This is a genomic window from Bacillus sp. FSL K6-2944, assembly GCF_038005385.1.
Lineage (GTDB): Bacteria > Bacillota > Bacilli > Bacillales > Bacillaceae_G > Bacillus_A > Bacillus_A cereus.
Window position 1 is genome coordinate 432,501 of sequence record NZ_JBBOTE010000003.1, and the last position, 56,262, is coordinate 488,762.

A 56,262-nucleotide genomic window follows, 5' to 3' on the forward strand; every position below is an offset into this window, starting at 1 on the left:
CCAGGGTGAAGTTCAGGTAACACTGAATGGAGGCCCGAACCCACGCACGTTGAAAAGTGCGGGGATGAGGTGTGGGTAGCGGAGAAATTCCAATCGAACCTGGAGATAGCTGGTTCTCCCCGAAATAGCTTTAGGGCTAGCCTTAAGTGTAAGAGTCTTGGAGGTAGAGCACTGATTGGACTAGGGGTCCTCATCGGATTACCGAATTCAGTCAAACTCCGAATGCCAATGACTTATCCTTAGGAGTCAGACTGCGAGTGATAAGATCCGTAGTCAAAAGGGAAACAGCCCAGACCGCCAGCTAAGGTCCCAAAGTGTGTATTAAGTGGAAAAGGATGTGGAGTTGCTTAGACAACTAGGATGTTGGCTTAGAAGCAGCCACCATTTAAAGAGTGCGTAATAGCTCACTAGTCGAGTGACTCTGCGCCGAAAATGTACCGGGGCTAAATACACCACCGAAGCTGCGGATTGATACCAATGGTATCAGTGGTAGGGGAGCGTTCTAAGGACAGTGAAGTCAGACCGGAAGGACTGGTGGAGTGCTTAGAAGTGAGAATGCCGGTATGAGTAGCGAAAGACGGGTGAGAATCCCGTCCACCGAATGCCTAAGGTTTCCTGAGGAAGGCTCGTCCGCTCAGGGTTAGTCAGGACCTAAGCCGAGGCCGACAGGCGTAGGCGATGGACAACAGGTTGATATTCCTGTACCACCTCTTTATCGTTTGAGCAATGGAGGGACGCAGAAGGATAGAAGAAGCGTGCGATTGGTTGTGCACGTCCAAGCAGTTAGGCTGATAAGTAGGCAAATCCGCTTATCGTAAAGGCTGAGCTGTGATGGGGAAGCTCCTTATGGAGCGAAGTCTTTGATTCCCCGCTGCCAAGAAAAGCTTCTAGCGAGATAAAAGGTGCCTGTACCGCAAACCGACACAGGTAGGCGAGGAGAGAATCCTAAGGTGTGCGAGAGAACTCTGGTTAAGGAACTCGGCAAAATGACCCCGTAACTTCGGGAGAAGGGGTGCTTTCTTAACGGAAAGCCGCAGTGAATAGGCCCAAGCGACTGTTTAGCAAAAACACAGCTCTCTGCGAAGCCGTAAGGCGAAGTATAGGGGGTGACACCTGCCCGGTGCTGGAAGGTTAAGGAGAGGGGTTAGCGTAAGCGAAGCTCTGAACTGAAGCCCCAGTAAACGGCGGCCGTAACTATAACGGTCCTAAGGTAGCGAAATTCCTTGTCGGGTAAGTTCCGACCCGCACGAAAGGTGTAACGATTTGGGCACTGTCTCAACCAGAGACTCGGTGAAATTATAGTACCTGTGAAGATGCAGGTTACCCGCGACAGGACGGAAAGACCCCGTGGAGCTTTACTGTAGCCTGATATTGAATTTTGGTACAGTTTGTACAGGATAGGCGGGAGCCATTGAAACCGGAGCGCTAGCTTCGGTGGAGGCGCTGGTGGGATACCGCCCTGACTGTATTGAAATTCTAACCTACGGGTCTTATCGACCCGGGAGACAGTGTCAGGTGGGCAGTTTGACTGGGGCGGTCGCCTCCTAAAGTGTAACGGAGGCGCCCAAAGGTTCCCTCAGAATGGTTGGAAATCATTCGTAGAGTGCAAAGGCATAAGGGAGCTTGACTGCGAGACCTACAAGTCGAGCAGGGACGAAAGTCGGGCTTAGTGATCCGGTGGTTCCGCATGGAAGGGCCATCGCTCAACGGATAAAAGCTACCCCGGGGATAACAGGCTTATCTCCCCCAAGAGTCCACATCGACGGGGAGGTTTGGCACCTCGATGTCGGCTCATCGCATCCTGGGGCTGTAGTCGGTCCCAAGGGTTGGGCTGTTCGCCCATTAAAGCGGTACGCGAGCTGGGTTCAGAACGTCGTGAGACAGTTCGGTCCCTATCCGTCGTGGGCGTAGGAAATTTGAGAGGAGCTGTCCTTAGTACGAGAGGACCGGGATGGACGCACCGCTGGTGTACCAGTTGTTCTGCCAAGGGCATAGCTGGGTAGCTATGTGCGGAAGGGATAAGTGCTGAAAGCATCTAAGCATGAAGCCCCCCTCAAGATGAGATTTCCCATAGCGTAAGCTAGTAAGATCCCTGAAAGATGATCAGGTTGATAGGTTCGAGGTGGAAGCATGGTGACATGTGGAGCTGACGAATACTAATAGATCGAGGACTTAACCATATAATATGTAGCAATGTTATCTAGTTTTGAAGGAATATGCCTTCATAGTTTGGTGATGATGGCAGAGAGGTCACACCCGTTCCCATACCGAACACGGAAGTTAAGCTCTCTAGCGCCGATGGTAGTTGGGACCTTGTCCCTGTGAGAGTAGGACGTCGCCAAGCAACTAAACACGAGTCAAATGACTCGTGTTTTTTCGTGTTTTCTTTTATAATCCATAGTAATTAAAAAAATATGCTTAAATAATTACTATTTTGATTAAATGCAGGGGAATGTGGCTAGGATAGTGAATAAGCAAAAGAGTTGCAAATTTTATTAATACGTATATAATTAAAGTCAAAGATAGTCAAAGTCAATAAAGGTGGCGGATAAATGAGAAATATATCTGATATCATTGAGCAATATCTAAAGCAAGTTATTGACTTAAGTAATAATAATGTGATTGAAATCAAAAGAAATGAGATTGCGGATCGATTCGAGTGCGTACCATCTCAAATCAATTATGTAATCAATACCCGTTTTACATTAGAAAGAGGATTTGTAGTAGAAAGTAAACGTGGTGGAGGAGGTTACATTCGCATTATAAAAGTCAAACTGCATGATGATATAGACATTATTGATCAAATGCTTCATATGATTGATCATAGCGTTGCACAAGGGAATGCAGAGAGTATGATTATACGTTTATTAGAAGAGGGAATCATAACAGGCCGTGAAGCAAAATTAATGTTAAGTGTACTAGATCGTTCTGTATTATCAATGGATATTCCTTCTCGAGATGAACTTAGGGCTGGAATATTATGCGCAATGTTAAGAACACTGAAATATAAATAAATACAGCTTTTGTAAAAGAATGATAATTAAGATAGGGCAGTTAAATATTGTAGAAGTTTTGAAAAAGAGCATGTACTTTTATCTGAGTGGATTAAGGAAAGAGGACAATCTAGTAATGTATGAAAAGTATCATGAGGTAGATCGTTCCTGTTGTAAAGGTGGGGATATTGATGACTTGTCAAAACTGTAATATAAGACCAGCAACTTTACATTATACAAAAGTAATCAACGAGAAGAAGGCGGAAGTTCATCTTTGTGAGCAATGTGCGGAGCAAAGTGGCTATACGTCTTTCTTTCAATCATCACAGTCTAACTTTTCATTTCATGATGTATTTGCTGGTTTATTACACGGTGAATCAACAATGTTTGGAGAAGGAAAAAACGGGTTTTCAAATACAAATACAGTAAGATGTCCAGATTGTAAGATGACATATGAACATTTTACAAAAGTGGGACGCTTTGGTTGTGCTTCTTGTTACGATACATTTAAAGGACACTTAAACCCATTGTTAAAGCGACTTCATGGTGGACATACAGAACATTGTGGAAAAATTCCGGAACGAATGGAAGGAAATATCCACTTAAAGAAAGAATTAGATGAACTAAAACTTATTCTGAAACAATATGTACAGAATGAGGAGTTTGAGAAAGCTGCTGAGGTAAGAGATGAGATTCGAGGGCTTGAAACTCAGCTTAGTGAGCATAGAGAGGGGGAGTAGTTCTATGTCACTGGACAAAATTATGAATGAAGCGATTAGTCCATGGATGAAGGGGGATGGCCCTGATTCTGATATTGTTTTAAGTAGTCGAATTCGTTTGGCTCGTAATTTTAAGCAATATCAATTTTCTACTATGCAAAACGAAGAGGAAGCTCAAAAGGTTCAAGAATTATTTAAAAAGAAATTTATAAATAAAGCGGTAGAGCCCTTTGGGAAGTTTGGACTATTAAAAATGAATGAACTAACTCCTCTTCAAAGGCGAGTTTTAGTCGAAAAGCATTTAATTAGTCCAAATCTAGCAGGGACCGAATATGGAGCATGTCTGTTATCAGAAAGCGAACACATTAGTGTGATGCTTAATGAGGAAGACCACATTAGGATTCAGTGCCTATTTCCAGGACTACAGTTATCAAAGGCGCTTCAAAGCGCCAATCAAATAGATAATTGGATTGAGAAAGAGGTTGAATATGCTTTTGATGAATCACTTGGATATATTACGAGTTGTCCTACTAACGTTGGTACAGGATTAAGAGCTTCTGTAATGATTCATTTACCAGGGCTGGTTTTAACAAAAAGAATTAGCCGTATTATACAAGTAATTCAAAAATTAGGTTTAGTAGTAAGAGGAATATACGGTGAAGGTAGCGAAGCGTTAGGTAATATATTTCAAGTATCAAATCAAATGACGTTAGGGAAATCCGAAGAAGATATTATTGCAGATTTAAAGAGTGTCATGCAGCAAATTATACAACAAGAAAAATTGGCCAGAGAATTAATTGTACAAAATTCGAGCATTGAGCTTGAAGATAAGGTTTATCGTTCTTACGGTATACTAGCAAACAGTCGTTTAATTCAATCTGCAGAAGCGGCAACTTGCTTATCGGATGTACGACTCGGTATTGATCTAGGATATATAAAAGGTATATCGAGAAATATTTTGACTGAGCTAATGGTTCTTACGCAACCTGGTATTTTACAACAATATGCAGGAGGACCTTTAGGACCAGAAGAAAGAGATTATCGAAGAGCAACCTTAATCCGTGAGCGATTACGTATTGAAAAAAACTAAGCGCAAGTAGGAGGCGATTTCTATGATGTTTGGAAGATTTACAGAAAGAGCACAGAAAGTATTAGCTTTATCTCAAGAGGAAGCAATTCGCATTGGGCATAATAACATTGGAACAGAACATATTTTACTTGGGCTTGTACGCGAAGGTGAAGGAATTGCAGCAAAAGCGTTAATTGCTCTTGGATTGAGCCCGGAGAAAGTGCAAAAAGAGGTAGAAGCGTTAATTGGACGTGGAACAGAAGCTTCTCAAACTGTACATTATACACCTCGTGCTAAAAAAGTTATTGAATTGTCTATGGATGAAGCGCGTAAGCTAGGACATTCTTATGTTGGAACAGAACATATTTTACTTGGCTTAATCCGTGAAGGTGAAGGTGTAGCGGCACGTGTATTAAATAATTTAGGTGTAAGCCTCAACAAAGCAAGACAACAAGTGTTACAACTTCTTGGAAGTAACGAAGCAAGTTCAGGTCACCAAGGTGGTTCATCGACAAATGCAAATACACCGACACTAGACAGTTTAGCGCGCGACTTAACAGTTGTTGCACGTGAGAATCGTTTGGATCCTGTTATTGGACGTAGTAAAGAAATTCAACGTGTAATTGAAGTGTTAAGCCGTAGAACAAAAAACAATCCAGTGTTAATTGGAGAGCCTGGTGTAGGTAAAACAGCAATTGCTGAAGGGTTAGCACAGCAAATCGTAAATAATGAAGTTCCTGAAACGTTAAGAGATAAGCGTGTTATGACACTAGATATGGGAACAGTGGTAGCTGGGACGAAATATCGTGGTGAGTTTGAAGATCGTTTAAAGAAAGTAATGGATGAAATACGTCAAGCAGGGAATATTATTCTATTTATTGATGAACTTCATACATTAATCGGTGCAGGTGGAGCAGAAGGTGCAATCGATGCATCGAATATTTTAAAACCATCTTTAGCACGCGGAGAATTACAATGTATTGGTGCGACAACTTTAGATGAGTATCGTAAATATATTGAAAAGGATGCAGCTTTAGAGAGACGTTTCCAGCCAATTCATGTTGATGAGCCGAGTCTAGAAGAATCAACTCAAATCTTGAAAGGATTACGCGATCGTTATGAGGCGCATCACCGTGTGTCTATTACAGATGATGCAATTGATGCAGCTGTAAAACTTTCAGATCGTTATATTACGGATCGTTTCTTACCAGATAAAGCAATTGATTTAATTGATGAAGCTGCTTCAAAAGTTCGCTTGCGTTCTTATACAACACCACCAAACTTAAAAGAGCTTGAAGTGAAGCTTGAGGAAATTCGAAAAGAAAAAGATGCGGCTGTACAAAGTCAAGAGTTTGAAAAGGCTGCTTCCTTACGTGATATGGAACAACGCTTACGTGAGAAATTGGAAGATACAAAACGTCAGTGGAAAGAACAACAAGGAAAAGAAAATTCAGAGGTTACGGTAGAAGATATTGCAAATGTCGTTTCTACATGGACACGTATCCCTGTTTCTAAACTTGCACAAACAGAGACTGATAAATTATTAAACTTAGAATCCATTCTTCATGATCGTGTCATCGGTCAGGATGAAGCTGTAGTGGCTGTAGCGAAAGCTGTTCGTCGTGCAAGAGCAGGATTGAAAGATCCGAAACGTCCAATTGGTTCATTTATTTTCTTAGGGCCAACAGGTGTAGGTAAAACAGAATTAGCAAGAGCATTGGCAGAATCTATGTTCGGTGATGAGGATGCAATGATTCGCATTGATATGTCTGAGTATATGGAGAAACATTCAACTTCTCGCTTAGTTGGTTCTCCTCCAGGATATGTTGGGTATGAAGAAGGCGGACAATTAACAGAGAAGGTTCGTCGTAAGCCTTATTCAGTTGTCCTATTAGATGAAGTAGAGAAGGCACATCCTGATGTATTTAATATTCTACTACAGGTATTGGAAGATGGTCGTTTAACTGATTCTAAAGGACGTACAGTTGATTTCCGTAATACGATTGTTATTATGACGTCTAACGTTGGTGCTGAGGCGTTAAAACGTAACAAACATCTTGGATTTAACGTACAAGATGAAAGCCGTGATTATTCGGATATGAAAGGTAAAGTAATGGATGAGCTGAAAAAGGCATTTCGTCCAGAATTCTTAAACCGTATTGATGAAATTATCGTATTCCATATGCTTGAGAAAAAACATATTCAAGAAATTGTGACTCTTATGGTAAATCAGTTAGTGAATCGCTTAAAAGAACAAGAAATTGAATTGCACTTAACAGAAGGAGCGATTGCAGCTATTGCTGATAAAGGGTTTGATCGTGAATATGGTGCTCGTCCACTACGTAGAGCAATTCAGAAGCATGTAGAAGATAGACTATCGGAAGAACTTTTAAAAGGTGCTATTGAGAAAGGTCAAAAAGTTATCTTTGATGTAGAAGGGGAAACATTTGTCATTCATAGTGCTGAAAAGGTAAAATAAGTATAGACAAACTAAGAGGGCTACGAGATAGCCCTCTTTCTTGTACGAGAAGGTCAAATGTTTATAGATGAAAGCGAAGTGAAATATAAAAAGATATGGCTAAAAAGAAAACAAAATTCACATGTCAAGAGTGTGGTTATCAATCACCAAAATATATGGGTAAATGTCCAGGGTGTGGTCAATGGAATTCGCTTGTTGAAGAGATGGAACCCGTTGTATCATCCAGACGCCTAAATTATGCAAATGCAATTCAAACAGAAGTAACAAAACCAAGACGTCTTACAGAAGTAGAAACAAAGTCTGAGGCACGTATTGAAACAAAATTTCAAGAGTTTAACCGTGTACTAGGTGGCGGAATTGTAGATGGATCTTTAGTACTTATTGGTGGGGACCCTGGGATTGGAAAATCAACGTTATTATTACAGATTTCCTCGCAATTAGCAGATGCTTCATATGATGTATTGTATATATCAGGTGAGGAGTCAGCAAAGCAGATTAAACTTCGTGCAGATCGTTTACATGTAAATGGTAGTAATCTATTTGTTGTATCAGAGACAGATTTACAGCGTATTGCAGCACATATTGAAGAGATGAATCCTGCTTTTGTTGTTATTGATTCTATTCAAACGATACATTTACCTGAGGTAACATCAGCTCCTGGTAGTGTGGCGCAAGTACGTGAATGTACAGCAGAATTAATGAAACTTGCAAAAACAAAGGGAATCCCAATTTTCATCGTAGGACATGTGACAAAAGAAGGTGCAATTGCGGGACCGCGTATGCTAGAACATATGGTTGATGCAGTTCTTTACTTTGAAGGAGATCGACACCATACATATCGTATTTTACGAGCTGTAAAGAATCGTTTTGGTTCTACGAATGAAATGGGTATCTTTGAAATGAAAGAACTTGGCCTTGCAGAAGTCTTAAATCCTTCTGAAATTTTCCTTGAGGAAAGACCAGTTGGAGTTGCAGGTTCAACAGTAGTTGCCTCAATGGAAGGAACAAGACCAGTTTTAGTAGAAATACAGGCATTAATTTCCCCTACTAGTTTTGGAAATCCTCGAAGAATGGCGACAGGAATTGATCATAATCGTGTCTCGCTTATTATGGCGGTACTAGAGAAAAGAACAGGTTTACTATTACAAAATCAAGATGCGTATTTAAAAGTAGCTGGTGGTTTGAAATTAGACGAACCGGCAATTGATTTAGCTGTCGCCTTAAGTATAGCTTCAAGTTTTAGAGATAAATCTACGGCACCAACTGATGCGGTAATAGGAGAAGTTGGATTAACTGGAGAAATAAGAAGAGTATCAAGAATTGAACAACGTGTACAAGAAGCAGCTAAATTAGGATTTCAACGTGCTATCATTCCTAGAAAAAATTTAGGGGGATGGACAATTCCAGAGGGGATTGAGGTTGTAGGTGTTTCTAATTTGGGAGAAGCGCTTCGTTTGACATTAGGAGGCTAGGCTATGGAAGAAAATAAGCAACGTGTCAAAAGTATGATTAACATTTTACAGCTCGTGGCCCCAGGAACACCACTGCGCGAAGGGATAGATAATGTACTTCGCGCACAAACGGGGGGACTAATTGTTCTTGGGTATAATGAGCAGATTAAAAGCATTGTTGATGGTGGTTTTCATATTAATTGCGCATTCTCTCCTGCTAGTTTATATGAATTAGCAAAAATGGATGGAGCACTTATTTTAAATGAAACTGGAAGTAAAATTTTAATTGCAAACGCACAGTTAGTTCCAGATTCATCTATTGATTCTATTGAAACAGGTATGCGTCACCGAACAGCAGAGCGTGTAGCAAAGCAGACGGGCAGCCTTGTTGTGGCCATTTCACAAAGACGTAATGTAATTACGCTATATCAAGGGAACTTACGTTATACATTAAAAGATATAGGTGTCATTTTAACGAAGGCAAATCAAGCAATTCAAACGCTAGAAAAATATAAGGCTGTATGGAATGACGGCATTACGAATTTGGGTATTCTAGAATTTGAAGAGGTCGTTACAATGTCCGAGGTGGTTCACGTTTTACATAGTGTTGAAATGGTGCTGCGTATTAAAAATGAAATATTGAGCTATATTCATGAGTTAGGAACAGAAGGTAGGTTAATTCGTTTACAGCTTACAGAATTACTAGCTGATTTAGAGGCAGAGGCAGCATTGTTAATTAAAGATTATCACCAGGAGAAAACACAAGACCATCATCAAATCTTGAAAAAGTTACAAGATCTTGCAAATACACAACTTTTAGAGGATAGTGATTTAGTTAAATTGCTTGGCTATCCAGGACAAACAAGTTTAGAAGAAAGTGTGACACCTAGAGGGTACCGAATCACAAGCAAGATTTCTCGTGTTCCGCCACTTATTATCGAGAATTTAATTAATCGATTTAAAACATTGCAAGGTGTTTGCCGAGCAACTATTAATGAATTGGATGATGTGGAAGGAATTGGAGAAGTGAGAGCGAAGAAAATACGAGAAGGTCTAAAAAGAATTCAAGAGCATCTCTATATGAGTAGACACAATTAAGAATATTACATTGATTCTATAATATAACGACACTAGAACATTTTTGGTATATGATATGATATATTGGTAAATAAAACTATTTACAAAAAAACACGTCCGCTTTTGCATTCGGCGTTTTGATTAGCGAAACAATGGTTAATAATGAGTAGGAGGTGGTTGGATGTTAAAACGGATTGTACAGCTCTTCTTTTTAGTGATCGGGGGAGCGTTAGGGATTTACTTAATCCCCAAAATTATTAATGTATTAGATATCGGTGCGGTTCCTTTGTTGGAAGGATCGTATGTTCGTGCAATTATTGGTGCAATTATTTTATTTTTAACAACATTTTGGCTTGTAGATTATATTGGTAACTACTCAGCTTCTTCAAATAAAAAAACAGGCCAAATACATGTTTCCGATTCGAAAACATGAAAAGAAAATACTCCAATCAGAGAAAGAATCTATGCCAAATAGAGAAATTCTCTTATGAAGTCGTGTTATTCCAAGGAACCGTTCTAGTTTCTATGACTTGGTTTATCGCTTGTAAGACCGATTGTTTTTGTTTTTTCATGGTACTCATAAAGCTTCGTATCTGACAAAAAGATTCTGCGCCTTTCTTACTTCGGAAAGTCCCAGACACTTTCTGTTTTACTTTCGTCATCCGAATATCCCGTTCTGCTTGATTGTTATCAAATGGAATGGCTGGATGTTCTAAAAACGCTAGAATTCTGTCAGAATACTTGACGAAGCGATTCCATAAATTTTGAGAAGGCGTCTGCTTTCCTTTCTTCTTTTGTTTCGTGGAAAGAATCTGTTGTTCTTTCAATATGGATTGATACATAATAAACAGATTCTTTTGCGTCGCTTTTGGCATGGTACCTTCGGATTGCTTTTTCATCGTCAACGCTTGCGTTAGAAATTTCTGCATCTGTTGTGCCCATTGTTCTCCAGTACTATCTATAATTCCTTGTAAATCTCGTAAGAGATGGGCATTACATAAAACGTGACGACAATCTGTATACGCATCATACGATTTCCAACCATCATGCATCGCAATTCCAGAAAAAGATGGCAAGATTTCTCCAGCATCCATTGCTTCTTTTCCACGTTTTTGATGAATATGTTGCAATGTCACCTCCGGTGTACTGGCAGTATGTAACCATTGTGTTTTGTTTTCTACACGCATACCAGTTTCATCAAAATGGACAACAGGAGACTGCAGAATCTTTTCCTTTACTTCTTTTATGAATGGCTGCAATTGAGAAGCGAAAGCCTGTGTATGATTTACCAGGGTTCCTTCGCTTATAGAATGTCCAAAACAATCCTGAAAGAATTCTTTTGTTCGCTTCAAAGAAATGCATTGATAATGCGTTAAATAGGGAATCAGTCTTTTTATATTTGGACCATATTGAACAGGACGAGATACTGTCGAAGGAAATTGGGCTTCTTGGATAGAATGGCAATGTGGGCATTCTTTCTGTTCTACTTTATGTTCTGTCACTTCGATCTGAATAGGTGGTAAGTCATACACTTGGCGAATGCGATACCCTTTTACAGGCTCGTGGTTCAAGGAAGTATGACAACAAGTACAATATGTAGGAGAATGTGTAATCGTATGATCTGGAGTCGCTGTCAAACCAAGAGTATGTCCCTTGTGGCCCAACTGGCCACCCGTTTGACGATGAGACGGTTTGCGCAAACTTTTTGTAACGGGCTTACCCAAACCATCTGTAGAAGGTGGCTTATGACTATTTTTGGAGTTTTTTTTTGAAGCATTTTCTAGTTCTTGTATACGTTTTTCTAACTTAGAAAATGTTTCTTCAAATAAAGAAATAACAGCTTCAGGTCCTTTTTTATATGTATCTAAAATAATTTTTCGATCGACCATAAGATTCACCTCCCCTGTTTGATATACTCAGTATTTACAAATGGGAGGCATATGAAACTAGTAAAATTTAAAAAAGACACCGAAAGGTGGCTGAGTAGTTACGTTAAATTGCTTGGCTATCCAGGACAAACAAGTTTAGAAGAAAGTGTGACACCTAGAGGGTACCGAATCACAAGCAAGATTTCTCGTGTTCCGCCACTTATTATCGAGAATTTAATTAATCGATTTAAAACATTGCAAGGTGTTTGCCGAGCAACTATTAATGAATTGGATGATGTGGAAGGAATTGGAGAAGTGAGAGCGAAGAAAATACGAGAAGGTCTAAAAAGAATTCAAGAGCATCTCTATATGAGTAGACACAATTAAGAATATTACATTGATTCTATAATATAACGACACTAGAACATTTTTGGTATATGATATGATATATTGGTAAATAAAACTATTTACAAAAAAACACGTCCGCTTTTGCATTCGGCGTTTTGATTAGCGAAACAATGGTTAATAATGAGTAGGAGGTGGTTGGATGTTAAAACGGATTGTACAGCTCTTCTTTTTAGTGATCGGGGGAGCGTTAGGGATTTACTTAATCCCCAAAATTATTAATGTATTAGATATCGGTGCGGTTCCTTTGTTGGAAGGATCGTATGTTCGTGCAATTATTGGTGCAATTATTTTATTTTTAACAACATTTTGGCTTGTAGATTATATTGTTCAACTTATTAAGCATATTGAAGAGGCTCTTGTAAAGGCGCCTGTAGCAGATGTTTTATTTGGTACATTAGGATTAATCTCTGGTCTTATTGTTGCATATTTAATTTTGATACCAATTCGTGAATTTACAATTCCAGTTATTAGTACGGTGTTGCAAGTGTTCTTCACCCTTTTACTTGGATATTTAGGATTCCAAGTAGGATTTAAAAAAAGGAATGAATTGCTAGGATTATTTACATTACCCCAACGCGGAGGTAAGAAGAAAAACAATAGTGAGAATGAAGAGATAGAGGTCGAAGCAGAAAAATCTACGACTCATTGGAAAATTCTCGATACGAGTGTAATTATTGACGGACGTATTGCAGATATTTGCCAAACAAAGTTTTTAGAAGGAACAATTGTCATTCCGCAATTCGTATTAGAAGAGCTTCAGCATATTGCCGATTCTTCAGATGCTTTAAAGCGTAATCGTGGCCGCAGAGGGCTAGACATTTTAAATCGTATTCAAAAGGAGATGCCAATTCCGGTAGAAATTTATGAAGGCGATTTCGATGATATCCAAGAAGTAGATAGCAAGCTTGTAAAGTTGGCAAAAATCACTGGTGGAACTGTAGTAACAAACGATTTCAATTTAAACAAAGTTTCTGAATTACAAGGGGTTACGGTGTTAAACATTAATGATTTAGCTAATGCGATTAAACCAGTCGTACTCCCTGGTGAAGAATTAAGTGTTTATGTTGTGAAAGATGGTAAAGAACAAAATCAAGGTGTTGCATACTTAGATGATGGTACGATGATTGTAGTAGAAGATGGTAGAGAGTATGTGGGTTCACAACTTGACGTACTTGTTACTAGCGTATTACAAACATCGGCTGGTCGTATGATTTTCGCAAAACGTAAATTGCTAGAAAAAGCATTATAAGTAGAGGATTATTAATATGTATACATTAATTATTCCGGCAGCAGGCCAAGGAAAACGAATGGGTGCTGGTAAAAATAAGTTATTTTTACTTATAGATGAAGTACCAATTATTGTGCACACATTGCGTGCTTTTGAAAAAGATAAAGCGTGCAAAAGTATTATTATGGCAATTAATGAAGAAGAACGCCCGTATTTTGAAGAGTTAATGCAGAAGTACCAGATTGAAAAGCACGTACAATTCATTCAGGGTGGAGCCGAAAGACAAGATAGCGTCTATAACGCACTTCAGTATGCGAGTGGTGTCGAATATGTTCTTGTGCATGACGGGGCGCGCCCGTTCGTAACGAATAAAGTGATTCGCGATGTATTAACTGCAGCAGAAAAATATGGAGCTTCCATTTGTGCAGTGCCAGTAAAAGATACTGTTAAGAAAGTAGAGCAGGGTGTTGTTGTAGAAACGGTAGAGCGATCTCAACTTAACGCTGTACAAACACCACAAGGATTCTCTGTTTCTCTTTTGTTAGAAGCTCATAGAAGCGCAAAGCAAAGTTGTTTTCTTGGCACAGATGATGCAAGTCTCGTAGAACGTGTTGGGAAGCAAGTAGGTGTAGTAGAGGGGAGTTACTATAATATTAAAGTGACGACTCCGGAAGATCTATTAATTGCTGAAAGTTTCCTACGTGTTCAAAAGAAATAACATTGATGACGTGTTAATAAAGAAAAGCTCGGCAACAGCCGGGCTTTTCTTTATAAGGATAGCGATATAATATAGAGTCATAAAGCTCAGTAGTTTAGCTTAAGGAGGAAGTAAGGATGTTTCGAATTGGACAAGGTTTTGATGTACATGAATTTGCGGAAGGGCGCCCGTTGATTATCGGTGGAATTACAATTCCACACGAGAAAGGATTAATCGGCCATTCAGATGCAGATGTATTGTTACATACGATTGCTGATGCATGTTTAGGTGCGATTGCAGCAGGAGATATCGGAAAGCATTTTCCTGATACAGACCCAGCTTTTAAAGATGCAGATTCAGCTGTATTGTTACAAAAAGTTTGGGAATTTGTGCGTGAACAAGGTTACGAGTTAGGAAATTTAGATTGTACAATTATTGCTCAAAAACCAAAAATGGCACCACATATTGAGAGTATGCGTAAGCGCATTAGTGAACTGTTAGAAACGTCTATCGATAACATTAATGTAAAGGCAACAACAACAGAAAAATTAGGATTTACAGGTAGAGAAGAAGGGATTGCTTCTCAAGCGGTTGTTTTATTACAGAAAAAATAATGGTTTTTAATTCGTAAGATGGATAATCACATTTTTTTGGTGTACAATTATAGAATGTGTTGACATTAAGAATGGAAGGTGTACCAATTATGGAAAAGCAAGTGAGAGTGCGCTACGCGCCAAGTCCAACAGGACACTTACATATCGGAAATGCGCGTACGGCATTATTTAATTATTTATTTGCTCGTCATTTAGATGGCAAATTTATTATTCGTATTGAAGATACTGATGTAAAACGTAACGTGGCTGGTGGAGAAGAAAGCCAATTAAAATACTTGAAATGGCTCGGTATGGACTGGGATGAAGGTGTTGATGTTGGTGGTGAATTTGGACCATATCGCCAAACAGAGCGTTTAGATATTTATAAAAAATTATATGAAGATTTATTAGAGCGTGGTCTAGCTTATAAATGTTATATGACAGAAGAAGAGCTAGAAGCAGAGCGTGAAGGACAAATCGCTCGCGGTGAAACACCTCGTTACGCAGGTAACCACCGTGAATTAACTGAAGAACAAGTGAAAGAATTTGAAGCTGAGGGACGTATTCCAAGTATTCGTTTCCGTGTACCAGCTGATCGTGACTACACATTCAAAGATATTGTAAAAGATGAAGTTGCGTTCCATTCAAATGATTTCGGTGATTTTGTTATTGTGAAAAAGGATGGAATTCCAACTTATAACTTTGCAGTAGCAGTAGATGATCATCTAATGGAAATTACACATGTACTTCGTGGTGATGATCATATTTCAAATACACCGAAACAAATGATGATTTATGAAGCTTTCGGCTGGGATATTCCACAATTCGGTCATATGACTCTAATTGTTAATGAAAGTCGTAAAAAGTTAAGTAAGCGTGATGAATCTATTATTCAATTTATTGAGCAATATAAAGAGCTTGGGTATCTTCCAGAAGCAATCTTTAACTTTATTGCACTACTAGGTTGGTCTCCGGTAGGAGAAGAAGAAATCTTCTCTAAAGATGAGTTTATCAAAATGTTCGATGCAGCTCGTTTATCAAAATCACCTGCATTATTTGATTCTCAAAAACTAAAATGGATGAACAACCAGTATATGAAAAAGCAAGATTTAGATACGGTTGTAGAGTTAAGCTTACCGCATTTAGTGAAAGCTGGACGTGTGGGAGAAACTTTAAGCGAACAAGACCAAGCTTGGATTCGTGATGTAATTGCTTTATACCATGAACAAATGAGTTTTGGAGCTGAAATTGTAGAGCTTTCTGAAATGTTCTTTAAAGATCATGTTGATTATGAAGAAGAAGGACAAGAAGTATTAAATGGTGAACAAGTACCTGAAGTACTTCGTGCATTTGCTGGTCAAATAGAAGCTCTAGAAGCAATGGAGCCAGCAGCAATTAAGGCAGCGATTAAAGCAGTTCAAAAGGAAACAGGACATAAAGGTAAAAATTTATTTATGCCAATCCGTGTTGCAACTACAGGACAAACGCATGGTCCAGAGCTTCCGAATGCTATTGCACTTCTTGGAAAAGAAAAAGTTTTAAATCGTCTTCAAAAAGTAATTGGTTAACATTTTCTAGGTTTAGAAATATAATAAGTATACCTAAAACCTAATAAGGAAAAGCGACGAGAAGGAGAAGTAGAAAATCAGGCTTTTTACAGAGAGAACCACCTTTAGGCTGGGAGTGGTTTATAAGCGGATTTTTGAAATGCCCCTTCGAGTCTTCTGCTGAACAGCGAATTGCTTCGTGGGATGTCTTAGGCCGCAAAGTAAGCAGAAGCGGTTTACACCGTTATCATGGATGAGTTTGAGGCTTTTTTAAGCCTAAACAGAGTGGAACCGCGCTTAAAAGGCGTCTCTGTCAATATGACAGAGACGCCTTTTTTTTATACCGTGTAAATAGGTATGAATATAGAATTTATCTCCTTATATAAAGAATTAGGGGAGAAGTGATGAGTTAGGGGAGTTAGTTCGCTCGACAAAAAAGCAGCCCATAAAGGGGAGGGAACACCGATGTTTAAGAGGCTTCGGGAAGATATTGAAGTCGTTTTTGAACAGGATCCAGCGGCAAGAGGTTATTTCGAAGTCATTTTAACTTACTCTGGATTACATGCAGTTTGGGCCCATCGAATTGCACATGCTTTTTATAAAAGAAATTTTTTCTTTCTTGCACGTTTTGTTTCACAAGTGAGCCGCTTTTTTACTGGCATTGAGATCCATCCAGGAGCAACAATTGGTCGACGTTTTTTCATAGATCATGGAATGGGAGTTGTAATCGGAGAAACTTGTGAAATTGGTGATAATGTAACGATTTATCAAGGGGTTACATTAGGTGGTACAGGAAAAGAAAAAGGAAAGAGGCATCCAACAATTCAGGATAATGTATTAATTGCGACGGGTGCTAAAGTTCTTGGTTCTATTACTGTGGGAGAGAATTCTAAAATCGGAGCAGGGTCTGTCGTATTAAAAGAAGTTCCTGCACATTCTACAGTTGTAGGTATACCTGGCCGTGTCGTTATTCAAAATGGAGTAAAGATTGGTCAAGAATTAAATCACTCTGACCTTCCGGATCCGATTTTTGATAAATTAAAGGCTATGGAAGTAGAACTTGATAAATTGAAGAAACAATTGGAATTAAAGGTAGAAAGGAAGGATAAAAATGACTATTCACATTTATAATACGTTAACACGTCAAAAAGAAGAGTTTGTTCCATTAGAAGAAAATAAGGTAAAGATGTATGTATGCGGACCTACAGTTTATAACTACATTCATATTGGGAATGCAAGGCCTCCTATGGTATTCGATACAGTGCGTCGTTATTTAGAATACAAAGGATACGATGTGCAATATGTATCTAACTTTACGGATGTAGATGATAAATTAATTAAAGCGGCAAATGAATTAGGTGAAGATGTACCGACAATTGCTGATCGTTTTGTTGAAGCGTACTTTGAAGATGTAACAGCACTAGGTTGCAAACACGCAACAGTTCATCCTCGTGTAACAGAAAATATGGATATCATTATTGAATTTATTCAAGAACTTGTGAATAAAGGGTATGCATATGAATCAGAGGGTGATGTGTACTTTAAGACGAAGGAATTCGAAGGTTACGGTAAATTATCACATCAACCAATCGCAGATTTACGTCACGGTGCTCGTATTGAGGTAGGGGAAAAGAAACAAGACCCTCTTGATTTTGCTTTATGGAAAGCTGCGAAAGAAGGAGAAATCTTCTGGGAAAGCCCTTGGGGGCAAGGACGTCCAGGATGGCATATTGAATGCTCAGCAATGGCGCGTAAGTACTTAGGGGATACAATTGACATTCATGCTGGTGGTCAAGACTTGGCTTTCCCACATCATGAAAATGAAATTGCGCAGTCAGAGGCATTGACTGGAAAAACGTTTGCACGTTACTGGATGCATAATGGATATATTAATATTAACAATGAGAAGATGTCTAAATCGCTTGGTAACTTTATTTTAGTTCACGATATTATTAAGCAATACGACCCGCAGTTAATTAGATTCTTTATGTTATCAGTACACTATCGTCACCCGATTAACTTTAGTGAAGAGTTATTACAAAGTACGAATAATGGACTGGAAAGAATTAAAACAGCTTATGGAAACTTAAAGCATCGTATGGAGAGTAGTACGGATTTAACGGACCATAATGAGAAATGGTTAGCTGAAATAGAGAAATTCCAGACTGCATTTGAAGAGGCAATGAATGATGACTTTAACACTGCAAATGCAATTACCGAATTATACAACGTAGCAAATCATGCAAATCAATATTTACTTGAAGAGCATACATCTAAAGTTGTGATTGAAGCATACGTAAAACAACTGGAAACGTTATTTGATATTTTGGGATTAGAATTATCAAAAGAAGAATTACTGGATGAAGAAATTGAAGAGCTTATCCAAAAGCGCATTGAAGCTCGTAAAAATCGTGATTTTGCATTGTCTGATCAAATTCGTGACGATTTAAAAGAACGTAATATTATTTTAGAAGATACTGCTCAAGGTACAAGATGGAAAAGAGGATAAGGATGATCGATGCAAAGCAATTAAACAGCTTGGCGTTAGCGTATATGGGTGATGCGGTATATGAACAATATATCCGCTATCACCTCCTTCAAAAAGGAAAAGTTCGCCCTAATCAATTACACCGCTTAGGGACGAGCTTTGTTTCAGCAAAAGCACAGGCGAAAGTTGTTTATCATTTATTAGAGACGGCATTTTTGACAGAGGAAGAAGAGGCGGTATTAAGAAGAGGGCGTAATGCAAATTCAGGTACAGTTCCGAAAAATACGGATGTACAAACATATCGACATAGTACAGCCTTTGAAGCGCTAATTGGTTATCATCATTTATTAAATAATCGTGAAAGATTAGACGAAATTGTATATAAGGCAATTGCAGTTTTAGAAGAAAAGGAAGGGGGCACATCATCATGACTAGTGAATATATTATCGGACGTAACCCTGTAATTGAAGCGTTAAGATCAGGGAGAGATATTAATAAAATTTGGATCGCAGAAGGTGCTGCCAAAGGACAAGTACAAATTGTACTAGCGTTAGCGAAAGAAAATAAGATTATTTTACAACATGCACCAAAGAAAAAGTTAGATCAATTAGTTGAGGGTAATCATCAAGGTGTAATTGCTCAAGTAGCTGCATATCAGTATGCAGAGTTAGAAGATTTATTCAAAGTGGCAGAAAAACGTAATGAAGATCCATTCTTCTTGATTTTAGATGAGATTGAAGATCCGCATAACCTAGGTTCTATTATGCGTACTGCTGATGCAACAGGAGCTCATGGAATTATTATTCCGAAGAGAAGAGCTGTGGGACTTACAGCATCAGTTGCGAAAGCATCAACAGGAGCGATTGAATACATTCCTGTTGCGCGCGTAACAAACTTATCTCGTACAATTGATGAATTAAAAGAGCGTGGACTTTGGATTGCTGGTACAGATGCCAAAGGGAAAACGGATTACCGTAATTTAGATGGTACAATGCCGATTGGGTTAGTAATTGGTAGTGAAGGAAAAGGTATGAGTCGTATTATTGGTGAAAAGTGTGATTTCTTAATCACTTTACCGATGGTTGGTAAAGTTACATCCTTAAATGCTTCAGTAGCCGCAAGTTTGTTAATGTATGAGGTATATCGTAAACGTCACGAAATTGGTAAATAAAAAATGAACGATATTTTAATCGTTGACGGTTACAACATTATCGGAGCTTGGGGAGATTTGAAGAAACTGCGGGATGTAGATTTACAATCATCAAGAGATGCGCTTATTGATAAGATGGCGGATTATCAAGGTTATACAGGTATAAAAGTGATGATAGTCTTTGATGCCTATACAGTCCATGGTATTGAAAAAAAGATGAAACAATCTCGTGTAGAAGTAATATTCACACGAAAGAATCAAACTGCAGACGAAAAGATAGAGCAACTTGCGATAGAGCTTAGAAATATAAATACACAAATATATGTTGCGACTTCTGATTATACAGAACAATGGGTTATATTTGGGCAAGGTGCCCTTCGAAAATCTGCGCGTGAATTAGAGTTGGAAGTACAAGCGATGGAACAACAAGTAAGAAGGCGCACAAAAGACACGAAAGAACAGCAGCCCGCCATGCGAAAGATATTTAGTAAAGATATTACAGAAAAATTAGAAAAATTAAGAAGAGGAGAGCGTTGAAGCATTGACGCTCTTTATCTTTTTACTGTATAATATTGCTAAATAAATAGCGGTCGGAGGGATCAAGGTGGAAGCAGGCTTCGTAAGTATAGGCGACGTTACATTTTGTGATTTAGAGGATGAGGCAATCGTTGAGTTAGTTCGAAAAGGTAATACTGACGCTCTAGAATATTTAATTCACAAGTATAAGAACTTTGTTCGTGCGAAATCAAGATCTTACTTTTTAGTGGGTGCCGATCGAGAAGACATTGTTCAAGAAGGTATGATAGGGTTGTTTAAAGCAATTCGTGATTATAAAGAGGATAAGCTGTCTTCATTCAAAGCATTTGCTGAACTATGTATCACTCGACAAATTATTACCGCTATTAAAACGGCAACAAGACAAAAACATATTCCTTTAAATTCGTATGTGTCTTTAGATAAGCCGATTTACGATGAGGAATCTGATCGAACGTTATTGGATGTTATTTCTGAAGCGAAGGTGACTGATCCTGAAGAGATGATCATTAGCCAGGAAGAATATACAGACATAGAATCAAAAATATCTGAATTATTAAGCGATTTAGAAAGGAAAGTGCTTTCTTTATATTTAGATGGTCGTTCTTATCAAGAGATTTCAGAACAGTTAAACAGGCATGTGAAATCTATTGATAACGCTTTACAAAGAGTAAAGAGAAAATTGGAACGATATATGGAAATGAGAGAAAGTACAACTTTAAATTCATAAGAAGTAACAAGTGCTACAGGTGTAAAATAAATCACCTGTTTTCTTTTGTAGAGAGTACAAAATGCATGTCATTGACATTGTCTTTTATTGTATGATACATTTTTAGGGACATAATGTTACAAGGTTGGTGTAACTAATGAGGAAAAAAGTTGTACTCTCATGTGAAGAGTGTAAAAATCGAAACTACTCTACTATGAAAGATACGAGCTCAATAGAGCGACTTGAAATAAAAAAGTTTTGTAAAACATGCAATCAGCATACAGTTCACAAGGAAACAAAATAAATAATTGAAATAATACACTGGAGGTCCCGCAGATGCGTTTAACGAACTTTTTCGGCGATGTAGGTCGCGAAATGAAAAAAGTAAGTTGGCCTAAAAAAGATGAATTACTCCGCTCAACAGCGACTGTTGTTGCTACAGTTGTGTTCTTTGCGATTTTCTTCGCAGTAGTTGATATGGGCATTTCTTCTTTAATTCGGTTAATTCTTGGTTAATTCTTGAATAAGAAGCACTTATCCATGATATAATGTTATTTATAAGAACTGTGTAAAAGCCCGGTGAACGGGTTTTTTCATTTGCGCAAAAAAATGTACGTCAGGGAGGGAAGGACGCTCGTCCTAAATGAATGGAAAAAAGTTGGTATGTTGTCCATACTTATTCTGGATATGAAAATAAAGTAAAAGCAAACCTAGAGAAACGTGTAGAATCAATGGGTATGCAAGATAAAATTTTCCGTGTTGTTGTCCCGGAAGAAGTAGAAGTAGAAATGAAAAACGGAAAAGAAAAATTAATGAAAAGAAAAGTGTTCCCAGGTTATGTATTAGTAGAATTAATCATGACTGATGACTCTTGGTATGTTGTACGTAACACGCCGGGTGTAACTGGGTTCGTTGGTTCTTCTGGTTCTGGATCTAAACCATCACCTCTATTAGAAGAGGAAGTTGTTACCATTATGAAACATATGGGAATGGACAACGAAGTGGTTGATTTCGACTTTGAACTTCATGAGACAGTACGTGTAAATGAGGGGCCATTCGCAGATTATACAGGTGCTATTGAAGAAATTGATGTGGAGAAGAAAAAGGTTAGCGTGCTTGTGGACATGTTTGGTCGCGAGACTCCAGTTGAACTTGACTTCCATCAAATTGAAAAATTATAAAATGAAACTTGAAATGAATTGTAAAAAGTGATAATATCTTTTAAGTCAGTACGTCTTCGTTATCGGAGACGTTTTTTGAAAGATTTTATCCTTACAGATAAAATATGACGTGGGAGGGCAAATCACTGTCCAATTGACCACATCACGGACTTAAGGAGGTGTGTCTCGTGGCTAAAAAGGTAATTAAAATGGTAAAGCTTCAAATTCCTGCAGGTAAAGCTAACCCAGCTCCACCAGTTGGTCCAGCATTAGGACAAGCAGGTGTTAACATCATGGGCTTCTGTAAAGAGTTTAACGCTCGTACAGCAGATCAAGCTGGTCTTATCATCCCTGTTGAAATTACGGTATTTGAGGACCGTTCATTCACTTTCATTACTAAAACTCCTCCTGCTGCTGTTCTTCTTAAGAAAGTAGCTGGTATTGAGTCTGGTTCTGGTGAACCAAACCGTAATAAAGTGGCAACTGTTAAGCGTGATAAAGTACGCGAAATCGCTGAAACTAAAATGCCTGACCTAAACGCTGCTAGCGTAGAAGCTGCAATGCGTATGGTTGAAGGTACTGCACGCAGTATGGGCATCGTTATCGAAGACTAATTCGATTTGTTTTAAAAAAGGTTGCGGGTCTGGAATTCCAATTCGCAACCTTTATTATCGTAAATGATTATCGTTTTTAAATAAATGGATGGCGCTCATCCTCAGGTTATACCTGAAAACAGGCGTAAACGTGGGAGGTTATTCCGCTAAAACCACATTCGAGGAGGAAATAAAAATGGCTAAAAGAGGTAAAAAGTACGTAGAAGCTGCAAAGCTTGTTGATCGTGCAGCTGCTTACTCTGCAACAGAAGCAGTAGAATTAGTAAAGAAAACAAACACAGCTAAATTTGATGCAACTGTAGAAGCTGCATTCCGTTTAGGTGTTGACCCTAAGAAAGCTGACCAACAAATCCGTGGCGCAGTTGTTCTTCCACACGGTACTGGTAAAGTACAACGTGTATTAGTATTTGCTAAAGGTGAAAAAGCTAAAGAAGCTGAAGCTGCTGGAGCTGACTTCGTAGGCGATACTGATTACATCGGTAAAATCCAACAAGGTTGGTTCGATTTCGATGTAGTAGTAGCAACTCCTGACATGATGGGTGAAGTTGGTAAACTTGGTCGCGTATTAGGACCTAAAGGTTTAATGCCAAACCCTAAAACTGGAACAGTTACTTTCGATGTAACTAAAGCTGTTAACGAAATCAAAGCTGGTAAAGTTGAATACCGCGTTGATAAAGCTGGTAACATCCACGTTCCAATCGGTAAAGTATCTTTCGAAGATGCTAAATTAGTAGAAAACTTCAAAACAATTGCTGACACTTTACAAAAAGTTAAGCCAGCTGCTGCAAAAGGTACTTACATGAAGAACGTAACAGTTGCTTCTACAATGGGACCTGGCGTACGTGTAGACGTTTCTACATTAGCGTAAATTTTGGAAGTTGACTTCATAAAGAAGTTTTAATATAATCATTTATGTTGTGAATTTAATTAGTGTACCGTAGACAGTAGGTGTCAATAGACTTAATTTCCTACCTAGGTGTTAATATACGAAGCGGAATCTTTTTTCTGTGACTATATGCCTCCATGTCTACAAGTTGGGCATGGAGGTTTTTAGTGCACTTTCGGTACATCTTCTATATAATCTACAGGAGGTGTAATAACATGAGCAAAGTAATCGAAACTAAACAACAAGTTGTAACTGAAATCGCGGACAAACTTCGCGCTAGTAAATCTACAATCGTTGTTGACTACCGTGGTTTAACAGTTTCTGAAGCAACAGAATTACGTAAGCAATTACGTGAAGCTGGCGTTGAGTTCAAAGTTTACAAAAACTCTCTAACTCGTCGTGCTGCAGAATCTGCTGAAATGGCTGAGTTAAATGAATTCTTAACAGGACCAAACGCAATCGCGTTCAGTAACGAGGATGTAGTTGCTCCTGCGAAAGTATTAAACGACTTCGCTAAAGATCATGAAGCTTTAGAAATTAAAGCGGGCGTAATCGAAGGTAAACTTGTAACACTTGATGAGGTTAAAGCAATCGCTACTCTTCCATCACGTGAAGGCTTACTTTCTATGCTTCTTAGCGTTCTTCAAGCTCCAATCCGTAACCTTGCACTTGCTACTAAAGCAGTTGCAGACCAAAAGGAAGAGCAAGGCGCTTAATTTTTTAAAAGATAATTACGTATTATCGATAAAACAATACAAACCTATTTAAGGGAGGATATTTACAATGACTAAAGAACAAATCATTGAAGCAGTTAAATCTATGACTGTATTAGAACTTAACGACTTAGTAAAAGCTATCGAGGAAGAATTCGGCGTAACTGCTGCTGCTCCTGTAGCTGTTGCTGGTGGCGCTGGAGAAGCTGCTGCTGAGAAAACTGAATTTGATGTGGAACTAACTAGCGCTGGTGCACAAAAAATCAAAGTTATCAAAGTTGTTCGTGAAATCACTGGTCTTGGCTTAAAAGAAGCTAAAGAATTAGTTGACAACACTCCAAAAGTAATCAAAGAAGCTGCTGCTAAAGAAGAAGCTGAAGAAATCAAAGCTAAACTTGAAGAAGTTGGCGCTGCTGTAGAAGTTAAGTAATTAACTTTTGATGCTTTAAAAAAAGCTCGCTCTCATGCGAGCTTTTTTTTTAACTGTAAAGAAAAGAGGTGGCCATATGGCAGACCATTATTTTTCTAACGACCCTTCTAGTAAAAGTGATCGTAAGCGATGGGAGTTTGACCTTCGTGGATCTCGATTTACTTTCTTATCTGACCATGGGGTGTTCTCGAAAAACGAAGTGGACTTTGGTTCCCGTCTTTTAATTGAAGCGTTTCAAATGCCAGATATTAAAGGTAATATATTAGACGTAGGTTGCGGATACGGTCCTATTGGTTTGTCGTTAGCGAAAGAGTTTCAAGGTCGTGAAGTTCACATGGTGGATGTGAATGAGAGGGCACTTGGGCTTGCGAAAGAAAACGCCGCTAATAACAAAATCGAGAATATACGTATTTTTCAAAGTAGCGTCTATGAAAATGTAGATGGTAAGTATGCTGCTATTCTATCTAACCCTCCAATTCGTGCGGGTAAAGATATCGTACATGAGATTTTAGAAAAAGCTGTGGAGTATTTAGTTCCAGGTGGAGAACTTTGGATTGTTATTCAAAAGAAACAAGGTGCACCGTCTGCGCTAAAAAAACTAGAAGAAGTATTTTCTGAGGTTGAGGTTGTAGAAAAGAAAAAAGGATATTATATCATAAAATCAAAAAAACGTTGACGGTTATTTTTGGCTATGTTAACATTATACAATGCCAATATATGATTTTCTGCGTTGAGAAAGATGTATATTTTTGTTTCTCTTGGAAAAGATAGTAAAATCAGCAGATTATGAAACAGAATGATGGTTTTCTTATAGAAGCCATTTTTCTTTTTTGAGCAGGTAGAAAGACTCAACGTATTTATCTTTAAGAGAAAGAGACTACGCTAATAGCAGTAGTTGTATTTATTTGTGATTTTGCACAAATTTTTTTGTGCATTTATAATACTCATGATTTGAGGGGTGAAGCAGTTGACAGGTCAACTAGTTCAATACGGACGCCACCGCCAACGAAGAAGTTATGCCCGTATTAGTGAAGTATTAGAGTTACCAAATCTTATCGAAATTCAAACCTCTTCTTATCAGTGGTTTCTTGATGAGGGTTTGCGAGAAATGTTCCAAGACATTTCTCCGATTGAAGACTTTACGGGAAATCTATCGCTTGAATTTATCGACTACAGCTTAGGTGAACCTAAATACTCTGTAGACGAATGCAAAGAGCGTGATGTGACGTATGCAGCACCACTTCGTGTAAAAGTGCGTCTAATCAACAAGGAAACTGGTGAAGTAAAAGAACAAGATGTGTTCATGGGAGATTTCCCACTCATGACAGAGACTGGAACATTCGTAATTAACGGTGCAGAACGTGTTATCGTTTCCCAGTTAGTTCGCTCTCCAAGCGTATACTATAGTGGCAAAGTGGATAAAAACGGAAAACGTGGTTTTACTGCTACTGTAATTCCAAACCGCGGAGCTTGGTTAGAGTATGAGACAGATGCTAAGGATGTTGTATATGTGCGTATTGACCGTACGCGTAAACTTCCTGTAACTGTTTTGTTACGCGCATTAGGGTTTGGCTCTGATCAAGAAATCACCGAGCTTTTAGGTGATAACGAATACTTAAGCAACACATTAGAAAAAGACAACACAGATAGCACAGAAAAAGCATTGCTTGAAATTTATGAGCGTCTACGTCCTGGTGAACCACCAACGGTAGAAAATGCTAAGAGCTTACTTGTGTCTCGTTTCTTTGATCCAAAGCGCTACGATTTAGCAAATGTAGGTCGCTATAAGATCAACAAGAAGTTACACATTAAAAACAGATTGTTTAATCAACGTTTAGCTGAAACATTAGTGGATCCAGAAACTGGTGAAATTTTAGCGGCAGAAGGAACAATCTTAGATCGTCGTACACTTGATCGCATTTTACCTTACTTAGAGAAAAACATTGGATTCAAAACAGCGAAACCAATGGGTGGAGTGGTAGAAGGCGATGTTGAGCTGCAATCTATTAAGATTTATGCTCCTGAGTCGGAAGGCGAACGCGTAATTAATGTAATTGGTAATGCAAACATTACTCGTGATGTGAAACACATTACACCAGGTGATATCCTTGCTTCTATCAGTTACTTCTTCAACCTACTATACAAAGTAGGGGATACAGATGATATTGACCATTTAGGAAACCGTCGTCTGCGTTCTGTTGGAGAACTGTTACAAAATCAATTCCGTATCGGTCTTTCTCGTATGGAACGTGTTGTTCGTGAGAGAATGTCGATCCAAGATACAAATGCAATTACACCACAGGCACTAATTAATATTCGTCCTGTTATTGCATCTATTAAAGAGTTCTTCGGAAGTTCTCAGTTATCTCAGTTTATGGACCAAACAAACCCATTAGCAGAGTTAACTCACAAACGAAGACTATCTGCATTAGGACCTGGTGGTTTAACGCGTGAGCGCGCAGGCTTTGAAGTGCGTGACGTTCATTACTCTCACTACGGTCGTATGTGTCCGATTGAAACACCAGAGGGACCAAACATCGGTTTGATTAACTCATTATCTTCGTTCGCGAAAGTAAATGAGTTTGGTTTCATTGAAACACCATACCGTCGTGTTGACCCAGAAACTGGTCTTGTAACAGGGCATGTTGATTACTTAACAGCAGATGAAGAAGATAACTATGTTGTAGCCCAAGCGAATATGAAATTATCTGACGAAGGTGAATTCCTAAGTGAAGATATCGTAGCTCGTTTCCGTGGTGAAAACATTGTCACAAATAGAGAACGCATCGACTACATGGATGTATCTCCAAAACAAGTAGTGTCGGCAGCGACAGCTTGTATTCCGTTCTTAGAAAACGATGACTCTAACCGCGCACTTATGGGAGCGAACATGCAACGTCAGGCGGTTCCGTTAATGAATCCGGAATCTCCGATTGTAGGTACAGGTATGGAGTACGTATCAGCAAAAGACTCAGGTGCTGCAGTAATCTGTAAACATCCTGGGGTTGTTGAGCGCGTAGAAGCACGTGAAGTTTGGGTACGTCGCTATGTAGAAGTTGACGGTCAAACAGTAAAAGGCGACTTAGATCGCTACAAAATGCAAAAATTCATTCGTTCTAACCAAGGAACTTGTTACAACCAACGTCCAATCGTAAGTGTTGGAAATGAAGTTGTAAAAGGTGAAATCCTTGCGGATGGTCCTTCTATGGAATTAGGTGAACTAGCACTTGGACGTAACGTGCTTGTTGGCTTCATGACTTGGGACGGTTATAACTACGAGGATGCGATCATCATGAGTGAGCGCCTTGTAAAAGATGATGTGTACACTTCTATTCATATTGAAGAATATGAATCAGAAGCTCGTGATACGAAGCTTGGACCAGAAGAAATTACACGTGACATTCCAAACGTTGGGGAAGACGCATTACGTAACCTTGACGAGCGCGGTATCATTCGCGTTGGTGCTGAAGTAAAAGATGGAGATTTACTTGTTGGTAAAGTAACACCTAAAGGTGTAACAGAATTAACAGCTGAAGAACGTCTATTACATGCTATCTTTGGAGAAAAAGCGCGTGAAGTACGTGATACATCACTACGTGTACCACATGGTGGTGGCGGTATTATCTTAGACGTAAAAGTATTCAACCGTGAAGATGGCGATGAATTGCCACCGGGCGTGAATCAACTTGTACGTGCATATATCGTTCAAAAACGTAAAATTTCTGAAGGTGACAAGATGGCCGGACGTCACGGTAACAAAGGTGTTATTTCTCGTATTTTACCAGAAGAAGATATGCCTTACCTACCAGACGGTACGCCAATCGATATCATGTTAAACCCATTAGGGGTACCATCTCGTATGAATATCGGTCAGGTATTAGAGCTTCATCTTGGTATGGCAGCAAGATACCTTGGCATTCACATTGCAACACCAGTATTCGATGGTGCTCGTGAGGAAGATGTTTGGGGCACAATTGAAGAAGCTGGTATGGCAAATGACGCGAAAACAATCCTGTATGACGGACGTACTGGTGAACCATTCGATAACCGCGTATCTGTTGGTGTCATGTATATGATCAAACTTGCGCACATGGTTGACGATAAACTTCATGCTCGTTCTACTGGACCATACTCACTTGTAACGCAGCAACCTCTTGGAGGTAAAGCTCAGTTCGGTGGACAGCGTTTCGGTGAGATGGAGGTTTGGGCACTTGAAGCTTACGGTGCTGCTTATACTCTTCAAGAAATCTTAACAGTGAAGTCTGATGATGTTGTTGGACGTGTTAAGACTTATGAAGCAATTGTTAAAGGCGAAAATGTTCCAGAACCAGGCGTTCCTGAATCATTCAAAGTATTGATTAAAGAGCTGCAAAGTTTAGGTATGGACGTTAAAATGATGTCTAGCGACGATACAGAAATTGAAATGCGTGATACAGAAGATGACGATGATCATCAATCAGCAGATAAATTGAATGTCGAAGTTGAGACAACTAAGGAATAATTGGGATAACCTGTAGACTAAAAGGGAGGTAGGCCCCTTGATAGATGTAAATAACTTTGAATATATGAAGATTGGACTTGCTTCACCTGACAAGATTCGTTCTTGGTCATACGGTGAAGTTAAGAAACCAGAAACTATTAACTATCGTACGTTAAAGCCTGAAAAAGATGGCTTATTCTGTGAGCGTATTTTCGGACCACAAAAGGACTGGGAATGTCATTGCGGAAAATACAAACGTGTACGTTATAAAGGTGTAGTTTGTGATCGATGTGGCGTTGAAGTAACGCGTGCAAAAGTACGTCGTGAACGTATGGGTCATATCGAATTAGCTGCTCCTGTATCTCATATTTGGTATTTCAAAGGTATCCCGAGCCGCATGGGACTTGTCTTAGACATGTCCCCTCGCGCGCTTGAAGAAGTAATTTATTTCGCTTCTTATGTTGTAACAGAAAGTGGAGATACACCACTTGATAAGAAGCAATTACTTTCTGAAAAAGAATACCGTGCATATCGTGATCGATATGGTAGCACATTCCAAGCTGCTATGGGTGCAGAAGCAATTAAAAAGCTACTACAAGACATCGATTTAGATAAAGAAGTAGACTTCTTAAAAGAAGAATTAAAAACAGCACAAGGACAACGCCGTACTCGTGCTATTAAACGTCTAGAAGTATTAGAAGCATTCCGTAACTCTGGAAATGAACCGTCTTGGATGATCTTAGATGTTCTACCAGTAATCCCACCAGAACTACGCCCAATGGTACAGTTAGACGGTGGACGTTTTGCTACTTCTGACTTAAACGACTTATACCGTCGTGTAATTAACCGTAACAACCGTTTAAAACGTCTATTGGACTTAGGTGCACCAAGCATCATTGTTCAAAACGAAAAACGTATGTTACAAGAAGCTGTAGACGCATTAATCGATAATGGTCGTCGTGGCCGTCCAGTTACTGGGCCAGGTAACCGTCCATTAAAATCACTATCTCACATGCTTAAAGGTAAACAAGGACGTTTCCGTCAAAACTTATTAGGTAAACGTGTTGACTACTCTGGTCGTTCTGTAATCGTTGTAGGACCGAACTTAAAGATGTATCAATGTGGATTGCCAAAAGAAATGGCGCTTGAACTGTTCAAACCTTTCGTAATGAAAGAGTTAGTTGAAAAAGGATTAGCACATAACATTAAGAGTGCGAAACGTAAAATCGAGCGTGTACAACCTGAAGTTTGGGACGTTTTAGAGTCTGTGATTAAAGAACATCCAGTACTTCTAAACCGCGCACCAACACTTCACCGTCTTGGTATCCAGGCGTTTGAACCTACATTAGTAGAAGGTCGCGCAATCCGTCTTCACCCACTTGTATGTACTGCATACAACGCGGACTTTGACGGTGACCAAATGGCCGTTCACGTACCTTTATCATCAGAAGCTCAAGCTGAAGCTCGTCTTCTTATGTTAGCGGCACAAAACATCTTGAACCCGAAAGACGGTAAACCAGTTGTTACTCCATCTCAGGATATGGTATTAGGTAACTATTACTTAACACTTGAGCGTGAAGGTGCAATCGGTGAAGGTATGGTCTTCAAAGATGCAAACGAAGCATTGCTTGCATATCAAAATGGATATGTTCATCTTCATACACGTGTTGCAGTAGCTGCAAGTGCAGTAAACAACGCAACATTTACTGAAGAGCAAAAGAGTATGCTTCTATTAACAACAGTTGGTAAATTAATATTTAACGAAATCTTACCAGAGTCGTTCCCTTATATTAATGAACCAACAAATTCAAACCTTGAAAAAGAAACACCAGCGAAATATTTCGTTGAAAAAGGTGCGAACATTAAAGAAATTATTGCTAGTCGCGAAGAAGTGGCGCCATTTAGCAAGAAGATCCTTGGTAACATCATTGCGGAAGTGTTCAAACGTTTCCAAATTACAGAAACGTCTCGCATGCTTGACCGTATGAAAAACTTAGGATTCAAGTACTCTACAAAAGCTGGTATTACAGTTGGGGTATCTGACATTCTTGTATTAGGCGAAAAAGATGAAATTCTCCACGAAGCACAAGCAAAAGTAGATAATGTAATTAAACAATTCCGTCGCGGTTTAATCACGGAAGAAGAACGTTACGATCGCGTTATCTCTATTTGGAGTAATGCAAAAGATGTTATCCAAGGAAAACTGATGAAATCCTTGAATAAACGCAACCCAATCTTCATGATGAGTGACTCAGGTGCCCGTGGTAACGCATCTAACTTTACTCAGCTTGCTGGTATGCGTGGTCTTATGGCCAATCCATCTGGTCGTATCATCGAACTTCCAATCAAATCGAGTTTCCGTGAAGGTTTAACAGTACTTGAGTACTTCATCTCTACGCATGGTGCGCGTAAAGGTCTTGCCGATACAGCACTTAAAACTGCCGATTCTGGTTACTTAACACGTCGTCTTGTTGACGTTGCACAAGATGTAATCGTTCGTGAAGATGATTGTGGAACAGATCGCGGTTTATTAATTGGTGCGATTAAAGAGGGTAATGAAGTTATCGAGTCATTATATGATCGTCTTGTTGGACGTTTTGCAAGAAAAACTGTAAAACATCCTGAAACAGGTGAAGTATTAGTTGCTGAAAATCAATTAATTACTGAAGATATCGCTCATATCGTTGAAAATTCGGGTGTTGAAACTGTAAACATTCGTTCAGCGTTTACGTGTAACACTCGCCACGGTGTATGTAAGAAGTGTTACGGTCGTAACTTAGCAACTGGAACAGACGTAGAAGTAGGAGAAGCGGTAGGTATTATCGCAGCTCAATCTATCGGTGAGCCAGGTACACAGTTAACGATGCGTACATTCCATACAGGTGGGGTTGCCGGAGATGATATTACTCAAGGTTTACCTCGTATCCAAGAGATCTTCGAAGCTCGTAATCCGAAAGGTCAGGCAGTTATCAGTGAAATCGACGGTGTTATCGCAGCGATCAACGACGTTAAAGATCGCCAAGAAGTAGTTGTACAGGGTGAAGTTGAAGCTCGTACGTATGCTATTCCTTACGGTGCTCGTCTGAAAGTAACTCCAGGACAGCCAATTAGCCACGGTAAAGAGTTAACAGAAGGTTCTATTGATCCGAAAGAATTACTAAAAGTAACGGACATTACGGCGGTTCAAGAATACTTATTACGTGAAGTTCAAAAAGTATACCGTATGCAAGGGGTAGAAATTGGTGACAAACACGTAGAGGTAATGGTACGTCAAATGTTACGTAAAGTTCGTGTAAGTGATGCAGGTGAAACAGATGTATTACCAGGAACATTACTAGATATCCATCAGTTTACTGATGCGAATGCTAAGGTCTTACTGCAAGGTAAGCAACCAGCAACAGCTAGACCTGTTCTACTTGGTATTACAAAAGCTTCACTTGAAACAGATTCATTCTTATCTGCAGCATCGTTCCAAGAAACAACTCGTGTCTTAACTGATGCAGCAATTAAGGGTAAACGCGATGAACTTCTAGGATTAAAAGAAAATGTTATTATCGGTAAACTTGTTCCTGCTGGAACAGGTATGAATCGTTATCGCAAAGTGGATCTTGTAAAAACAACACAAGATGACATGAACGTAGAAAACGATGAGGTTTATGTGGAACAGTAAAATTTTCCGTCATAAATTTTGTATAAAAACAATTAATCTTAGTTGACATTGTATGAGTCAAAATGTTACTATAATCAAGGTTGCTCCTGAACGATGCTTTGGAGGATATTTATATGTCTTATCAAAAAGTATCAACTGCTGAAAATGTAGTCGTTGGTCATAAACGCACATTGGAAGCAATCAAAAATGGTACAGTTAAAGAAGTTGTCATCGCAGAGGATGCTGACATGCGGTTAACCCATGCTATCATTCGTATTGCAATGCAATATAACGTGCCCATAACAAAAGTTGAATCAGTTCGTAAGCTTGGTAAAGCTTCGGGGATTCAAGTGGGAGCTTCAGCAATAGGAATAATAAGTTAAAACTGTTTTTGTGAGGAGAGAGCATTTGCTCTTCCTTGCAAAAACTTTGTTTTCAACTAATAATGAACCACCTGGATATGTGGTCATACAAACATGCGAAGGGAGGATAATCAAATGCCTACTATTAACCAATTAGTGAGAAATGGTCGTACTGATAAAGTATGGAAATCTAAATCACCTGCGTTAAACAAAGGTTTTAACTCTTTAAAGAAAAAATCAACTGATATCTCTGCACCTCAAAAACGTGGTGTATGTACTCGTGTTGGTACAATGACTCCAAAGAAACCTAACTCAGCGTTACGTAAATACGCTCGTGTACGTTTAACAAACGGTATCGAGGTTACAGCTTACATCCCAGGTATCGGTCATAACCTACAAGAGCATAGCGTAGTATTAATTCGCGGTGGTCGTGTAAAGGATTTACCGGGGGTACGTTACCACATCGTTCGTGGTGCGCTTGACACAGCTGGTGTTGACAAACGTATGCAAGGACGTTCTAAATATGGTACTAAGAGACCAAAACCTGCTAAAAAATAATAACTTTAAAATGAAAGGAGGAACTCAATATGCCTCGTAAAGGACCTGTTGCGAAACGTGACGTGTTACCAGATCCAATGTACAATTCGAAGCTAGTAACACGCCTTATCAACAAAATGATGGTTGACGGTAAAAAAGGTAAATCTCAAACAATTCTTTATAATGCGTTCGATATCGTAAACGAACGTACTGGTAAAGAGCCAATGGAAGTATTCGAGCAAGCTCTTAAGAACATCATGCCTGTTCTTGAAGTACGCGCTCGTCGTGTTGGTGGTGCTAACTACCAAGTTCCAGTTGAGGTTCGTCCAGAACGCCGTACAACTTTAGGTCTTCGTTGGTTAGTAAACTACGCTCGTCTTCGTGGTGAAAAAACTATGGAAGAGCGTCTTGCTAACGAAATCTTAGATGCAGCTAACAACGCTGGTGCATCTGTTAAGAAACGTGAAGACACTCATAAAATGGCAGAAGCTAACAAAGCATTTGCTCATTACCGTTGGTAGGATTCAACGTAAAATAAATGTAAGCATAAACCGCTTTATTTGTCGCTTATGGAAGTGTGGAGAGGGAGAATGCCTCTCCCTTTCATCGGGCGCTCGTTTTACATAATGAGAGTACTGGACATACTGACATGTGTAACAATATAAAGTGGCTTTTTTGCTACTTAAAATAAAAAAATCCAATCCATATATGGAAGGAGCAAGACACCAAATGGCAAGAGAGTTCTCTTTAGAAAACACTCGTAATATTGGTATCATGGCTCACATCGATGCTGGTAAAACAACAGCAACTGAGCGTATTCTGTACTACACAGGACGTATTCATAAAATCGGTGAAACTCACGAAGGTGCATCTCAGATGGACTGGATGGAGCAAGAGCAAGAGCGTGGTATCACAATTACTTCTGCTGCAACTACAGCACAATGGAAAGGTCATCGTGTAAACATCATTGATACTCCAGGACACGTAGATTTCACAGTAGAAGTAGAACGTTCTTTACGCGTACTTGATGGCGCTGTAGCAGTACTTGATGCGCAATCTGGTGTAGAACCACAAACAGAAACTGTTTGGCGTCAGGCTACTACTTACGGCGTACCTCGTATCGTATTCGTTAACAAAATGGATAAGATCGGTGCAGATTTCTTATACTCTGTAGGAACAATCCACGATCGTTTACAAGCAAACGCACATCCAATTCAGTTACCAATCGGTGCTGAAGATGAGTTCAATGGTATCATTGACCTTGTTGAAGAGTGTGCTTACATGTACGGTAACGATTTAGGAACAGACATTCAACGTGTTGAAATTCCTGAAGAGCACAAAGAATTAGCTGAAGAATACCGTGGAAAACTTATTGAAGCGGTAGCTGAGCTTGATGAAGAAATGATGATGAAGTACCTAGAAGGTGAAGAAATCACTGTAGAAGAGCTTAAAGCTGGTATCCGTAAGGCTACAACTTCTGTAGAATTCTTCCCAGTAATTTGTGGTTCTGCATTCAAAAACAAAGGTGTTCAAATTCTGTTAGACGCAGTTATCGACTACCTTCCATCTCCACTAGATGTACCTGCTATTAAAGGTACTCTACCGGATACAGATGAAGAAGTAGAACGTAAGTCTAGCGATGAAGAACCATTCGCAGCTTTAGCATTCAAAATCATGACTGACCCTTATGTTGGTAAGTTAACGTTCTTCCGTGTGTACTCTGGTGTGTTAAACTCTGGATCATACGTGAAAAACTCAACTAAAGGTAAGCGTGAGCGTGTAGGTCGTATCCTACAAATGCACGCTAACAGCCGTGAAGAGATTTCAACAGTTTACGCTGGTGATATCGCTGCTGCTGTAGGTTTAAAAGATACTACTACTGGTGATACTCTTTGTGACGAGAAGAGCCTTGTTATCCTTGAGTCTATGGAATTCCCAGAGCCAGTTATCTCTGTAGCTATCGAACCAAAATCTAAAGCTGACCAAGATAAAATGGGTACAGCATTATCTAAGCTTTCTGAAGAAGATCCAACATTCCGTGCTCACACTGACCAAGAAACTGGCCAAACTATCATCGCTGGTATGGGTGAACTTCACCTTGATATCATCGTTGACCGTATGCGCCGTGAATTCAAAGTGGAAGCAAACGTTGGTGCTCCTCAGGTAGCATACCGTGAGACTTTCCGCGCTGCTGCGAAAGTTGAAGGTAAGTTCGCTCGTCAATCTGGTGGTCGTGGACAATTCGGTCACGTTTGGATTGAGTTTGAACCTAACGAAGAAGGTAAAGGATTCGAATTCGAAAACAAGATCGTCGGTGGTGTAGTTCCTCGTGAATACATCCCAGCTGTTGGAGCAGGTCTTGAAGATGCACTTAAAAATGGTGTACTAGCTGGTTATCCACTAGTTGACATTAAAGCTGCATTAGTTGACGGATCTTACCATGATGTCGATTCATCTGAGATGGCGTTCAAAATCGCTGCATCTATGGCACTTAAAGCTGCGGTTTCTAAATGTAGCCCAGTAATTCTTGAGCCAATGATGAAAGTTGAAGTTGTAATTCCTGAAGAGTACATGGGTGACATTATGGGTGACGTAACATCTCGTCGTGGACGTGTAGAAGGTATGGAAGCTCGCGGTAACGCACAAGTTGTTCGCGCTATGGTTCCACTTTCTGAAATGTTCGGTTATGCAACGTCATTACGTTCTAACACTCAAGGACGCGGAACATTCTCTATGGTGTTTGACCACTATGAAGAAGTACCAAAGTCTGTTTCTGAAGAAATTATCAAAAAAAATAAAGGTGAATAATTGATTTTTATCGATTGTTCAAGTATAACTACTTATGTAAGCTTAGAAAGTGGGACGTAAGTTTCACTTTCTAGTCTAAATATAAAATAACCTATATAAACTAAGGAGGAATTTAGAATGGCTAAAGCTAAATTCGAACGTTCTAAACCCCATGTTAACATCGGTACAATCGGCCACGTTGACCATGGTAAAACTACATTAACTGCTGCGATCACTACAGTTCTTGCAAAAGCTGGTGGTGCTGAAGCACGCGGATACGATCAAATCGATGCTGCTCCAGAAGAAAGAGAGCGCGGTATCACAATCTCAACTGCACACGTTGAGTACGAAACTGAAACTCGTCACTATGCACACGTTGACTGCCCAGGTCACGCTGACTATGTTAAAAACATGATCACTGGTGCTGCTCAAATGGACGGCGGTATCTTAGTAGTATCTGCTGCTGATGGCCCAATGCCTCAAACACGTGAGCACATCCTTCTTTCTCGTCAAGTAGGTGTTCCTTACATCGTTGTATTCTTAAACAAATGCGACATGGTAGATGACGAAGAATTATTAGAATTAGTAGAAATGGAAGTTCGCGACCTATTATCTGAATACGGATTCCCAGGCGACGACATTCCTGTAATCAAAGGTTCTGCTCTTAAAGCTCTTCAAGGAGAAGCTGATTGGGAAGCAAAAATCATTGAATTAATGGCTGAAGTTGATGCTTACATCCCAACTCCAGAACGTGAAACTGACAAACCATTCTTAATGCCTGTAGAGGACGTATTCTCTATCACAGGTCGTGGTACAGTTGCTACTGGTCGTGTTGAGCGCGGTATCGTTAAAGTTGGTGACGTAGTAGAAATCATCGGTCTTGCTGAAGAAAATGCTTCTACAACTGTAACTGGTGTAGAGATGTTCCGTAAACTTCTTGACCAAGCTCAAGCTGGAGACAACATCGGTGCTTTACTTCGTGGGGTTGCTCGTGAAGGCATCCAACGTGGACAAGTACTTGCAAAAAGCGGTTCTGTAAAAGCTCACGCTAAATTCAAAGCTGAAGTTTTCGTATTATCTAAAGAAGAAGGTGGACGTCACACTCCATTCTTCGCTAACTACCGTCCTCAGTTCTACTTCCGTACAACTGACGTAACTGGTATCATCCAATTACCAGAAGGTACTGAAATGGTAATGCCTGGTGACAACATCGAAATGACTATCGAACTTATCGCTCCAATCGCTATCGAAGAGGGAACTAAATTCTCTATTCGTGAAGGTGGACGTACAGTAGGTTACGGTGTAGTTGCTACTATCGTTGAGTAATCTTAACTGATATAAAAAAACCTAAGGGATTTTCCCTTAGGTTTTTTGTTTGCGTTTATATAAGGAAGAAGAGGGTGTTTTTTGTTTTGACGAGTTTCTTCTATAGTATTATAAAAACGACAAAAGATAATCCAGAAACTGTAAAATGAATTCTGTTAGATGAAAACTTGAAATTCTTTAAAGTGCCATGTATAATAGCAAAAGTAGAGAAAAGCAGATGCAAACAAAAAGATGCTTGCATCTAGACGAATAACATTGTATAATAGACAATGTTGGTCTTTGACTGCGATGAAGTGGAAGGTTGCTGACACACCCGGCCGCTTTGCCATGGCATGGTGTGGGGAAATTTCCATGGAGAAGGTCTATTTTAGAAATAGGCGAACGAAGGAGGGAAAATAATGGCAAAAGAAAAAATTCGTATCCGTTTAAAAGCTTACGATCACCGTATTCTTGATCAGTCAGCTGAGAAAATTGTAGAAACAGCTAAGCGTTCTGGGGCAACAGTTTCTGGTCCGATCCCATTACCAACTGAAAAAACTGTTTACACAATTCTTCGTGCTGTTCATAAGTACAAAGATTCTCGTGAGCAATTCGAAATGCGCACGCACAAACGTCTAATCGACATCGTGAGTCCTACTCCACAAACAGTAGATTCATTAATGCGTTTAGACTTACCATCTGGTGTAGATATCGAAATCAAACTATAATTTATATAACTTAAAAATGTAGGAGGTGTAACTCATGACCAAAGGAATCTTAGGAAGAAAGATCGGTATGACTCAAGTATTTGCTGAGAACGGTGAGTTAATCCCAGTAACAGTTATCGCTGCTAATCCAAACGTTGTTCTTCAAAAGAAAACAACTGAAACTGATGGCTACAATGCAATCCAGTTAGGATTTGAAGATAAACGTGAAAAGTTAACTAACAAACCTGAACAAGGCCACACTGCTAAAGCATCTACAACTCCTAAGCGCTTCATTCGCGAAATCCGCGATGCAGACGTGGACGGATTAGAGGTTGGTCAAGAGGTAAAAGTTGACGTATTCGCTACAGGTGAAATCGTTGATGTAACAGGAATTTCTAAAGGTAAAGGTTTCCAAGGTGTTATCAAACGCCACGGACAATCTCGCGGACCTATGTCTCATGGTTCTCGCTATCACCGTCGTCCAGGTTCAATGGGCCCAGTTGCTCCGAACCGTGTATTCAAAGGCAAAAAACTTGCTGGACGTATGGGTGGAGACCAAGTTACTATCCAAAACTTAGAAATCGTTCAAGTTGACACTGAGCGCAACTTATTACTAGTAAAAGGTAACGTTCCAGGTGCTAAGAAATCTCTTGTAGTTGTTCAAGGCGCTGTGAAGGTTAGCAAATAATTCACAATAGGAAGGAGGAATTCCAATGCCAAAAGTTACTGTATATAACCAAACTGGTTCACAGGTTGGTGAAATCGAATTAGCTGAAGCTATTTTCGGTATCGAACCAAATGAAGCTGTACTTTTCGAAGCTGTAATGATGCAACGTGCATCTTTACGTCAAGGTACACACAAAGTAAAAACTCGCTCTGAAGTTCGCGGTGGTGGTCGTAAACCATGGCGTCAAAAAGGAACTGGACGTGCTCGTCAAGGGTCTATCCGCTCTCCTCAATGGCGTGGTGGTGGTACGGTATTCGGACCTACACCAAGAAGCTATGCGTACAAACTTCCTAAGAAAGTTCGTCGTTTAGCAATCAAATCTGCATTAGCTACTAAAGTAGTTGAGAACAACATTGTAGTTCTTGAAGACCTAGTGTTAAATGCACCAAAAACAAAAGACATGCTAGCAGTACTTAAAGGATTAACTGTTGAGAAGAAAGCTCTTATCGTAACTGCTGATGCAAACGAATCTGTAGAGTTATCTGCTCGCAATATCCCTGGAGTAACAGTAATCACTGCTGATGGCGTAAACGTTTTAGACGTGCTTCATCATGATAAGCTAATCATGACAAAAGCGGCAGTGGAAAAAGTAGAGGAGGTGCTTGCATAATGAGAGATCCTCGTGATATCATTAAGCGCCCAGTTATCACTGAACGTTCTATGGAAATGATGGCTGAAAAAAAATACACGTTCGATGTGGACGTTAAATCTAATAAAACAGAAGTTAAAGATGCTCTTGAAGCGATCTTTGGTGTTAAAGTAGAAAAAGTGAACATCATGAACTACAAGCCGAAAGCAAAACGCGTTGGTCGTCACGCTGGTTTTACTAGCCGTCGTCGTAAAGCAATCGTTAAGCTAACTGCTGACAGCAAAGAAATCGAAATCTTCCAAGGCGTTTAATTCTTACTAAAGAAGGAGGGAAATTGAGATGGGAATCAAAAAGTATAATCCAACTACTAACGGTCGTCGTAATATGACTACGAATGATTTCGCTGAAATCACGACTGATAGACCCGAAAAGTCATTACTTGCTCCTTTAAGCAAGAAGGCTGGTCGTAATAACCAAGGTAAAATCACTGTACGTCATCAAGGTGGCGGACATAAGCGTCAATACCGTATCATCGACTTTAAGCGTAACAAAGATGGAATTCCAGGACGCGTTGCTACGATCGAATACGATCCAAACCGCTCTGCGAATATCGCATTAATTAACTACGTTGACGGTGAAAAACGTTACATTCTTGCTCCTAAATCTTTAGAAGTAGGTATGGAAGTTATGTCTGGCCCAGAAGCTGACATTAAAATCGGTAACGCATTACCATTAATCAACATTCCAGTAGGTACTGTTGTTCATAACATCGAGCTTAAGCCTGGTCGTGGCGGACAATTAGTTCGTTCTGCTGGTACATCTGCTCAAGTACTTGGTAAAGAAGGTAAATACGTACTTGTACGTTTAACTTCTGGTGAAGTACGTCTTGTATTATCTGCTTGTCGCGCTTCAATCGGTCAAGTAGGTAACGAACAACACGAACTTATCAAAATCGGTAAAGCAGGTCGCTCTCGCTGGTTAGGTAAACGCCCAACAGTTCGTGGTTCTGTAATGAACCCTGTTGATCACCCACACGGTGGTGGTGAAGGACGTTCTCCAATCGGACGTAAGTCTCCAATGTCTCCATGGGGTAAACCAACTCTTGGATTCAAGACTCGTAAAAAAAACAAAGCGTCTGACAAATTTATCGTTCGTCGTCGTAAAAAATAATGGGATTGTAGTACGGTTCATTTCTAGAACCGTACGCCAATCACGAAGGGAGGCACCAAAATGGCTCGTAGCTTAAAAAAAGGACCATTTGTCGATGATCACTTAATGAGCAAAATGGAAAAATTAGTTGCATCTGAGCAAAAACAAGTTGTTAAAACTTGGTCTCGCCGTTCAACAATCTTCCCTCAGTTCATCGGACACACAATCGCTGTATATGATGGTCGTAAACACGTACCTGTGTACATCACTGAGGATATGGTTGGCCATAAGTTAGGTGAATTCGCACCAACTCGTACGTACAAAGGTCACCTTGCTGACGATAAGAAAACTAGAAGATAATGAGAGGAGGCACTTCAATGCAAGCTAAAGCAGTAGCGAGAACAGTTCGTATTGCTCCTCGTAAAGTTCGTTTAGTAGTAGACTTAATCCGAGGTAAGCAAGTGGGTGAAGCGATTGCTATCCTTAACCACACACCAAAAACTGCTTCTCCAGTTGTAGAAAAAGTTTTAAAATCTGCAATCGCAAATGCAGAGCACAATTATGAGATGGACATTAACAACCTAGTTGTAGAAAAAGTTTTCGTTGACGAAGGTCCAACGTTAAAACGTTTCCGTCCACGTGCAATGGGTCGTGCAAGCCAAATTAACAAACGCACAAGCCACATCACAGTTGTGGTATCAGAAAAGAAGGAGGGATAATCGATGGGTCAAAAGGTTAATCCAATTGGTCTTCGTGTCGGCGTTATCCGTGACTGGGAATCTCGTTGGTTCGCTGAGAAAGATTACGCTACATTATTACATGAAGACATCAAAATCCGTGAGTACATTAATGTACGCTTAAAAGATTCTGCTGTTGCTAAAGTAGAAATCGAACGTGCAGCAAATCGTGTAAATGTTACAATTCACACTGCAAAACCTGGTATGGTAATTGGTAAAGGTGGTACTGAAGTTGAAGCACTTCGTAAAGCTCTTAACCAATTAACAGGCAAGCGTGTACACATCAACATTTTAGAAGTTAAGAGAGCTGATCTTAACGCTAAATTAGTAGGCGAAAACATCGCTCGTCAATTAGAAAACCGTGTATCATTCCGTCGTGCACAAAAGCAAGTTATTCAACGTGCTATGCGTGCAGGTGCTAAAGGTATTAAAACACAGGTTTCTGGTCGTCTTGGCGGAGCTGATATCGCTCGTGCAGAATCTTACAGTGAAGGAACTGTTCCACTTCATACACTTCGCGCTGATATTGACTATGCAGCAGTTGAAGCTGATACAACATACGGTAAATTAGGCGTAAAAGTATGGATCTACCGTGGAGAAGTCCTTCCTACAAAAAAGAAAGCTTCTGAGGAAGGAGGAAAATAATATGTTAATGCCAAAACGCGTAAAATATCGTAGAGAGCATCGTGGTAAAATGCGTGGTCGTGCTAAAGGTGGAACTGAAATTGCTTTCGGTGAATTCGGTTTACAAGCACAAGCTGCTTCATGGATTACAAACCGTCAAATCGAAGCTGCTCGTCGTGCAATGACTCGTTACATGAAACGTGGCGGTAAAGTATGGATTAAAATTTTCCCTTCTAAACCTTACACTGCAAAACCTCTAGAAGTACGTATGGGTTCCGGTAAAGGGGCACCAGAAGGCTGGGTAGCAGTAGTAAAACCTGGGAAAATTATGTTCGAAATCGCGGGTGTATCTGAAGAGGTAGCACGCGAAGCATTACGTCTTGCAGCTCACAAGTTACCTGTGAAATGTAAATTCGTAAAACGTGAAGAAAATGGTGGTGAATCTAATGAAAACTAATGATATTCGTGAATTAACCACTGCCGAAATCGAAACAAAAGTTAAAGCTTTAAAGGAAGAGTTGTTTAATCTTCGCTTCCAACTTGCTACAGGACAATTAGAGAATCCAACTCGCATTCGTGAAGTGCGTAAAGCAATTGCTCGTATGAAAACTGTAGTTCGTGAAAGAGAGATCGGAATTAATCGATAAATTGAGGGGAGGTTTGCATAGTGAGCGAACGTAACCAACGCAAAGTTTATACTGGTCGTGTAGTGTCTGACAAAATGGACAAAACGATTACAGTTTTAGTTGAAACTTACAAAACTCATTCCTTGTACGGAAAACGTGTTAAGTATTCTAAGAAGTACAAAGCCCATGATGAGCAAAACCAAGCGAAACTTGGCGATATCGTTAAAATCATGGAAACTCGCCCGCTTTCTGCTACTAAGCGTTTCCGTTTAGTTGAAATCGTTGAAGAAGCGGTTATTATCTAAATAGACGAATCGGAATTTTTAGTCCGAAGGGAGGTTTCATAACATGATCCAACAAGAATCTCGTTTGAAAGTTGCTGACAACTCTGGTGCACGTGAACTTTTAACAATTAAAGTATTAGGCGGCTCTGGTCGTAAATATGCTAACATTGGTGACATTATCGTTGCTACGGTAAAACAAGCAACACCAGGTGGCGTTGTTAAAAAAGGTGACGTTGTTAAAGCAGTAGTAGTACGTACGAAGAGCGGAGCTCGTCGTCCGGACGGTTCTTACATCAAATTTGATGAAAACGCAGCGGTTATCATTAAAGACGATAAGAGCCCACGTGGTACTCGTATCTTCGGACCAGTAGCTCGTGAATTACGTGATAGCAACTTCATGAAGATCGTTTCTTTAGCTCCAGAAGTTCTATAATTTAAGGTATTGCCTTGCTAAGGAGGTGCAGAATTAAGATGCATGTAAAAAAAGGTGATAAAGTACAGGTAATCACTGGTAAAGACAAAGGAAAACAAGGCGTTATCCTTGTGGCTTTCCCAAAGCAAAACCGTGTTATCGTTGAGGGTGTCAATATCGTTAAGAAGCACTCTAAGCCATCTCAATTAAATCCACAAGGTGGAATTATTACTAAAGAAGCACCTATTCACGTTTCTAACGTTATGATTTTAGATCCGAAAACAGGTGAACCTACTCGCGTAGGCTTCAAAGTAGAAGATGGTAAAAAAGTTCGTATTGCAAAAAAATCTGGTGAATTATTAGATAAATAATTTTCTTAAGAAAGGAGGTCACTTCATTGAATCGCCTTAAAGAGAAGTTCCAAAAGGAAATTACTCCTGCTCTAGTGAGCAAGTTTAACTATAAATCTGTAATGCAGGTACCAAAAATCGAAAAGATCGTAATCAACACTGGTGTTGGTGACGCGGTATCTAACTCAAAAGCGTTAGACAACGCAGTAGAAGAATTAACACAAATCACAGGTCAAAAACCTGTTGTAACTCGTGCTAAAAAATCAATCGCTGGTTTCCGTCTTCGTGAAGGTATGCCAATCGGTGCGAAAGTAACTTTACGCGGCGAGCAAATGTATGAGTTCTTCGACAAATTAGTATCAGTTTCTTTACCACGTGTACGTGATTTCCGTGGTGTTTCTAAGAAATCATTCGATGGTCGTGGAAACTATACATTAGGTGTTAAAGAGCAACTTATTTTCCCTGAGATTGATTATGATAAAGTAAGCAAAGTCCGCGGTATGGACATCGTAATCGTTACTACAGCGAAAACTGATGAAGAAGCTCGTGAACTTTTAACACAATTCGGTATGCCATTCCAAAAATAATGGAAGCCAACGCTAAGTAGAGGAGGCGAAAACGTGGCTAAAAAATCTATGATAGCGAAACAAAAGCGTACTCCTAAGTTTAAAGTACAAGAGTATACACGTTGCGAACGCTGCGGTCGTCCGCATTCTGTATACCGCAAATTTAAACTTTGCCGTATTTGTTTCCGTGAACTTGCATATAAAGGTCAAATTCCTGGTGTTAAAAAAGCTAGTTGGTAAAACCCACAAATGGGAAGGAGGTAAAACACATGGTGATGACAGATCCAATTGCAGACATGCTTACTCGCATCCGTAATGCGAACATGGTACGTCATGAGAAATTAGAGGTTCCTGCTTCTAAAATCAAAAAAGAGATCGCTGAACTTTTAAAACGTGAAGGTTTCATTCGTGATGTAGAATACATCGAGGATAACAAACAAGGTATCCTTCGTATTTTCCTGAAATATGGTGCAAACAATGAACGTGTAATCACTGGATTAAAACGTATCAGTAAACCTGGCTTACGCGTTTACGCTAAAGCTGACGAAGTACCACGTGTACTTAACGGATTAGGTATCGCTCTTGTTTCTACATCTAAGGGAGTAATGACAGACAAAGACGCTCGTCAATTACAAACTGGTGGAGAAGTAGTAGCATACGTTTGGTAATATATATTTAAAACGAACGGAGGTGTGACCACATGTCTCGTATTGGTAAAAAGATTCTTGAAATCCCTGCAGGTGTTACTATTACAGTTGCAGAAGACAATACTGTAACAGTAAAAGGCCCTAAAGGTGAATTAACTCGTACTTTCAATGCTGATATGCTTATCAAAATTGAAGAGAATACATTAACAGTTGAGCGTCCATCTGAACAGAAGGAACACCGTGCATTACACGGTACAACTCGTGCTTTAATCGGAAACATGGTTGAAGGTGTAACTGAAGGTTTCGCACGCGGACTTGAATTAGTCGGTGTTGGTTACCGTGCTCAAAAACAAGGTGATAAACTTGTATTAAGCGTAGGTTATTCTCATCCAGTAGAAATGACTCCGGAAGCAGGTCTTGAAGTTGAAGTACCTGCACCAACTAAGATCGTAATTAAAGGTATCGACAAGCAACGTGTTGGCGAATTCGCTGCTAACATCCGTGCTGTACGTGCTCCTGAGCCTTACAAAGGTAAAGGTATTCGTTACGAAGGCGAAGTTGTTCGTCGTAAAGAAGGTAAAACTGCTAAGTAAACCCGTTAGGTGAGAGAAAGGAGTGACAAGAATGATCACTAAAGCTGATAAAAATGCGACTCGTAAGAAAAGACATGCACGTGTACGTGCTAAACTTACTGGTACTGCAGAGCGTCCACGTTTAAACGTGTTCCGTTCTAACCAACATATTTACGCTCAAGTTATTGATGATGTGAATGGTGTAACGTTAGTAAGTGCATCTACTCTTGATAAAGACCTTGCTCTTAACGGTACTAGCAATATTGAAGCTGCTACGAAAGTTGGAGAATCAGTTGCTAAGCGTGCTGTAGAGAAAGGCGTTAAAGAAGTAGTATTTGATCGCGGTGGTTACTTATACCATGGCCGTGTTAAAGCTCTAGCTGAAGCTGCTCGTGAGGCTGGATTACAATTTTAATGGTCAAAGGAGGGAAAATTGATGCATCGCATTGACCCAAGTAAATTAGAACTTGAAGAACGTGTAGTTACGATAAATCGTGTCGCGAAAGTTGTTAAGGGTGGTCGTCGTTTCCGCTTTGCTGCACTAGTTGTAGTTGGCGATAAAAACGGTCATGTTGGATTCGGTACTGGTAAAGCACAAGAGGTACCAGACGCAATCCGTAAAGCTATCGAAGACGCTAAGAAAAACTTAATCGCTGTACCATTAGTTGGTACAACAATTCCACACACAATCAACGGTCATTTTGGCGCTGGTGAAGTATTCTTAAAACCTGCTGCTGAGGGTACTGGTGTTATTGCTGGTGGACCTGTTCGTGCGGTCCTTGAATTAGCTGGTGTACAAGATATTCTTTCGAAATCTCTTGGTTCTAACACACCAATCAACATGATTCGCGCTACTGTGAACGGATTAAGCGAACTTAAGCGCGCTGAAGATGTTGCAAAATTACGCGGTAAATCTGTAGAAGAGCTACTAGGTTAAGGAGGGAAAACAAATGGCGAAAAAGTTAGAAATTACCCTCACTCGTAGTGTAATTGGTCGTCCACAAGATCAACGTGCGACGGTAGAAGCTTTAGGTCTTAAAAAGTTGAATTCAACTGTAGTTAAGGAAGAAACTCCTGCTATTCTTGGTATGATCAACAAAGTTTCTCACCTTGTAACTGTAAAAGAAGCTTAAGGATAACTCATTAATATAAGGAGGTGCCTGGGAATGAAACTTCATGAATTAAAACCTGCAGAAGGTTCTCGTAAAGTACGTAACCGTGTCGGTCGTGGTATCGGTTCTGGTAACGGTAAAACTGCTGGTAAAGGTCATAAAGGACAAAACGCACGTTCTGGCGGCGGTGTTCGTCTTGGCTTCGAAGGTGGTCAAACTCCATTATTCCGTCGTTTACCAAAACGCGGCTTCACAAACATTAACCGTAAAGAGTTTGCTATTGTAAACTTATCAACGTTAAATCGTTTTGAAGATGGTACAGAAGTAACACCTGAATTATTGCTGGAAACTGGCGTTATCAGCAAGTTAAACGACGGTGTTAAAGTTCTTGCAAGCGGAGCAGTAGAGAAAAAACTAACTGTTAAAGCGCACAAGTTCTCTTCAAGTGCTAAAGAAGCAATTGAAGCAGCTGGCGGATCAGTTGAGGTGATCTAATGTTTCGTACAATCTCCAACTTTATGCGCGTTGCTGAGATAAGACGTAAAATATTATTCACTTTAGCGATGTTAATCGTATTCAGGATTGGCACGTTTATCCCCGTGCCATTTACAAATGGAGACGTACTGAAGGCACAAGATCAATTAAATGCTTTAGGTATTCTAAATACATTTGGCGGTGGAGCCTTGAAAAACTTCTCCATCTTTGCGATGGGAATCATGCCGTATATTACAGCATCCATCATCGTGCAATTATTGCAGATGGATGTTGTTCCTAAATTTTCGGAATGGTCGAAGCAAGGTGAAATGGGCCGTCGTAAATTAACGCAATTCACGCGTTACTTTACAATTGTTCTTGCGTTTATTCAGGGGTTTGGTATGTCAATCGGTTTTAACGGTATGGTAGGTGGACAATTAATTTTGAATCCAGGTTGGAGCACTTATTTATACATTGCTACGGTACTGACTGCTGGTACTGCATTTTTAATGTGGTTAGGTGAACAGATTACAGCTAAAGGTGTAGGTAATGGTATTTCCATCCTTATCTTTGGCGGTATTGCCGCAGCGATCCCAAGTGTTATATCTCAAGTGTATCAGCAACAGTTTCAAAATATCGGAGATCAATTGTTCATGAGTATCGTTAAAGTTGCATTGATTTTACTAGCTGTGCTAGCAGTTATTGTGGGTGTTATTTTCATTCAACAGGCTGTTAGAAAGATCCCAATTCAATATGCGAAGCGTGTAACAGGAGGAAATGGTGGTTATGCTGGAGCACAAAACACACATTTACCGCTTAAGGTAAATAGTGCTGGTGTTATTCCAGTAATTTTTGCTGTTTCATTCTTAATTACGCCTCCGACTATTGCACAGTTCTTCCCGAAACATGATGTATCGCAGTGGATTATTGCAAACTTTAACTATTCTCACCCAGTGGGAATGATCATATATGTTGCGCTCATTGTAGCCTTCACATATTTCTATGCATTTGTTCAGGTTAATCCAGAGCAAATGTCAGAGAATCTAAACAAGCAAGGTGGATATGTTCCAGGTATTCGTCCGGGTAAGAATACGGAACAATATCTAACAAAAATCTTGTATCGTTTGACCTTTGTAGGATCAATTTTCCTAGCAGCGATTGCAATCTTACCAGTTATCTTTACGAAATTGGGAAATCTTCCTCCATCTGCACAGATCGGTGGAACGAGTATGTTAATCGTTGTCGGCGTTGCTTTAGAAACAATGAAGCAGCTAGAAAGCCAACTGGTAAAACGCCATTACAAAGGGTTTATCAAGCAGTGAGTAAGTGGGAAGAATTGTCTTCCCTACATGCTCATGTACTCTGAGGGGGAACAAGGATGAACTTAATTTTAATGGGGCTTCCTGGTGCTGGTAAAGGTACACAAGCCGAACAGATTGTTGCCAAGTATAACATCCCTCACATTTCAACAGGAGACATGTTCCGTGCAGCTATGAAGGCTGAAACTGAAATGGGTCTACAAGCAAAATCTTTTATTGATAAAGGTGCACTTGTTCCAGATGAAGTTACAATCGGAATCGTTCGTGAACGTTTAAGTCAAGACGACTGCGTAAGAGGTTTCTTACTAGACGGTTTCCCACGAACTGTTGCACAAGCATCAGCTCTTGAAGAAATTATGAAAGATCTTGGCAAAAAAATCGACTATGTTTTAAACATTAATGTGGATTCAGGGTTGTTATTAAAACGCCTTACAGGCCGTCGCATTTGTAAAGAGTGCGGTGCGACTTACCACTTAGAATTCAATCCACCAGCAAAAGCTGATGTGTGCGATAAATGTGGTGGCGAATTATATCAACGCTCTGATGACAATGAAGAAACTGTAGCAAATCGTTTAGATGTAAATATTAAGCAAACAAAACCTTTGCTTGATTTCTACGAAGAGCTTGGTTACTTACAAAGCATTAATGGTGAGCAAGATATCAATAAAGTATTTGCTGATATCGATGTTCTCATCGGAGGCTTAGCGTAATGATAATCTGCAAAACTCCTCGCGAGATAGAAATCATGCGAGAAGCTGGCAGGATCGTTGCTTTGACTCATCAAGAGTTGAAACAGCACATTACTCCAGGAATTACAACGAAAGAGCTCGATCAAATAGCGGAAAAGACGATTCAAAAATATGGTGCTACGCCATCTTTTAAAGGATACAACGGATTTCCGGGGAGCATATGTGCTTCTGTAAATGAAGAGCTTGTACACGGAATTCCAGGGAAGCGCAAGCTCAAAGAGGGCGATATCATCAGTATCGATATTGGTGCGAAATACAATGGGTACCATGGAGATTCTGCATGGACGTATCCAGTTGGAAACATTTCTGAATCTGTTCAAAAGCTACTTGATGTCACAGAAAAATCGTTGTATCTTGGTCTAGAACAAGTAAAACCAGGCGAGAGATTATCAAATATCTCACATGCGGTTCAAACCCATGCTGAAGAGAATGGATTCTCGATCGTTAGGGAGTATGTTGGTCACGGAATCGGGCAAGACTTACATGAGGACCCTCAAATCCCGCACTATGGTCCACCAAATAGAGGCCCTAGATTAAAGCCGGGAATGGTCATCTGTGTTGAGCCGATGGTGAATCAAGGAAGACGATATGTAAAAACACTATCTGATGACTGGACAGTGGTAACGGTAGATGGTAAATGGTGTGCCCATTTTGAGCACACGATTGCTCTTACAGAAGCAGGATACGAAATCCTTACCACTTTATAAGTAGCTGGCTCTCCGGGATTTCAGAGCAGTGTAAAATGTTACTGATTTGAAGAAGGGAGAACTATTGAATGGCTAAAGATGATGTAATTGAAGTCGAAGGTACCGTTCTTGAAACGTTGCCAAATGCTATGTTCAAAGTAGAATTAGAGAATGGGCATGTCGTATTGGCTCACGTTTCTGGTAAAATCCGTATGAACTTCATTCGTATTTTACCAGGAGACAAAGTTACGGTAGAATTATCTCCGTACGATTTAAATCGTGGTCGTATTACGTACCGTTTTAAATAATATAGCACTCCGTAATCTTTAAGGAGGTTCGAGACATGAAAGTAAGACCGTCAGTTAAACCAATCTGCGAAAAATGTAAAGTTATTCGTAGACGTGGAAAAGTAATGGTTATTTGTGAAAACCCTAAACATAAACAAAAACAAGGTTAATCAGAAGGAGGTGCATTCGTAATGGCACGTATCGCAGGTGTAGATATTCCTCGAGACAAACGCGTTGTTATTTCTTTAACTTACGTATTCGGCATTGGTCGCACAACTGCTGAAAAAATTCTTGCTGAAGCAGGTATTTCTGAAGAAACACGAGTTCGTGATTTAACGGAAGACGAATTAGGACGTATCCGTGATATCATCGATCGTATTAAAGTTGAGGGAGACCTTCGTCGTGAAGTATCTCTTAACATCAAACGTCTAATGGAGATCGGTTCTTACCGTGGTCTTCGTCACCGTCGTGGTTTACCAGTTCGTGGTCAAAACTCTAAAAACAATGCTCGTACACGTAAAGGTCCACGTCGTACAGTAGCAAATAAAAAGAAATAATAAGTAAAGGAGGTTGAACTAACAATGGCACGTAAAACAAACACTCGTAAAAAACGTGTGAAAAAGAATATTGAAGCTGGTATAGCTCATATTCGTTCTACTTTCAACAACACAATCGTAACACTTACAGATACTCACGGTAACGCACTTTCTTGGTCTAGTGCTGGTGCACTTGGTTTCCGTGGATCTCGTAAATCTACTCCATTCGCTGCGCAAATGGCTGCTGAAACTGCTGCTAAAGCTGCAATGGAACACGGTTTAAAAACTTTAGAGGTTACTGTTAAAGGTCCTGGTGCTGGTCGTGAAGCTGCAATTCGTGCTCTTCAAGCTGCAGGTCTAGAAGTAACAGCAATTAGAGATGTTACTCCAGTTCCTCATAATGGATGTCGTCCACCAAAACGTCGTCGTGTGTAATTTTTCTGTATAGAATTTTCCCTTTTGTCTATAATGGATATGATGCATTATCGAGAAATTTCGTACAGAAACATCGCTTGTTGTGCACAATCGGGAACTGCCTAAGGGGGACTTTCGGTTAGACAGGGGTTATACCTTTGTTTAACCGGGGTTTCGACGTTTTGAAGGAGGGTTTAGTTAATGATTGAAATCGAAAAGCCGAAAATCGAAACGGTTGAACTTAACGAAGATGCTAAATATGGTAAATTCGTAATTGAACCGCTTGAGCGTGGATATGGTACTACTTTGGGTAACTCCTTACGTCGTATTCTTTTATCCTCACTCCCTGGTGCCGCTGTTACTGCTATCCAAATCGATGGCGTATTACATGAATTTTCAACAGTTGAGGGCGTAGTAGAAGACGTTACGACGATCATCTTAAACTTGAAAAAGTTAGCTCTTAAAATCTACTCTGAAGAAGAGAAGACGTTGGAAATTGATGTACAGGGCGAAGGTATTGTCACAGCTGCTGATATTACTCACGATAGTGATGTAGAAATCTTAAATCCAGATTTACACATTGCAACGTTAGCAAAAGATGCGCATTTCCGCGTGCGTTTAACTGCAAAGCGTGGCCGTGGGTATACGCCAGCTGATGCAAATAAAAGCGAAGATCAACCAATAGGAGTAATTCCTATTGATTCTATTTATACTCCAGTATCACGTGTGACTTACCAAGTGGAAAAGACACGTGTCGGACAAGTGGCTAATTATGATAAGCTTACGCTTGATGTATGGACGGATGGAAGCATCGGGCCAAAAGAAGCTATCTCTTTAGGTGCCAAAATCTTAACTGAGCATTTAAATATCTTTGTTGGTTTAACTGATGAAGCACAAAATGCTGAGATTATGGTCGAGAAGGAAGAAGATCAAAAAGAGAAAGTTCTTGAGATGACTATCGAAGAACTAGACCTTTCTGTTCGTTCTTATAATTGCCTAAAACGTGCAGGAATTAATACTGTACAAGAGCTTGCGAACAAAACAGAAGAAGATATGATGAAAGTTCGTAACTTAGGACGTAAATCCTTAGAAGAAGTTAAACATAAACTTGAGGAATTAGGTTTAGGTTTACGTAAAGACGACTGAGGATTTAAACCCATCAACAAAGGAGGGAACTACGAATGGCATACAGAAAATTAGGCCGTACAAGTGCGCAACGTAAAGCTATGTTACGTGATTTAGCTACTGATTTAATTATCAACGAGCGCATCCAAACGACAGAAACTCGTGCAAAAGAACTTCGTTCTGTAGTGGAAAAAATGATCACTTTAGGTAAACGCGGAGATCTTCATGCTCGTCGTCAAGCAGCAGCTTTCATTCGCAATGAAGTAGCTAACGCTGAGACTGGTCAAGATGCACTTCAAAAACTATTCGCTGATGTAGCTCCACGCTATGCTGAGCGCCAAGGCGGATACACTCGTATTGCAAAAATTGGTCCACGTCGCGGAGACGCAGCACCAATGGTAATTATCGAGTTAGTATAATGATAATTAAAAGGGCAGGACAGTTCTTTTCAAGAAACTGGTCATGGCCCTTTTTTTTAAATATAAAAATAGGCTAACTTGGCGAAGGAAAGGGTGCCTTCTATTGAAAAAAGAGAAACTTCGGATAGAAAATATATCATTTCAATATCCTGGGGCAGCCACTTATGCATTAAAAGATGTTTCATTTTCCTTATATGAGGGAGAATGGGTATCTATTATTGGACAAAACGGTTCAGGAAAGTCTACACTTGCAAAATTATTGAATGGTTTGTTTTTGCCAGAAGCAGGGACTATTACAGTAAATGATACAATGGTTTTATCAGAGGAAACGGTATGGGATGTTCGAAAACAAATTGGAATGGTATTTCAAAATCCAGATAATCAATTTGTTGGAACGACAGTGCAAGATGATGTTGTATTTGGCTTGGAGAATATCGGAATGCCAAGAGAACAAATGATTGAAAGATTAGAACAGGCCTTGCAACTTGTCCGTATGGAAGATTTTCTTAATGATGAGCCTCATTCCTTATCTGGTGGGCAAAAGCAGCGAGTGGCAATAGCAGGCGTTTTAGCACTTCAACCATCTATTTTAATATTAGATGAAGCAACGTCAATGTTAGACCCTCAAGGGAGACGTGAAGTAGTAGAAACGGTTAGACAACTTGTTACTCAAAAAGGTATTACCGTGTTATCAATTACGCACGATTTAGAAGAAGCGGCACAGTCAGATCGTGTCATTATTTTAAATAAGGGAGAAATATTAGAGGAAGGGACTCCAGAAAAAATTTTCAAATCCTCTCATATGCTCCAAGAAATTGGCTTAGATGTACCGTTTTCGGTGAAAATAGCAGAATTATTAAAAAGAAATGAAATTCTCTTGCAAAATACGCATCTTACAATGGAAAGCTTGGTGAACGAACTTTGGAGATTACATTCCAAAAAGTAGAACATCGTTATCAATATAAAACTCCATTTGAAAGACGCGCACTTTATGATGTAGACGTGTCGTTTCCAAGTGGGGGCTATTATGCCATTATCGGTCATACTGGTTCAGGAAAGTCGACGATGATTCAACATTTAAATGGTTTATTGCAGCCGACAAATGGTACAGTTCAAATTGGTGAACATTTGATTTCGGCAGGAAAGAAAGAAAAAAAGCTAAAGCCACTACGTAAAAAAGTAGGGGTTGTCTTTCAATTTCCAGAACATCAGTTGTTTGAAGAGACTGTGGAGAAAGATATTTGTTTCGGCCCTACTAATTTTGGAGTATCTGTAGACGAAGCAAGGCAAAAGGCTAGAAAGGCAATTGAACTTGTAGGGCTAGAACCAGAACTGTTAACACGTTCTCCGTTCGAATTAAGTGGTGGACAAATGAGACGTGTTGCTATAGCGGGTGTACTGGCAATGGAACCTGAAGTGCTTGTATTAGATGAACCTACAGCAGGACTAGATCCAAAAGGGCAGAACGAACTTATGGAGATGTTTTATAAGCTGCACAAGGAGAAGGGTCTTACAGTCATCCTTGTAACGCATAATATGGAGGATGCTGCTCAGTATGCGGAGCAGATTGTAGTTATGCATAAAGGAACGGTCTTTTTGCAAGGAAGTGCAGAGGAAGTATTTTCACATGCTGATGAACTAGAGAAAATTGGTGTGGATCTTCCTATGTCATTAAAGTATAAACGTGCAATTGAAGAGAAGTTTGGTATTTCAATTCCAAAGGCTACCTTATCTTTAGAGGATCTTACTCATGAAGTTGTGCAGGTGTTACGAAAAGGTGGTCATGAATCATGCAGCAGTTGATTATTGGGAGATATATCCCGGGGAATTCACTTATTCATCAACTTGATCCACGTACGAAGCTGCTGATTGTCTTTTTATATGTATTTGTTGTTTTCTTAGCAAATAATGCGATTTCATATGGATTTTTATTTTTATATGCACTCATTGCTTTATTTTTTGCAAAAGTGCCGATTCGTTATGTACTTTCGGGCTTAAAACCAATTTTATGGATTTTTCTTTTTACATTTTTCCTGCATATTTTTACAAATAAAGAGGGGGATGTACTATTCCAGCTTGGTTGGTTTTCGATATATGAAAAAGGATTAGAGCAAGGGATATACATTTCTGTACGATTCTTCGTTATTATTTTAATGACGACATTATTAACGTTAACGACGACACCTATTGAAATTACAGATGGTTTGGAGACGTTATTAAAGCCGTTGAAGCGTATAAAGGTTCCTGTTCATGAAATCGCATTAATGATGTCAATTTCTCTTCGTTTTATCCCGACATTAATGGATGAAACGAGTAAAATAATGAAAGCACAAGCGTCACGTGGTATTGATTTTGCCGGGGGACCGATAAAAGATAGAATGAAAGCTATTATTTCACTGCTCGTTCCTCTGTTTATCAGTGCTTTTAAGCGTGCAGAGGACTTAGCCATTGCGATGGAAGCTCGTGGATATCAAAGTGGTGAAGGACGTACTAAATTTAGGCAACTACGCTGGAAAACAAGCGATACAGTAACGATTGTCAGCTTATTTTGTTTAGCTTGTATTTTGGCATGGGTGCGATCGTAATGGAGAATAGAGAAATGGATAGAATAAAATGTACGGTTGCATATGATGGCATGCATTTTTGTGGTTATCAAATTCAGCCGAACCATCGTACTGTTCAACAGGAGATAGAAAAAGCATTGCAGAAATTGCATAAGGGAGAACTTGTTCGTGTTCAGGCATCTGGTAGAACAGATTCTACAGTTCATGCAAAAGGACAAGTAATACACTTTGATACTCCTTTGTCTCTTGAAGAATGGCAATGGAGTAATGCTTTAAACACAATGTTGCCAGATGATATTGTTATTAGGCAAGTAGAGAAAAAAACAGAAGAATTTCATGCACGTTACGGTGTTGAGAAAAAAGAATATCGTTATCGTGTATTATTATCAAAGACTGCGGATGTATTCCGTAGAAATTACGTATATCAATATCCATACCCGCTCGAAATCAACTATATAAGAAAAGCAATTCCTTATTTTATTGGAACGCATGATTTTACTTCTTTTTGTTCGGCAAAAACTGACAAAAAAGATAAAGTGCGAACAATTTATGAAATCGAGTTAATTGAACAAGATGATGAAATAATTTTTCGTTTTGTAGGTAATGGATTTTTATATAATATGGTCAGAATTATTGTTGGTACGTTACTTAGCG

66 protein-coding genes, 2 rRNA genes, 2 pseudogenes and 2 other annotated features (2 of these 72 running past the window's edge) are annotated in these 56,262 nt (G+C 39.6%); of the genes and pseudogenes, 69 read left to right on the top strand and 1 reads right to left on the bottom strand.

Annotated features, from left to right (window positions below; translation table 11 throughout):
* The 9 genes and pseudogenes from MHH55_RS28690 to MHH55_RS28730 form a co-directional block, all read left to right on the top strand.
* Positions 1–2,180: ribosomal RNA gene (locus MHH55_RS28690) — 23S ribosomal RNA — on the top strand (it extends 742 nt beyond the left edge of the window).
* Between the two features lie 48 nt (positions 2,181–2,228).
* Positions 2,229–2,344, top strand: a 5S ribosomal RNA gene (gene rrf, locus MHH55_RS28695).
* Between the two features lie 208 nt (positions 2,345–2,552).
* Entirely contained in the window at positions 2,553–3,014 is a 462-nt protein-coding gene (ctsR, locus tag MHH55_RS28700; protein ID WP_078187788.1) for a transcriptional regulator CtsR, read from the top strand.
* Positions 3,015–3,184: 170 nt separating this feature from the next.
* On the top strand, positions 3,185–3,733 hold the full coding sequence (locus tag MHH55_RS28705) for a UvrB/UvrC motif-containing protein (protein WP_000128399.1): 549 nt from the start codon (positions 3,185–3,187) through the stop codon (positions 3,731–3,733).
* Positions 3,734–3,737: 4 nt separating this feature from the next.
* Positions 3,738–4,802 (top strand): protein arginine kinase, encoded by a 1,065-nt coding sequence (locus MHH55_RS28710; protein WP_000050842.1) that lies wholly within the window; start codon positions 3,738–3,740, stop codon positions 4,800–4,802.
* 22 nt (positions 4,803–4,824) lie between these two features.
* Positions 4,825–7,260: an ATP-dependent protease ATP-binding subunit ClpC gene (gene clpC / locus MHH55_RS28715; protein ID WP_000971183.1), complete on the top strand. Its 2,436-nt coding sequence runs from the start codon at positions 4,825–4,827 to the stop codon at positions 7,258–7,260.
* Between the two features lie 95 nt (positions 7,261–7,355).
* Positions 7,356–8,732 (top strand): DNA repair protein RadA, encoded by a 1,377-nt coding sequence (radA, locus tag MHH55_RS28720; protein WP_001085202.1) that lies wholly within the window; start codon positions 7,356–7,358, stop codon positions 8,730–8,732.
* A gap of 3 nt (positions 8,733–8,735) precedes the next feature.
* Complete coding sequence (gene disA / locus MHH55_RS28725; RefSeq protein ID WP_000392163.1) at positions 8,736–9,809, top strand: DNA integrity scanning diadenylate cyclase DisA; 1,074 nt, start codon at positions 8,736–8,738, stop codon at positions 9,807–9,809.
* 160 nt (positions 9,810–9,969) lie between these two features.
* Positions 9,970–10,155 (top strand): annotated as a pseudogene (locus MHH55_RS28730) (PIN domain nuclease); the annotation flags it as partial.
* Positions 10,156–10,273: 118 nt separating this feature from the next.
* On the opposite strand, the gene tnpC reads toward MHH55_RS28730, so the two are convergent.
* Positions 10,274–11,677 (bottom strand): IS66 family transposase, encoded by a 1,404-nt coding sequence (gene tnpC / locus MHH55_RS28735; protein ID WP_100910632.1) that lies wholly within the window; start codon positions 11,675–11,677, stop codon positions 10,274–10,276.
* A gap of 93 nt (positions 11,678–11,770) precedes the next feature.
* Between tnpC and MHH55_RS28740 the strand changes: the two are divergent.
* From MHH55_RS28740 to truA, 60 genes and pseudogenes are all read left to right on the top strand, one after another.
* Positions 11,771–12,043: pseudogene (locus MHH55_RS28740) on the top strand (DNA integrity scanning diadenylate cyclase DisA); the annotation flags it as partial.
* Positions 12,044–12,203: 160 nt separating this feature from the next.
* On the top strand, positions 12,204–13,313 hold the full coding sequence (locus tag MHH55_RS28745) for a PIN/TRAM domain-containing protein (RefSeq protein ID WP_340881869.1): 1,110 nt from the start codon (positions 12,204–12,206) through the stop codon (positions 13,311–13,313).
* A gap of 16 nt (positions 13,314–13,329) precedes the next feature.
* Positions 13,330–14,010 carry a 2-C-methyl-D-erythritol 4-phosphate cytidylyltransferase gene (gene ispD / locus MHH55_RS28750; RefSeq protein WP_000288284.1) on the top strand — a complete coding sequence of 227 codons (681 nt, stop codon included), beginning with the start codon at positions 13,330–13,332 and terminating at the stop codon, positions 14,008–14,010.
* Positions 14,011–14,126: 116 nt separating this feature from the next.
* Complete coding sequence (gene ispF / locus MHH55_RS28755) at positions 14,127–14,603, top strand: 2-C-methyl-D-erythritol 2,4-cyclodiphosphate synthase (protein ID WP_000488386.1); 477 nt, start codon at positions 14,127–14,129, stop codon at positions 14,601–14,603.
* 89 nt (positions 14,604–14,692) lie between these two features.
* Positions 14,693–16,150: a glutamate--tRNA ligase gene (gene gltX / locus MHH55_RS28760; protein ID WP_000415143.1), complete on the top strand. Its 1,458-nt coding sequence runs from the start codon at positions 14,693–14,695 to the stop codon at positions 16,148–16,150.
* Positions 16,151–16,197: 47 nt separating this feature from the next.
* Positions 16,198–16,444: a binding site (T-box leader), on the top strand.
* A gap of 150 nt (positions 16,445–16,594) precedes the next feature.
* Positions 16,595–17,260 (top strand): serine O-acetyltransferase, encoded by a 666-nt coding sequence (cysE, locus tag MHH55_RS28765; protein WP_000476497.1) that lies wholly within the window; start codon positions 16,595–16,597, stop codon positions 17,258–17,260.
* Positions 17,241–18,638, top strand: coding sequence for a cysteine--tRNA ligase (gene cysS / locus MHH55_RS28770; protein ID WP_000152276.1), 1,398 nt, complete (start codon positions 17,241–17,243; stop codon positions 18,636–18,638). Before cysE ends, cysS begins: the two co-directional genes overlap by 20 nt.
* A gap of 2 nt (positions 18,639–18,640) precedes the next feature.
* The gene (locus MHH55_RS28775; protein ID WP_000564261.1) at positions 18,641–19,048 is read left to right on the top strand and encodes a Mini-ribonuclease 3; all 408 of its coding nucleotides are present in this window, start codon (positions 18,641–18,643) and stop codon (positions 19,046–19,048) included.
* Complete coding sequence (rlmB, locus tag MHH55_RS28780; RefSeq protein ID WP_000200237.1) at positions 19,045–19,788, top strand: 23S rRNA (guanosine(2251)-2'-O)-methyltransferase RlmB; 744 nt, start codon at positions 19,045–19,047, stop codon at positions 19,786–19,788. The genes MHH55_RS28775 and rlmB overlap by 4 nt, the downstream gene beginning before the upstream one ends.
* Positions 19,789–19,791: 3 nt before the next feature.
* On the top strand, positions 19,792–20,304 hold the full coding sequence (locus tag MHH55_RS28785) for an NYN domain-containing protein (RefSeq protein WP_000997876.1): 513 nt from the start codon (positions 19,792–19,794) through the stop codon (positions 20,302–20,304).
* Between the two features lie 67 nt (positions 20,305–20,371).
* Entirely contained in the window at positions 20,372–21,031 is a 660-nt protein-coding gene (locus tag MHH55_RS28790) for an RNA polymerase sporulation sigma factor SigH (RefSeq protein WP_078186565.1), read from the top strand.
* Between the two features lie 136 nt (positions 21,032–21,167).
* The gene (gene rpmG, locus MHH55_RS28795; RefSeq protein ID WP_014481927.1) at positions 21,168–21,314 is read left to right on the top strand and encodes a 50S ribosomal protein L33; all 147 of its coding nucleotides are present in this window, start codon (positions 21,168–21,170) and stop codon (positions 21,312–21,314) included.
* Between the two features lie 32 nt (positions 21,315–21,346).
* Positions 21,347–21,526, top strand: coding sequence for a preprotein translocase subunit SecE (secE, locus tag MHH55_RS28800; protein WP_001241323.1), 180 nt, complete (start codon positions 21,347–21,349; stop codon positions 21,524–21,526).
* A gap of 131 nt (positions 21,527–21,657) precedes the next feature.
* Positions 21,658–22,191 carry a transcription termination/antitermination protein NusG gene (gene nusG / locus MHH55_RS28805; RefSeq protein ID WP_000415794.1) on the top strand — a complete coding sequence of 178 codons (534 nt, stop codon included), beginning with the start codon at positions 21,658–21,660 and terminating at the stop codon, positions 22,189–22,191.
* A gap of 167 nt (positions 22,192–22,358) precedes the next feature.
* Positions 22,359–22,784, top strand: a complete 426-nt coding sequence (gene rplK / locus MHH55_RS28810) for a 50S ribosomal protein L11 (protein WP_001085872.1) — start codon at positions 22,359–22,361, stop codon at positions 22,782–22,784.
* A 175-nt stretch (positions 22,785–22,959) separates the two neighbouring features.
* A complete protein-coding gene (gene rplA, locus MHH55_RS28815; RefSeq protein WP_001987630.1) occupies positions 22,960–23,652 on the top strand; it encodes a 50S ribosomal protein L1 in 693 nt (230 codons plus the stop codon).
* Positions 23,653–23,701: 49 nt separating this feature from the next.
* Positions 23,702–23,846, top strand: a sequence feature (ribosomal protein L10 leader region).
* Positions 23,847–23,885: 39 nt separating this feature from the next.
* Positions 23,886–24,386: a 50S ribosomal protein L10 gene (rplJ, locus tag MHH55_RS28820; RefSeq protein ID WP_000048716.1), complete on the top strand. Its 501-nt coding sequence runs from the start codon at positions 23,886–23,888 to the stop codon at positions 24,384–24,386.
* A 67-nt stretch (positions 24,387–24,453) separates the two neighbouring features.
* Positions 24,454–24,813, top strand: coding sequence for a 50S ribosomal protein L7/L12 (gene rplL / locus MHH55_RS28825; protein ID WP_000159736.1), 360 nt, complete (start codon positions 24,454–24,456; stop codon positions 24,811–24,813).
* A gap of 76 nt (positions 24,814–24,889) precedes the next feature.
* Positions 24,890–25,489, top strand: coding sequence for a class I SAM-dependent methyltransferase (locus tag MHH55_RS28830; RefSeq protein ID WP_000763268.1), 600 nt, complete (start codon positions 24,890–24,892; stop codon positions 25,487–25,489).
* A 291-nt stretch (positions 25,490–25,780) separates the two neighbouring features.
* Positions 25,781–29,314: a DNA-directed RNA polymerase subunit beta gene (rpoB, locus tag MHH55_RS28835; RefSeq protein ID WP_000147553.1), complete on the top strand. Its 3,534-nt coding sequence runs from the start codon at positions 25,781–25,783 to the stop codon at positions 29,312–29,314.
* A 37-nt stretch (positions 29,315–29,351) separates the two neighbouring features.
* On the top strand, positions 29,352–32,963 hold the full coding sequence (gene rpoC, locus MHH55_RS28840; protein ID WP_000567939.1) for a DNA-directed RNA polymerase subunit beta': 3,612 nt from the start codon (positions 29,352–29,354) through the stop codon (positions 32,961–32,963).
* 113 nt (positions 32,964–33,076) lie between these two features.
* Positions 33,077–33,325, top strand: coding sequence for a 50S ribosomal protein L7ae-like protein (locus MHH55_RS28845; RefSeq protein WP_000121836.1), 249 nt, complete (start codon positions 33,077–33,079; stop codon positions 33,323–33,325).
* Between the two features lie 114 nt (positions 33,326–33,439).
* The gene (rpsL, locus tag MHH55_RS28850) at positions 33,440–33,862 is read left to right on the top strand and encodes a 30S ribosomal protein S12 (protein WP_001142341.1); all 423 of its coding nucleotides are present in this window, start codon (positions 33,440–33,442) and stop codon (positions 33,860–33,862) included.
* Between the two features lie 29 nt (positions 33,863–33,891).
* Positions 33,892–34,362: a 30S ribosomal protein S7 gene (gene rpsG, locus MHH55_RS28855; protein ID WP_001137491.1), complete on the top strand. Its 471-nt coding sequence runs from the start codon at positions 33,892–33,894 to the stop codon at positions 34,360–34,362.
* 208 nt (positions 34,363–34,570) lie between these two features.
* The gene (gene fusA, locus MHH55_RS28860; protein ID WP_000090370.1) at positions 34,571–36,649 is read left to right on the top strand and encodes an elongation factor G; all 2,079 of its coding nucleotides are present in this window, start codon (positions 34,571–34,573) and stop codon (positions 36,647–36,649) included.
* 117 nt (positions 36,650–36,766) lie between these two features.
* Positions 36,767–37,954 carry an elongation factor Tu gene (gene tuf / locus MHH55_RS28865; protein WP_340881877.1) on the top strand — a complete coding sequence of 396 codons (1,188 nt, stop codon included), beginning with the start codon at positions 36,767–36,769 and terminating at the stop codon, positions 37,952–37,954.
* Between the two features lie 398 nt (positions 37,955–38,352).
* The gene (rpsJ, locus tag MHH55_RS28870; protein ID WP_001040596.1) at positions 38,353–38,661 is read left to right on the top strand and encodes a 30S ribosomal protein S10; all 309 of its coding nucleotides are present in this window, start codon (positions 38,353–38,355) and stop codon (positions 38,659–38,661) included.
* A gap of 34 nt (positions 38,662–38,695) precedes the next feature.
* Positions 38,696–39,328, top strand: coding sequence for a 50S ribosomal protein L3 (gene rplC / locus MHH55_RS28875; protein WP_000160207.1), 633 nt, complete (start codon positions 38,696–38,698; stop codon positions 39,326–39,328).
* 25 nt (positions 39,329–39,353) lie between these two features.
* The gene (rplD, locus tag MHH55_RS28880) at positions 39,354–39,977 is read left to right on the top strand and encodes a 50S ribosomal protein L4 (protein WP_001127258.1); all 624 of its coding nucleotides are present in this window, start codon (positions 39,354–39,356) and stop codon (positions 39,975–39,977) included.
* Entirely contained in the window at positions 39,977–40,267 is a 291-nt protein-coding gene (gene rplW / locus MHH55_RS28885; RefSeq protein ID WP_001205558.1) for a 50S ribosomal protein L23, read from the top strand. Before rplD ends, rplW begins: the two co-directional genes overlap by 1 nt.
* Positions 40,268–40,295: 28 nt before the next feature.
* On the top strand, positions 40,296–41,126 hold the full coding sequence (rplB, locus tag MHH55_RS28890; protein ID WP_000511583.1) for a 50S ribosomal protein L2: 831 nt from the start codon (positions 40,296–40,298) through the stop codon (positions 41,124–41,126).
* 60 nt (positions 41,127–41,186) lie between these two features.
* Positions 41,187–41,465, top strand: coding sequence for a 30S ribosomal protein S19 (rpsS, locus tag MHH55_RS28895; protein WP_000124454.1), 279 nt, complete (start codon positions 41,187–41,189; stop codon positions 41,463–41,465).
* A 17-nt stretch (positions 41,466–41,482) separates the two neighbouring features.
* Positions 41,483–41,824, top strand: coding sequence for a 50S ribosomal protein L22 (gene rplV / locus MHH55_RS28900; RefSeq protein ID WP_001148024.1), 342 nt, complete (start codon positions 41,483–41,485; stop codon positions 41,822–41,824).
* A gap of 3 nt (positions 41,825–41,827) precedes the next feature.
* On the top strand, positions 41,828–42,487 hold the full coding sequence (gene rpsC, locus MHH55_RS28905; protein ID WP_000529956.1) for a 30S ribosomal protein S3: 660 nt from the start codon (positions 41,828–41,830) through the stop codon (positions 42,485–42,487).
* A gap of 1 nt (position 42,488) precedes the next feature.
* Positions 42,489–42,923 carry a 50S ribosomal protein L16 gene (gene rplP, locus MHH55_RS28910; RefSeq protein WP_000928969.1) on the top strand — a complete coding sequence of 145 codons (435 nt, stop codon included), beginning with the start codon at positions 42,489–42,491 and terminating at the stop codon, positions 42,921–42,923.
* Positions 42,913–43,113 carry a 50S ribosomal protein L29 gene (gene rpmC, locus MHH55_RS28915; protein ID WP_000855718.1) on the top strand — a complete coding sequence of 67 codons (201 nt, stop codon included), beginning with the start codon at positions 42,913–42,915 and terminating at the stop codon, positions 43,111–43,113. Before rplP ends, rpmC begins: the two co-directional genes overlap by 11 nt.
* A 20-nt stretch (positions 43,114–43,133) precedes the next feature.
* Positions 43,134–43,397 carry a 30S ribosomal protein S17 gene (gene rpsQ, locus MHH55_RS28920; protein ID WP_000004106.1) on the top strand — a complete coding sequence of 88 codons (264 nt, stop codon included), beginning with the start codon at positions 43,134–43,136 and terminating at the stop codon, positions 43,395–43,397.
* Positions 43,398–43,440: 43 nt separating this feature from the next.
* Positions 43,441–43,809, top strand: a complete 369-nt coding sequence (rplN, locus tag MHH55_RS28925) for a 50S ribosomal protein L14 (protein WP_000615912.1) — start codon at positions 43,441–43,443, stop codon at positions 43,807–43,809.
* Between the two features lie 38 nt (positions 43,810–43,847).
* Positions 43,848–44,159 (top strand): 50S ribosomal protein L24, encoded by a 312-nt coding sequence (gene rplX / locus MHH55_RS28930; protein ID WP_000558200.1) that lies wholly within the window; start codon positions 43,848–43,850, stop codon positions 44,157–44,159.
* A 26-nt stretch (positions 44,160–44,185) separates the two neighbouring features.
* A complete protein-coding gene (gene rplE, locus MHH55_RS28935) occupies positions 44,186–44,725 on the top strand; it encodes a 50S ribosomal protein L5 (RefSeq protein ID WP_001080831.1) in 540 nt (179 codons plus the stop codon).
* A 33-nt stretch (positions 44,726–44,758) separates the two neighbouring features.
* Positions 44,759–44,944: a 30S ribosomal protein S14 gene (gene rpsN, locus MHH55_RS28940; RefSeq protein WP_001085700.1), complete on the top strand. Its 186-nt coding sequence runs from the start codon at positions 44,759–44,761 to the stop codon at positions 44,942–44,944.
* A 29-nt stretch (positions 44,945–44,973) separates the two neighbouring features.
* Positions 44,974–45,372, top strand: a complete 399-nt coding sequence (gene rpsH, locus MHH55_RS28945) for a 30S ribosomal protein S8 (protein ID WP_000245511.1) — start codon at positions 44,974–44,976, stop codon at positions 45,370–45,372.
* A gap of 32 nt (positions 45,373–45,404) precedes the next feature.
* Positions 45,405–45,944 carry a 50S ribosomal protein L6 gene (rplF, locus tag MHH55_RS28950; protein ID WP_000086558.1) on the top strand — a complete coding sequence of 180 codons (540 nt, stop codon included), beginning with the start codon at positions 45,405–45,407 and terminating at the stop codon, positions 45,942–45,944.
* 31 nt (positions 45,945–45,975) lie between these two features.
* Positions 45,976–46,338 (top strand): 50S ribosomal protein L18, encoded by a 363-nt coding sequence (rplR, locus tag MHH55_RS28955; RefSeq protein WP_000628816.1) that lies wholly within the window; start codon positions 45,976–45,978, stop codon positions 46,336–46,338.
* 21 nt (positions 46,339–46,359) lie between these two features.
* Entirely contained in the window at positions 46,360–46,860 is a 501-nt protein-coding gene (rpsE, locus tag MHH55_RS28960) for a 30S ribosomal protein S5 (protein ID WP_000554646.1), read from the top strand.
* 13 nt (positions 46,861–46,873) lie between these two features.
* Positions 46,874–47,056 carry a 50S ribosomal protein L30 gene (gene rpmD, locus MHH55_RS28965; protein ID WP_001085234.1) on the top strand — a complete coding sequence of 61 codons (183 nt, stop codon included), beginning with the start codon at positions 46,874–46,876 and terminating at the stop codon, positions 47,054–47,056.
* Between the two features lie 33 nt (positions 47,057–47,089).
* The gene (rplO, locus tag MHH55_RS28970) at positions 47,090–47,530 is read left to right on the top strand and encodes a 50S ribosomal protein L15 (protein ID WP_000766081.1); all 441 of its coding nucleotides are present in this window, start codon (positions 47,090–47,092) and stop codon (positions 47,528–47,530) included.
* Positions 47,530–48,831 (top strand): preprotein translocase subunit SecY, encoded by a 1,302-nt coding sequence (gene secY / locus MHH55_RS28975; RefSeq protein ID WP_000490117.1) that lies wholly within the window; start codon positions 47,530–47,532, stop codon positions 48,829–48,831. The genes rplO and secY overlap by 1 nt, the downstream gene beginning before the upstream one ends.
* Before the next feature lie 56 nt (positions 48,832–48,887).
* Entirely contained in the window at positions 48,888–49,538 is a 651-nt protein-coding gene (locus MHH55_RS28980) for an adenylate kinase (RefSeq protein ID WP_001048989.1), read from the top strand.
* Positions 49,538–50,284: a type I methionyl aminopeptidase gene (map, locus tag MHH55_RS28985; protein WP_000582539.1), complete on the top strand. Its 747-nt coding sequence runs from the start codon at positions 49,538–49,540 to the stop codon at positions 50,282–50,284. Before MHH55_RS28980 ends, map begins: the two co-directional genes overlap by 1 nt.
* A gap of 68 nt (positions 50,285–50,352) precedes the next feature.
* A complete protein-coding gene (gene infA, locus MHH55_RS28990; protein WP_001029884.1) occupies positions 50,353–50,571 on the top strand; it encodes a translation initiation factor IF-1 in 219 nt (72 codons plus the stop codon).
* A gap of 35 nt (positions 50,572–50,606) precedes the next feature.
* On the top strand, positions 50,607–50,720 hold the full coding sequence (gene rpmJ / locus MHH55_RS28995; protein WP_000868344.1) for a 50S ribosomal protein L36: 114 nt from the start codon (positions 50,607–50,609) through the stop codon (positions 50,718–50,720).
* A 21-nt stretch (positions 50,721–50,741) separates the two neighbouring features.
* The gene (gene rpsM / locus MHH55_RS29000; RefSeq protein ID WP_000090788.1) at positions 50,742–51,107 is read left to right on the top strand and encodes a 30S ribosomal protein S13; all 366 of its coding nucleotides are present in this window, start codon (positions 50,742–50,744) and stop codon (positions 51,105–51,107) included.
* Between the two features lie 24 nt (positions 51,108–51,131).
* Positions 51,132–51,521 carry a 30S ribosomal protein S11 gene (gene rpsK, locus MHH55_RS29005; RefSeq protein ID WP_000101798.1) on the top strand — a complete coding sequence of 130 codons (390 nt, stop codon included), beginning with the start codon at positions 51,132–51,134 and terminating at the stop codon, positions 51,519–51,521.
* A gap of 180 nt (positions 51,522–51,701) precedes the next feature.
* Entirely contained in the window at positions 51,702–52,646 is a 945-nt protein-coding gene (locus tag MHH55_RS29010; RefSeq protein ID WP_000569643.1) for a DNA-directed RNA polymerase subunit alpha, read from the top strand.
* Positions 52,647–52,681: 35 nt separating this feature from the next.
* Positions 52,682–53,044 carry a 50S ribosomal protein L17 gene (rplQ, locus tag MHH55_RS29015; protein WP_000331490.1) on the top strand — a complete coding sequence of 121 codons (363 nt, stop codon included), beginning with the start codon at positions 52,682–52,684 and terminating at the stop codon, positions 53,042–53,044.
* Between the two features lie 103 nt (positions 53,045–53,147).
* A complete protein-coding gene (locus tag MHH55_RS29020; protein WP_000711757.1) occupies positions 53,148–53,990 on the top strand; it encodes an energy-coupling factor ABC transporter ATP-binding protein in 843 nt (280 codons plus the stop codon).
* Positions 53,966–54,847, top strand: coding sequence for an energy-coupling factor ABC transporter ATP-binding protein (locus MHH55_RS29025; protein WP_000406535.1), 882 nt, complete (start codon positions 53,966–53,968; stop codon positions 54,845–54,847). The genes MHH55_RS29020 and MHH55_RS29025 overlap by 25 nt, the downstream gene beginning before the upstream one ends.
* Entirely contained in the window at positions 54,835–55,629 is a 795-nt protein-coding gene (locus MHH55_RS29030) for an energy-coupling factor transporter transmembrane component T family protein (protein WP_001186526.1), read from the top strand. The genes MHH55_RS29025 and MHH55_RS29030 overlap by 13 nt, the downstream gene beginning before the upstream one ends.
* A 14-nt stretch (positions 55,630–55,643) precedes the next feature.
* Positions 55,644–56,262 carry the 5' portion of a tRNA pseudouridine(38-40) synthase TruA gene (gene truA, locus MHH55_RS29035; protein ID WP_025687200.1) on the top strand. The gene runs 125 nt beyond the window's last position, so the window shows 619 of its 744 coding nt (coding positions 1–619); it begins with the start codon at positions 55,644–55,646; its stop codon lies beyond the right edge, outside the window.

What these genes read in the sequence shown, in the direction of transcription:
- ctsR (WP_078187788.1), top strand. Translation starts at nt 2,553, where the DNA reads ATGAGAAATATATCTGATATCATTGAGCAATATCTAAAGCAAGTTATT.
- MHH55_RS28705 (WP_000128399.1), top strand. Translation starts at nt 3,185, where the DNA reads ATGACTTGTCAAAACTGTAATATAAGACCAGCAACTTTACATTATACA.
- MHH55_RS28710 (WP_000050842.1), top strand. Translation starts at nt 3,738, where the DNA reads ATGTCACTGGACAAAATTATGAATGAAGCGATTAGTCCATGGATGAAG.
- clpC (WP_000971183.1), top strand. Translation starts at nt 4,825, where the DNA reads ATGATGTTTGGAAGATTTACAGAAAGAGCACAGAAAGTATTAGCTTTA.
- radA (WP_001085202.1), top strand. Translation starts at nt 7,356, where the DNA reads ATGGCTAAAAAGAAAACAAAATTCACATGTCAAGAGTGTGGTTATCAA.
- disA (WP_000392163.1), top strand. Translation starts at nt 8,736, where the DNA reads ATGGAAGAAAATAAGCAACGTGTCAAAAGTATGATTAACATTTTACAG.
- tnpC (WP_100910632.1), bottom strand. Translation starts at nt 11,677, where the DNA reads ATGGTCGATCGAAAAATTATTTTAGATACATATAAAAAAGGACCTGAA.
- MHH55_RS28745 (WP_340881869.1), top strand. Translation starts at nt 12,204, where the DNA reads ATGTTAAAACGGATTGTACAGCTCTTCTTTTTAGTGATCGGGGGAGCG.
- ispD (WP_000288284.1), top strand. Translation starts at nt 13,330, where the DNA reads ATGTATACATTAATTATTCCGGCAGCAGGCCAAGGAAAACGAATGGGT.
- ispF (WP_000488386.1), top strand. Translation starts at nt 14,127, where the DNA reads ATGTTTCGAATTGGACAAGGTTTTGATGTACATGAATTTGCGGAAGGG.
- gltX (WP_000415143.1), top strand. Translation starts at nt 14,693, where the DNA reads ATGGAAAAGCAAGTGAGAGTGCGCTACGCGCCAAGTCCAACAGGACAC.
- cysE (WP_000476497.1), top strand. Translation starts at nt 16,595, where the DNA reads ATGTTTAAGAGGCTTCGGGAAGATATTGAAGTCGTTTTTGAACAGGAT.
- cysS (WP_000152276.1), top strand. Translation starts at nt 17,241, where the DNA reads ATGACTATTCACATTTATAATACGTTAACACGTCAAAAAGAAGAGTTT.
- MHH55_RS28775 (WP_000564261.1), top strand. Translation starts at nt 18,641, where the DNA reads ATGATCGATGCAAAGCAATTAAACAGCTTGGCGTTAGCGTATATGGGT.
- rlmB (WP_000200237.1), top strand. Translation starts at nt 19,045, where the DNA reads ATGACTAGTGAATATATTATCGGACGTAACCCTGTAATTGAAGCGTTA.
- MHH55_RS28785 (WP_000997876.1), top strand. Translation starts at nt 19,792, where the DNA reads ATGAACGATATTTTAATCGTTGACGGTTACAACATTATCGGAGCTTGG.
- rpmG (WP_014481927.1), top strand. Translation starts at nt 21,168, where the DNA reads ATGAGGAAAAAAGTTGTACTCTCATGTGAAGAGTGTAAAAATCGAAAC.
- secE (WP_001241323.1), top strand. Translation starts at nt 21,347, where the DNA reads ATGCGTTTAACGAACTTTTTCGGCGATGTAGGTCGCGAAATGAAAAAA.
- nusG (WP_000415794.1), top strand. Translation starts at nt 21,658, where the DNA reads ATGGAAAAAAGTTGGTATGTTGTCCATACTTATTCTGGATATGAAAAT.
- rplA (WP_001987630.1), top strand. Translation starts at nt 22,960, where the DNA reads ATGGCTAAAAGAGGTAAAAAGTACGTAGAAGCTGCAAAGCTTGTTGAT.
- rplJ (WP_000048716.1), top strand. Translation starts at nt 23,886, where the DNA reads ATGAGCAAAGTAATCGAAACTAAACAACAAGTTGTAACTGAAATCGCG.
- rplL (WP_000159736.1), top strand. Translation starts at nt 24,454, where the DNA reads ATGACTAAAGAACAAATCATTGAAGCAGTTAAATCTATGACTGTATTA.
- MHH55_RS28830 (WP_000763268.1), top strand. Translation starts at nt 24,890, where the DNA reads ATGGCAGACCATTATTTTTCTAACGACCCTTCTAGTAAAAGTGATCGT.
- MHH55_RS28845 (WP_000121836.1), top strand. Translation starts at nt 33,077, where the DNA reads ATGTCTTATCAAAAAGTATCAACTGCTGAAAATGTAGTCGTTGGTCAT.
- rpsL (WP_001142341.1), top strand. Translation starts at nt 33,440, where the DNA reads ATGCCTACTATTAACCAATTAGTGAGAAATGGTCGTACTGATAAAGTA.
- rpsG (WP_001137491.1), top strand. Translation starts at nt 33,892, where the DNA reads ATGCCTCGTAAAGGACCTGTTGCGAAACGTGACGTGTTACCAGATCCA.
- fusA (WP_000090370.1), top strand. Translation starts at nt 34,571, where the DNA reads ATGGCAAGAGAGTTCTCTTTAGAAAACACTCGTAATATTGGTATCATG.
- tuf (WP_340881877.1), top strand. Translation starts at nt 36,767, where the DNA reads ATGGCTAAAGCTAAATTCGAACGTTCTAAACCCCATGTTAACATCGGT.
- rpsJ (WP_001040596.1), top strand. Translation starts at nt 38,353, where the DNA reads ATGGCAAAAGAAAAAATTCGTATCCGTTTAAAAGCTTACGATCACCGT.
- rplC (WP_000160207.1), top strand. Translation starts at nt 38,696, where the DNA reads ATGACCAAAGGAATCTTAGGAAGAAAGATCGGTATGACTCAAGTATTT.
- rplD (WP_001127258.1), top strand. Translation starts at nt 39,354, where the DNA reads ATGCCAAAAGTTACTGTATATAACCAAACTGGTTCACAGGTTGGTGAA.
- rplW (WP_001205558.1), top strand. Translation starts at nt 39,977, where the DNA reads ATGAGAGATCCTCGTGATATCATTAAGCGCCCAGTTATCACTGAACGT.
- rplB (WP_000511583.1), top strand. Translation starts at nt 40,296, where the DNA reads ATGGGAATCAAAAAGTATAATCCAACTACTAACGGTCGTCGTAATATG.
- rpsS (WP_000124454.1), top strand. Translation starts at nt 41,187, where the DNA reads ATGGCTCGTAGCTTAAAAAAAGGACCATTTGTCGATGATCACTTAATG.
- rplV (WP_001148024.1), top strand. Translation starts at nt 41,483, where the DNA reads ATGCAAGCTAAAGCAGTAGCGAGAACAGTTCGTATTGCTCCTCGTAAA.
- rpsC (WP_000529956.1), top strand. Translation starts at nt 41,828, where the DNA reads ATGGGTCAAAAGGTTAATCCAATTGGTCTTCGTGTCGGCGTTATCCGT.
- rplP (WP_000928969.1), top strand. Translation starts at nt 42,489, where the DNA reads ATGTTAATGCCAAAACGCGTAAAATATCGTAGAGAGCATCGTGGTAAA.
- rpmC (WP_000855718.1), top strand. Translation starts at nt 42,913, where the DNA reads ATGAAAACTAATGATATTCGTGAATTAACCACTGCCGAAATCGAAACA.
- rplN (WP_000615912.1), top strand. Translation starts at nt 43,441, where the DNA reads ATGATCCAACAAGAATCTCGTTTGAAAGTTGCTGACAACTCTGGTGCA.
- rplX (WP_000558200.1), top strand. Translation starts at nt 43,848, where the DNA reads ATGCATGTAAAAAAAGGTGATAAAGTACAGGTAATCACTGGTAAAGAC.
- rpsH (WP_000245511.1), top strand. Translation starts at nt 44,974, where the DNA reads ATGGTGATGACAGATCCAATTGCAGACATGCTTACTCGCATCCGTAAT.
- rplF (WP_000086558.1), top strand. Translation starts at nt 45,405, where the DNA reads ATGTCTCGTATTGGTAAAAAGATTCTTGAAATCCCTGCAGGTGTTACT.
- rplR (WP_000628816.1), top strand. Translation starts at nt 45,976, where the DNA reads ATGATCACTAAAGCTGATAAAAATGCGACTCGTAAGAAAAGACATGCA.
- rpsE (WP_000554646.1), top strand. Translation starts at nt 46,360, where the DNA reads ATGCATCGCATTGACCCAAGTAAATTAGAACTTGAAGAACGTGTAGTT.
- rpmD (WP_001085234.1), top strand. Translation starts at nt 46,874, where the DNA reads ATGGCGAAAAAGTTAGAAATTACCCTCACTCGTAGTGTAATTGGTCGT.
- rplO (WP_000766081.1), top strand. Translation starts at nt 47,090, where the DNA reads ATGAAACTTCATGAATTAAAACCTGCAGAAGGTTCTCGTAAAGTACGT.
- secY (WP_000490117.1), top strand. Translation starts at nt 47,530, where the DNA reads ATGTTTCGTACAATCTCCAACTTTATGCGCGTTGCTGAGATAAGACGT.
- MHH55_RS28980 (WP_001048989.1), top strand. Translation starts at nt 48,888, where the DNA reads ATGAACTTAATTTTAATGGGGCTTCCTGGTGCTGGTAAAGGTACACAA.
- map (WP_000582539.1), top strand. Translation starts at nt 49,538, where the DNA reads ATGATAATCTGCAAAACTCCTCGCGAGATAGAAATCATGCGAGAAGCT.
- infA (WP_001029884.1), top strand. Translation starts at nt 50,353, where the DNA reads ATGGCTAAAGATGATGTAATTGAAGTCGAAGGTACCGTTCTTGAAACG.
- rpmJ (WP_000868344.1), top strand. Translation starts at nt 50,607, where the DNA reads ATGAAAGTAAGACCGTCAGTTAAACCAATCTGCGAAAAATGTAAAGTT.
- rpsM (WP_000090788.1), top strand. Translation starts at nt 50,742, where the DNA reads ATGGCACGTATCGCAGGTGTAGATATTCCTCGAGACAAACGCGTTGTT.
- rpsK (WP_000101798.1), top strand. Translation starts at nt 51,132, where the DNA reads ATGGCACGTAAAACAAACACTCGTAAAAAACGTGTGAAAAAGAATATT.
- MHH55_RS29010 (WP_000569643.1), top strand. Translation starts at nt 51,702, where the DNA reads ATGATTGAAATCGAAAAGCCGAAAATCGAAACGGTTGAACTTAACGAA.
- rplQ (WP_000331490.1), top strand. Translation starts at nt 52,682, where the DNA reads ATGGCATACAGAAAATTAGGCCGTACAAGTGCGCAACGTAAAGCTATG.
- MHH55_RS29030 (WP_001186526.1), top strand. Translation starts at nt 54,835, where the DNA reads ATGCAGCAGTTGATTATTGGGAGATATATCCCGGGGAATTCACTTATT.